The following is a 45,000-nucleotide window of genomic DNA, read 5'->3' on the forward strand; positions in this document are numbered from 1 at the left end:
TATATGGGGCAACTACAGTCTCAACCTGCACAGCGCCACTGGCGGCTTGCTTCGGGTACAAAAGAACGTGATGCAGCGCATGGGGTGGATGACGCTGAGCCGCGAAGAAAGTACCACTTGCTTCTCCAAGCTGAAGACGGCGGTCGGGTATGAGCGACAAGGAATCGGCTCCCTTGTCGTTGCGCTCGGTGTCATGTTTGCGGTCGTCAAGGGGGATCAATATGTGAAGCTCGGTGAACCCGACACTCAAGGCGGGACTTTCTGGACAGGCATTGGCCTCTCGGAGGCTAGGAACCTGACCACGACCGTATTGAAGCGGATGCTCGACACACAACAGGTGCTGGCGGGCAAGCTCGCCGTAGCGATCGATCCGATGGCATTTCTTGTGGAGATGCATCCCACGTGCACAGCGACAGGCGGCGGTCGGATGCGCAGCAATTCCGCAGGACAGTGATATCGGTTGAGGACAAAATTCGCAAAAAGAAGATCCAATGGAACCAAGGGAACCGCAGCAATTGAGGGAATTCCATTCCCTCCGCCTCCTTGTTCCACCGGCGCACGCACCAGCTACCACGCCGACACCGACACGCTTACATCAAAGCCCTCGATCTTCTTGCCCATCGCTTCGCTCCTGTGGTTTTAGGCGCGTAGTGCAACGGGCTGGGCGAGCTGGGGGAAGGTGTGGTGGGTGGGCACTTAGGAAGCCGCGGCCAAGCTAGCCTGGGAACGGACGCCGGGCTGGTTCAAGAGGCATCAGGTGTGAGGCGCCACGGGGATCGAAGAAAAGGGAACCGAGGCTGAGCTTTCACAAGAACAGCGTCAGATTCACGACTTCGTCTGGGTTAAGTGAACCTGACCCCGTTCTTGTTCTTCCTGTTTCTTCGACCCCTGCTTCTTCCGGCCCTTCATTTTTTCACGCAATAGATTTCAGGATCGGGGACATAGGCAGCGGTTGCATGATCTTTTCCGGAAACACAGGTTGCGATCAAGTCCCCTTTTCTTTTCGGCCCGATAAGCACGTCGTTGCACAGCATTCCCGCGTGGAGAACTCTCTTGAAAGGGACGCCATTCTCCGTCCATTTCACCCAGAACAATCCTGCTGTAGCAGTAATTACGTGGACCGTCGGATCAGGATTTGCTCCAAGGACCAGCGGCGCTGGAGTGACCAGCACGTCGTCATCGATCGCGGGAATCGCCAGGTACGCCCACTTTTGTTCTTGCGGATGGTATTGCCACACTTCTTGTACGCTGAAAGTCACGGGCCTCGTCATGGCCAACCTGGCTGCTTTCAGCGAACACGCGCTCGAAAGCTTGTCACACTGAAGATATCCGACGGGACTCTGAGACGTTGGTTGGCGCTGCTCAGCCGCTTGCCCGGAAGAGGCATACGCAAAGAGAAAAGCGCCTGCACTTAGTAGAGCCAAACAAGCCGTTCGTTGCATTCTCGTGCACCTCTGCGGAGTCAAAAGGGGATGGAGGCAACTATTTCCGGGCCACCTCAACCTGACCCCGTTCTTCTCTGTATTTGGGGCCCAGCTACGGACCAAACCGGACGCAACGCCTCCAAACAGAGGGGTCAAACAAACGGGACGGGTTCATTTACCGCGTGACCCCGCTCTTGTAAATTCAAACGCTTGTAAGTGAACCTGACCCCGTTCTTGGGTGGGCACTTAGGAAGCCGCGGCCAAGCTAGCCTGGGAACGGACGCCGGGCTGGTTCAAGAGGCATCAGGTGTGAGGCGCCACGGGGATCGAAGAAAAGGGAACCGAGGCTGAGCTTTCACAAGAACAGCGTCAGATTCACGACTTCGTCTGGGTTAAGTGAACCTGACCCCGTTCTTGCTGATACATCCAACATCGCAGGCATGAGCGGGCTCCGTCTGGTTGGGCAATGGATCGTGAGTCTCTATAGAGCATTAGGGATGCTCTGATCAATTAAGTTCAAAATGGCCGTCCAGACGGCCGTGCTAAAAATATGGATTGACTACGACCAAAAGGCAGATTGTGAGGCATATCGCCGCCATCGCCGTGCTGGGTTACCTCCAATCGCCTCGATTTCCCGCCTCACAGGCGCACCTCCCCTGCGGACGCTAGCAACGTTCGTCGCACCATCCACAGATTGGATAGCGCGAACAGCGTGAGTATCTGAGCGGTGTTCTTGAGCAAGCCCTTGAAGCGCACCTTCTGATAGCCGAACTGCCGCTTCACCACCCGGAACGGATGCTCCACCTTGGCTCGAACCGCGGCCTTCATGTGCTCGGTGTGCTTGACCGCATCCTTCAAATCGCCCTCGGGCATCGCCTTCACGCTGCCGCGTTTGGCCGCGATATGCCACGTGCGGCCGCGCTTGGGTGCCCGTTTCTCGGCGCCTTGGTAGCCGGCATCGGCATGCACCGTCTTCTCTTGGCCGTGCAGCAACTTGTCCACTTCCGTTACGTCGCCCACGTTGGCAGGTGTCGTGGTTACCGTATGCACCAGCCCCGATTCCACGTCCACCCCGATGTGCGCTTTCATGCCGAAGTACCACTGCTGGCCCTTCTTCGTCTGGCGCATGTCCGGGTCACGCTGTTTGTCCGCATTCTTGGTCGAGGACGGCGCCTGAATGATCGTGGCATCCACGATCGTGCCCTGGCGTAGCAACAGGCCCTGGCCGCTCAGGTGCGCATTGACCGCTTCGAAGATCTTCACCGCCAGGCCGTGCTGCTCCAGGAAGCGACGGAACTTCAGAATCGTCGACTCGTCCGGAATCGCGTCCTCGTTTAGCTCCAGCCCGGCAAACCGGCGCATGGACTCGATCTCGTACAACGCATCTTCCATCGCTGGATCGCTCAGTGCGTACCACTGCTGCATGAAGTGGATCCGCAGCATCGTCGATGCCGCCATCGGCGGGCGACCGCGACGACCGGAGGTCGGATAGCTCGGTTCGATCAGCGCCAGCAGGTCGGCCCACGGCACGACTTTGTCCATCTCACCCAGAAACCGCTCACGACGTGTCGGCTTCTTCTTGACTTCAAAACTCAACGAGGCGAACGAACGCTGCTTCATCGGCGATGGGCTTCCTGGGGACTGCTGGCTATGATGCCGCAGACGGGGAATAAATCAGAGCATCCTTAGCAATCAAAAGCGACGGAGGCAATTATCCATACCTAATTACCTCCGCCCCTTTTGTTCGTTCACGACTCAAAGTGTCGGCGCAGTGCGTCCACATCCAGCAAACCAGCATGGAGAGAAAGTCTCGCCTCGTATTCCGCAGCCAAGTCTGCATATGCCTCATGCAGCTGTTCTGCAAAGACGCCAAGATCCTCCTCGGCTTGCTCGGCAAGCAGGCCGCTATCCAACTCATTCTGACAACGCTTCATTTCACGGATGACGGCGGCGAGTGCGCCAATCAGCGCATTGGTACTTTCGAGCATGATGGGCTCCGGTGCGTGGATCAAAGCTGCAGATTGGTCTTGCCACAGACAACACCGAGACATTCCAAAAAGAGCGCCAACGGCATGTCGTCCTTGGGTGCGATCGTATAGTGATACGCCCCTTGGGCGTTCTTGTGATCCTTGGTGACGGCAATTCCGGGAGGAATAGCTGTGCCAGCCGGAATTTTGAAATGTTTGGTGGTCCGCGACCCGAACCACGTGACTTTCATGTCGAACGTGGAAACACCGCGGAAGTCGCCCTTGATGCAACGGCATCCAAGTACGACACGCTTGCCATCTCGATCCACAATCTTGACATCGGCCACCCGAGTTTCGTTGCCAAGGTGTGGGGACAATGCGTCGATGCCGGCCTGGTAGTCGGTATTCTTTTGCGCCCGCCAAAGATCCACCGGGGTCGCCGTCTCCCAGAAACGATCCGCTTTACCCGCTTCGGTGTAGATCCTTCTCAATTCATCAGACATTCCACGTCCTCTCATCCAAACAGAACAAACGGATCAAACGAAGGGCTCAGGTTCATTTACCACGCGCGGCCTAATGAGAACCCGCCCCCTTTTCCCGGATAATGAACCTGACCCCTTTTCTTACCGCATACGGTTTAATGAACCTGACCCCTTTTCTGCCGATTTAAATACACTCTGACCCCTGTTTCTCATATCCTGATCCTCATTGATATCCAGCTCAAGCGTAGCCTCGCTGACGCATCCCCTGGAAAGCATGGATTGCATCTTTCGCTCGTCTAGAATGCGATTGAAAAGCAGGTCTGCTTGAATGCCGTTGACCTCGATCGACGCATGAGTCGTTGCCTTTCTCTCGCCAATATTGGCGCCTATTAGCAAGGAGGCTATGACGCTGGCTATATAGACAATGATAGCAACTGTTGCTTTCATTAATCGAAATCCTTGGGCGGCGTCACCAACGTTGGATAACCCAAGGGGCCAGGCTCATCTCCTACGCATGGATAAATGAACCTGACCCCTTTTTTTCTTACACCGCGCCTACATGATCGCAGCGGACACCGGGTCGATCAGCTTTTCGACGAGTTCAGACGGCAGGTCGCTGTCTTCCCTAAGCAACGAAACAACTGAAGCCGCGAGCTCGTTTTTCGTCTTCGTTATGTCATTAAGTGAAATTCTGTCGCCAACCAGCGAGAGATTGTGCACATCTTCCACGCTGGCGCAAAAAACCCCGGCCACAACCTTTGGGGGATACACGTATTCGATCCCATTCTGTGACCATGTGACGACGTTTTCTTCGAGCACGCCAAGCTTCGTCAGCTCATCACGAAGGCCTGGCTGGTGTACTGAGTCGAGGACGACAAAAATACGCGCTCTTAGCGGCGACTTGTCGAGTTCGCCTAGCGTTTCCTTCAGAGAGTGCACCTTTTTCTTGACGTCTCCGCCGGAGTGGATGACGGCGATGCGCTTCTCGGGAAACTGGAGCTGTAACACGCGGTCTAGATACGCGTGATCTGTTTTTCCTTCCACGACGACGATAGCGGACGGAAAATACATTGACTCAAGCGAATTGCCTAGCAGATTGAACTGAAGCCGATGAAATTCGCCAATATTTTTGACGCGTTGGATTGAGATCGTTGCAGCGTTCTTAGAAACGACGTAGTTGCTAGTTATGTCTCTGCGGCTAAGCATCAAATGCGAGTGCGTTGCCAAGTAGATCCTCGACAAATGAGGAAATATTTTTGATCGTGTCTCTGGCTCATCGAAAAACGTGGAAAGCATCTGCTGAACTTTAGGGCTTAATCCCAGCTCTGGCTCGTCAATGAGAACTGTCTCGAATCTCTCGTCCATGCAGATGCCAAGGATTGTCATGAGAAGCCTAGTGCCGGTAGAGCCTACAGATAAATTTTGCCCGTCCATGTCGATGTAGCGCGGGCTCAATTCGTTTTCGCTATCGACTTTTTTCATGGAGAAGGTGTTGCCGATGAGCTTCCCGCAGAGTTCAAAGAGCTCAGACCGTCTCTTGTCGCTCAGCCCCATAATTATCTGATTAAGGTCAAATGGGTTTTGTTCGTGGTTGTAATTCTCCTGGTTGAAGTTGGATTGGAACTGATTCTCAAATTGATCAAGCTGCGATGGGTCGCGAATTCCCGTCGAGAGATGGTAGACATGATAGAAACGATTGGTCCCAATCATGTACGCGCTGCGGCCTAGTGCTGACTTAAGCCACTTGAGCGTAAGCGATTTGCCGCTATTGTTGCTGCCGGACAGGACCGTTAGTGGGGAGCCAGCGCGCGTCTGTGCGAAGAGCTGCAGCGACGGATTGAAAATCAGTTCGGCTTTCGATGTCACGAAGGTCTCCAGCAAGGCGAAAAGCGGGCTAACACTAAGTAGATTTCATTTTGCAGTCTAATACAGCAGCCTAATCCCGACATCCGGATGTCGGCTTGCGCCGCCACCCTACACAAATCAATCACTTGTCCTTCTTCGCGCAGCCTAGTCCGGCAACCTAATCACGCCATGCGTTTCACAGGACACAGCAAGCAAAAAGGGCAGCCTCGCGGCCACCCTTCAGCGAACGATTCAAAGTGGTTCTCAACTCACCCGCACTTCGAATACCCACAATTCAAACAAGTCTGGCAGTTATCCATCAACACCAGCGCCTTGGTATTGCACTTGTCACACATCATCGACCCCGGCGGAAAACTCAACGCCTCACCCGCACCCGCTTCGGTAGCAGCGCCAGCATCGGCAACCTTCTTCGCCGAAGCCGCCTCATACGCCGCCCGCTTCTCCACAATCAACTGCCGCGTCGCCGCATCCATCTCCGGATCATGGATCATCCCGATGTTCTTCATATGCTGCTCCACCACCGAGCCGATCTCGGCCACGATGCTGGACATGTAAACGCCGCCGGACTTGAAGTAGCCACCGCGCGGATCGAACACGGCTTTCAGCTCTTCCACCACGAAGGTCACGTCGCCGCCTTTGCGGAACACGGCGGACATCAGGCGGGTGAGTGCCACGATCCACTGGAAGTGGTCCATGTTTTTCGAGTTGATGAAGATCTCGAACGGGCGGCGCTGTTCGTGTTTGGTGCCGGCGTTGAGCACGATGTCGTTGATGGTGACGTACAGCGCGTGTTCGAACAGCGGTGACTTGATCTTGAAGGTGGAGCCGACCAGGGTTTCCGGCCGCTCGACACTTTCGTGCATCTGGATGACTTCGGCCTGCTTGGGCTCGGCAGCGCGCGCGTCCTTCGCGGCAGCGGCAGCCGCGTTGGCAACCTTCTCTTCGGAGGTGACCACGTTGTAGCCGGTGATCTTCTTGTCGATCTTGATTGCCATGGTGTTCGCTTCGTTATTCGGAATGTGGGTACTGGGATGGTGTTGCGGTAGCGCGATGCCGGGATGGTCACGGCCTGGAACAAGTCATCCGGCCCGGCGCAAGGCCGGACCGGATGCGGTGTTGCTTACTTCTTTTTTGCAGCGGCCTTCTTGCCGGCAGCCTTTTTCACCGGGCGTGCCGATTTGACGATCGCCTTCTTGCTGGCAGTGGACCTCTTTACCGTCTTGGCGACGGCTTTCTTGCTGGCGGACTTTTTGACTGCCGCCTTCTTGGTTGCGGCCTTCTTGGGGGCCGACTTTTTGCTGCTGACCTTCTTTGCGACCTTGGCGGCGTTCTTCTTCACCACCTTGGCGACTTTCCTGGCGACTTTCTTGACCGCTTTCTTGGCACTGGCAACCTTGCCGGCCACCTTCTTCACCGCTTTCTTGACAGCCTTCTTGGCGGCGGCCTTTTTCGGCGCGGCCTTCTTCCCGGCTTTCTTCGGCGCCGCCTTTTTGGCGGGAGCCTTCTTGGCGACTTTCTTCGGTGCGGCCTTCTTCGCGACTTTCTTGGCGGGCTTCTTCGGTGCGGCCTTCTTCACCGCTTTCTTGGCAGCCTTCTTCGGCGCAGCCTTTTTCGCTGCTGCCTTCTTGACCGCCTTCTTTGGCGCAGCCTTCTTCGCTGCCGCTTTCTTCGGCGCAGCCTTCTTGGCGGCTGCCTTCTTCGGAGCCGCCTTCTTGGCTACGGCCTTTTCCGGCGCAGCCTCGCCCACGACGACCGGCTTCGGTGCGGCCTTCTTGCGCGGTGCCGCCTTCTTCTTCACCACCACCGGTGCAGCCGCAGGAGCCGCGACGGGCACGTCCGGCAGCACGGGAAGGGTGATGGCCGGTGCTTCGACGGCATCGGGTGTGCTGCTTGCTTCAACTTCGTTATCAATGGACATGCTGATGTTCCCCTCCGAATGTAATGTCAGTACGTGTCGCGGCCTTTCGGGAATCGACGCATCCAGCGGGAACATCCGCACCCGATAAGGGGTGCGTGCGCTACCTAGAACTTGCCGTAATACCCTTCCTTCAAGGCATCGAAGAGGTTGGCGGCGGAGTGCATCTCGCCGTCGTATTCCACCTGCTCATTGCCTTTCAGTTCGACAACACTACCGTCCTCCAGCTCGAAGCGGTAGAGGGTGTTTTCAAGATCCGATTCCTTGACCAGCACACCCTGGAACGCGGCGGGGTTGAAGCGGAACGTGGTGCATCCTTTCAGGCCTTGTTTATAGGCGTAGAAGTAGATGTCCTTGAAGTCTTCGTAGGGATAATCGGTGGGCACATTTGCGGTCTTGGAGATCGACGAGTCGATCCACAATTGCGAGGCGGCCTGGATATCCACGTGCTGTTTCGGGCTGATGTCGTCGGCAGCGACGAAGTAGTCGGGCAACTTGTTGCCGGCTTCTTCGGTATACGGCTTGGCATCGGCATTGATCAGCGCGCGGTAGGCAAGCAGCTCGAAGCTGAGCACTTCGACCTTTTCCTTGGACTTCTTGCCTTCGCGAATGATGTTGCGCGAGTAGCTGTGCGCGAAGCTGGGCTCGATGCCGTTGCTGGCGTTGTTGGCCAGGCTCAGGCTGATGGTGCCGGTGGGCGCGATCGAGGTGTGGTGGGTGAAGCGCGCGCCGGTTTCGGCGAGCTGCTCAACCAGTTCCGGCGCCACCGTGGCAATGCGCTGCATGTAGCGGCTGTATTTGGCGTGCAGCACGCGACCGGGGATGCTGTCGCCGATCTTGTAGCCGTCTTTGGCCATTTCCGGACGCTTGCGCAGCATGTCGCCGGTGACGGTGAAGTCACGCAGCAGCACCGGTGCGGCACCCTTTTCTTTCGCCAGTTCCAGCGCCACTTCCCAGCCAGCCACGGCCATTTCGCGCGAGACTTCTTCGGTGAAGGCGACCGCTTCGGCACTGCCGTAGCTGTGCTTGAGCATGGTCACGGTGGAACCCAGGCCGAGGAAGCCCATGCCGTGGCGACGCTTGCCCATGATCTCGTTGCGCTGCTGTTCCAGCGGCAGGCCATTGATCTCGACCACGTTGTCGAGCATGCGGGTGAATACCTTCACCACTTCGCGGTATTCGTTCCAGTCGAAGCTGGCCTTGGGACCGAACGGATCACGCACGAACTTGGTCAGGTTGACCGAGCCGAGCAGGCACGAGCCGTACGGCGGCAGCGGCTGTTCGCCGCAGGGGTTGGTCGCGCGGATGTGTTCGCACCACCAGTTGTTGTTCATCTCGTTGACCTTGTCGATCAGGATGAAACCCGGCTCGGCATAGTCATAGGTGGACACCATGATCATGTCCCACAGATGCCGTGCACGAATGTGGCTGTAGATCTTGCAGGCGACCAGGCCGTCTTCGCGATCGACATAGTTTTCGTGGGTCGGCCATTCGCGCCAGATCACCTGGCTCGGATCGTTGACGTCGATCTCGTGCTTTTCCTTGACGTGTACCGGGAACACCATCGGCCAGTCCTGGTCGTTTTCAACCGCGTCCATGAAGCCGTCGGTGATCAGCAGACTCAGGTTGAACTGGCGCAGGCGGCCGTCTTCGCGTTTGGCGCGGATGAATTCCTTGGCGTCCGGATGGCTGATGTCGAAGGTGCCCATCTGCGCACCGCGACGGCCACCGGCAGAAGACACGGTGAAGCACATCTTGTCGTAGATATCCATGAACGACAGCGGGCCGGACGTATACGCACCGGCGCCGGAGACATACGCGTTGCGCGGACGCAGGGTGGAAAATTCGTAGCCGATGCCGCAACCGGCCTTCAGCGTCAGGCCCGCTTCGTGGACCTTCTCCAGAATGTCATCCATCGAATCGTGGATGGTGCCGGAGACGGTGCAGTTGATCGTGCTGGTGGCCGGCTTGTGCGCCAGCGCGCCGGCGTTGGAGGTGATGCGGCCGGCGGGGATCGCACCGCGGCGCAGCGCCCACAGAAATCTTTCGTACCAGTGGGCGCGCAGCTCCTCGGTGGTTTCCACGTCGGACAGCGCGCGCGCCACGCGCTGGTAGGTCTCATCGATGGTGGCATCGACCGGCTCGCCAGCCTTGTTCTTCAGGCGGTACTTCTTGTCCCAGATGTCTTGCGACGCCGGCTGCAGCGGAATCTCCACGACGGCATCCCGGCTGGTCGCCGGAATCATGTTGGGGTTCGCACTGGTTGCTGAACTACTCGCTGGCGCACGGACTGTGCTCATCGTTTCCAAGACCTCTCTCGCTGCGGCCCGACGGCCTGCGTGGTTTTTATATTGATGCGGCAAGGCCGCGCGCGACTGTTACGACGACACTTCCAGGCCAGTGAGGATTGCCCTCCAGCCAGCTGTGCCAACGGTTTACGACAACAACGACTCCCCCTCAAGAGTGCGGTGCCCGACACCAGCACTTGTTTGAGTGCCAGCTATCGAACACAAGATGTTGTGGTTGTTACCGAAGGGGGAAGTTAACCCCGACGTCGCTGGAAGTAAAGTCCCATGACAACTATTGGCACGATGGAACCGTCGCGGCGCGGTTCGGTCGAAGCACTGCCACTATCGACATGCCCAAGGAGGCCCCATGCAGTTTTCATCTTCACGTCTGGCACGCTGGCTCGGCCCGGCGCTGACCACACTGGTCTTGCTGGTGGCCGTATCCAGCGGCCACGCGGCCACCCTGCCCGCCGCGATCGACGGCCAGCCGATGCCGTCGCTGGCACCGATGCTGACCCGGGTGACCCCGGCCGTGGTGAACATTTCCACCACCACGCGGGTGCCGGTGCGCGATGCGTATTTCGATGACCCGATGATGCGCCGCTTCTTCGGCCTGCCCAGCACGCCGCGCCAGCGGGTCGAGCAAAGCCTGGGCTCGGGTGTGATCGTGGATGCGGCGAAGGGTTACATCCTGACCAATAACCATGTGGTCGGCGGCGCCGACGCGATCAGCGTGACACTGCAGGACGGCCGCACATTCAAGGGCAAGCTGATCGGCAGCGACCCGGCCACCGACGTGGCGGTGGTGCAGATTCCGGCACAGAAGCTGCAGGCGCTGCCACTGGCCGATTCCTCGCGCCTGCAGGTGGGCGACTACGTGGTGGCGGTGGGCGACCCGTTCGGGCTGGGCCAGACGGTGACCGCCGGCATCGTCTCGGCGCTGGGTCGCTCCGGGCTGGGCCAGAACACGCCGGGCCAGAACGATGGTGGCAACGGCGGCTACCAGAATTTCATCCAGACCGATGCCTCGATCAACCCCGGCAACTCCGGCGGCGCACTGGTCAATTTGCGCGGTGAACTGGTCGGCATCAACACGATGATTTTCTCGCCCTCGGGCGGCAATGTCGGCATCGGCTTTGCGATACCCACCAGCATCACCGGCGAAGTGATGGCGCAGTTGCTGGCGCACGGCAAGGTACAGCGCGGCAGCCTGGGTGTGCAGACCCAGGCGATCACCCCGCGCATTGCCCAGTTGTTGCAATTGAAAGACAGCAACGGCGTGGTGGTGACCCAGGTACGCGACGGCTCGGCGGCCGAACGGGCCGGCCTGCAGGCCGGCGACGTGCTGACCACGCTGAACGGCAAACCGCTGCACAGCGTGCAGGAATTGAACAACGCCGAAGGCTTGCTGCCGCTGGGCAGCACACTGCGACTGGGCGTGCTGCGCGAGGGCAAGCTCAGTGAAGTCAACGCCACGCTCACCGCCGAGAAGCGCGCCAGCGTCGACGGCAGCCAGCTCGATCCACGCTTGAGCGGCGTGCAGTTCAGCGAGCTCAGCCAGGATCAGCGCAACCAGGGCTGGTACGGCGTGGCGGTAAGTTCGGTGCAGCCGGACAGTCGCGCCGCGCGCGCCGGTCTTGCCAGCGATGACGTGGTGATCGGCGTGGGCAACCAGCGCATCACCAGCCTGCATGTGTTGCGCGGGCTGGCCGGCGTGAAGCCGCGCCAGTTGGTGCTGGTGGTGGCCAATGGTGAGGGCACGCGCTACGTCGTAATCGACTGAGCCGCACAGCGCGTCAATCGGGCAAAAGCGTGGCCGGGATCGCTCCCGGCGCGTGTTCCGGCGCACAGGCCGGGCGACTGCTTGTGCGCAAACGCATGAAAGTGCTTGATGTTTGCTAGCCGGGCCGATGAAATACTCGCCCTGCTTCAGCCTGCATGCGCCCGCAAGGCGCCATACTCGGTCCATCAAGCATCCACATCATCATGCCGGGGTTCTCCATCACCATGCCTGTTCGTTTTCTACGCCTGTTGTCCATCGCCCTGATAGGCGCCTGCCTCGCCACCCCTGCCCTTGCCAAAACTCACCACAAGGCGAAAGCGAAGGCGGCGACCCCAGCCAAGAGCAGCCTGATCTGGCGCGGCGACGTGGCGACGGCCAATGGCGTGGTCGATGAAGTCGCCAAGGCATGGGAGAAGACCGGCCACGGCCGCATCGAGCTGCAGCCGTTCAACACCGCCTCGGGTATCGACGCGGTGGCCAGCGGCACCGCCGACCTTGCCGGCAGCGCGCGCCCGGCCGACGACACCGCGCAGAATGCGCGCCTCACCTTCACCCCGGTGGCGTGGGACGGGCTGGTGCTGATCACGCAGTCGTCGAACCCGGTCAGCGGCCTCACGCTGAAGCAGGTGCATGACATCTATTACGGCAAGATCCACAACTGGAGCGAAGTCGGCGGTCGCGATGCACCGATCGATGTGTATGCGGTGGCCAGCCCCGGCGACGGCGTGGAATACAGCCTGCGCACGCTGCTGTTCGGGCGTGGCAACCAGCCGGTGGCGGCGCCGCGGTTGTACGTGAACACGCGCAAGCTGGAAGAAGGCATTGCACTGAACCCGAATGGTTTCGGCGTGGCCACGCTCGCCGGCATCAGCGGCAACTCGCAGTTGAAGGCCATTCCGATCAACGGCAAGTCGGCCACTGTCGCCAACATCGCCGACGGCAGCTACCCGTTGTTCATTCCGCTCTACCTGGTGACCAACCCCAGCAGCCCGAAGGCGACCCAGGCGCAGGCCTTCGTCGACTTCGTGCAGAGCGAGCCGGGCAAGGCGGCGCTGCGCAAGCATGCAGTGTTGCCGTATCAGGACGGTGCCGCACTGACCGCGCTGGACGATACCCGACGCAGCGACATTCTGGCCGCACTGGGCGTGCGCATGCCGCACGGCACGCCGGTATCGGCACCGGGCGCTACCTATGCGGCGCGCGCCGCGGTGGCACCGACCTCCGGCGATACCGTGGCCGCGCGGATGGCGATGGAGAAGCGTCGCAACGATGAACAGCAGAACGCGCGCCTGAGCAAAATCCAGGGCAGTGCCACGCCCGCGCCGAGCGTCGCACCCACCACCACCGCACAGGCGGACACCCGTTACACGGTCGTCAAGGGTGACACGCTGTCGACGATTGCCAAGCGACACTCGGTTGAAGTGAGCCAGTTGCGCGAGTGGAATCACCTGAAGAACGACCAGATCAAACTGGGCCAGGTGCTGATCGTCAGCGGTCAATGAGTGCGGGCATGGTGCCGATCCTCGCGCTGACACTGGACCTGGACGACACCTTGTGGCCGGTGCTGCCGGCGCTGGAACACGCCGACCAGGCAGTCGACGCATGGCTGCAACAACATCATCCCGATGTGGCGCAGGCGTGGCCGATCACCGCGATGCGCGAGTTGCGCGCGCGGGTGGCCAGCGAGCGGCTGGACCTGGCGCATGACTTCACCACCCAGCGCCAGCTCACCCTGCAACATGCGTTTGCCAGCTGCGGCGTGGACGATGCGCCGATCGAGGTGCTGTGGGAAATCTACTTTGCCGCGCGTAATCGGGTGGAGTTGTATCCGGACAGCCTGCCGGCACTGCAGCGGATCACGGCGCGCTGGCCGCTGGCCAGCCTGACCAATGGCAATGCCGACCTTGGGCGGATCGGGCTGGACGCGCATTTCGTCCATCACATCTGCGCGCGTGACAGCGGCATCGCCAAGCCGGACCCACGCATCTTCCTGAGCGCGGCCGAACGGCTTGGCGTGCTGCCGCAACAGATCCTGCACGTTGGTGACGATCCGCTGATGGACATGGCCGGCGCGCGCGATGCCGGACTGCGTACCGCGTGGATCAATCGCGACGGTATCGCCTGGCCTGACGCGCTGGGCGCAGCACCCGAGCTGGACCTGCGCGACATGACGGCATTGGCGGACTGGCTGGAAGCACAGCATCCACACGGGTAGGCAAGTAAGCTCGATTACGCGCATCATTGGGGTTTTGTCGAGTTCGGCAGCTACACGGCCGACATACGTTGAAGGACCTTGCATGTCTGCCTTGATCGAACGCCAGTCGAACACCCGCCACAGTATTGCCATCGAAACAACCGACGCCGCGCATTACGCCGCCTGCAAGCGCCGGCTCACCGCCGCGCAAAAGCGCTGGCTGGGCGACAGCGGTTTCGCGGCAGCAGCGGGCACGTTTGCGTTGCTGTCTGATCCGTCGGGCAAGCTGGTGCGTGTGCTGGTGGGTGTCGATGCACAGCAGCCGCTGAGTGCGCTCGCCGCGCTGCCGTGCAGCCTGCCCGAAGCGACCTACCATCTTGCCGACGAAGGTGTGCTCGGCGACCGCCATCAGGCCGCTCTGGGCTGGGCACTGGGTGCTTACCAGTTCACCCGTTATCGGCAACCGAAACGCGCACCGGCGCAACTGGCCGTGGCTCAGGCAGAGCTGCAGGTGTTGGCGCCACTGGTCGAAGCCACCGCCCTGGTGCGTGACCTGGTCAACACGCCGACCGAGGACATGGGGCCGGAACAGTTAAGCGATGCGATTCGCGCGCTGGGCAAGACCCACAAGGCGAAAGTGCGCGACTGGGTGGGCGATGAGTTGCTGAAGGCAAACTTCCCGACCATCCACGCCGTAGGCCGCGCCAGCCATCGCGCACCGCGGCTGATCGAACTGAGCTGGGGCAAGCGCGAGCATCCCAAGCTGGTGGTGGTCGGCAAGGGCGTCTGCTTCGACACCGGCGGGCTCGACTTGAAATCCAGCGACGGCATGCGCTGGATGAAAAAGGATATGGGCGGTTCCGCGCACGCGATCGCGCTGGCCGGTCTGATCATGCAGGCCAACCTGCCGGTCAGGCTGACCCTGCTGATTCCTGCGGTGGAGAACGTGGTAGCCGGCAACGCCATGCGCCCGGGTGAAGTGATCACCACCCGCGCCGGTCACACCGTGGAAGTGGACAACACCGACGCCGAAGGTCGTTTGATCCTGTGCGACGCGCTGGCCTATGGCGCCGAGCAGGAACCCGATTTGCTGCTGGATTTCGCTACCTTGACGGGCGCCGCGCGCGTGGCACTGGGCCCGGATCTGCCGGCGCTGTTCGCCAACGACGAAGCAGCCGCGGTCGCCCTGCTGGCGGCGGGACGGGCGGTCGGCGATCCGCTGTGGCAGATGCCGTTGTGGCGGCCGTATCGCAAGATGCTCGACTCCTATCTTGCCGACTTCGCCAACGCCGGCCCGTCACGTCACGGCGGCGCGATCACCGCCGCGCTGTATCTGGAACGCTTCGTGCCCGATGGCACACCGTGGCTGCATCTGGATACCTACGCCTGGAATGATGCCGATCGACCGGGCCGCCCGCGTGGCGGTGAGGCGATGGGTCTGCGCGCCGTGTTCGCCTACCTGCAGCAGCGCTACGGCGGGTAAGCAAGCGGCGCCGCGCACAGGACCTCGGCTGTTGTCAGCATGCATGAAAAGGCTGCATGCTGGCAGGACTCTCCCCGTCGGAAGCCGCCTCATGTCCGTGCGTCCGCATCTGCTGGTCCTTGCTGTCGCCTTCAGCCTCACCAGCGTCGCTAGCGCGCTCGCGGCCGAAGCCCCTGCGCAGGTACTGACCAGGCAAACGCTGGATTCCGGCGGCGTGATGCCGGCCGAACAGGCACGGGTGAATTTCGATCACGCCGAACTGCACTTCACGGTGGCGCCGGCGCAGCAACGCATCGATGCCAGCGCCACGCTGAGCTTCACCGCGAAAGCTGCCACCGACGTACTGCTGCTGGACCTGGACCGCAACCTGCCGATCAGTGGCATCGATCTCAACGGCAAGTTGCTGGCCACCAGCGCATGGCGCAATCCGGATGGCCGCTTGCGCATCGCGCTACCCAAAATGCTGGCGACCGGTGGCAAGGTCCGGGTGACCGTGCGCTACGGCGGCAAGCCGCATGTGGCGAAAAGAGCGCCGTGGGACGGCGGCTTTGTCTGGAGTCACACCGCCGACGGTCAGCCATGGGTAGCCAGCGCCGTCGAAGGCGAGGGCTGCGACCTGTTCTGGCCATGCATCGACCAGCCACAAGGCGAGCCCGATCTGGTCGACACCTACATAACGGTAGCGAAGACGCTCGCCGCACCCGGCAACGGCGTGCTGGTCGGCATCACCGAGCACGGCAATCAACACACCTATCACTGGCGCGCGAAACATCCGAACACCTACGCCATCGCGATTGATGTCGGTCCGTTCAAGCTGCTCAAGGGCAACTACGCCAGTCGCTACGGCAACACGATCCCGATGGAGCTCTGGTATCTGCCTGAGCATGCCGAAGGCGCCAAGGCCTTGTTCGGCGAGTTTCCGCGCATGCTGGACTTCTTCGAACAGCAGATCGGACCGTACCCGTTTGGCGACGAAAAAGTGGGCGTGGTGGAAACTCCGCACAGGGGCATGGAACACCAGACCATCAATGCCTACGGCAACGACTTCCGCAAGAACGGTTACGGCTTCGACGACTTGCTGCAGCACGAGTTCGCACATGAGTGGTTCGGCAACCAGGTAACCAATGCCGACTGGGACGACATGTGGCTGCACGAAGGGTTCGGCACCTACATGCAGCCGCTCTACAGCCAGTATCTGAATGGCGACATGGACTACTACGCCTGGCTGCATGAATTGCGCCTGCGATTGCGCAACCAGCACCCGCTCGTCTCCGGCCACAGCCAGAACGAAGAGCAGGTCTACCAGGAGTCCAGTGGTCCAGGCCAGGACATCTACAACAAGGGCGCGCTGATGTTGCACAGCTTGCGCCAGTTGATCGGCGACCAGGCGTTCTTCGACAGCACCCGTCGGCTGGTCTATGGCCGTACCAATCCCAGGCCCGGCAATTTCAAGCCGCGCTACGCCAGCACCAACGACTACATCGCCATCGTCGATCAGGTGACCGGACGCAAGCTCGACTGGTTCTTCGACGTCTACCTGCGTGATGCCAAGCTGCCACGGCTGGACGAACAGCGTGACGGCGACACACTGAAGCTGCGCTGGGTCACCGAACACGGCAAGCCGTTTCCGATGCCGATCGAGGTGCAGGTGGGCGACAGCGTGCACACCTTGCCAATGACCGACGGCAGCGGCCAACTGCAAGTACCCGCTGGCAGCCTGCTGATCATCGACCCGCGCTCGAAAGTGCTGCGCGAGGTGCCGTTTGTGGGCGAATTCCAGCAGTGGTTCATGCAGCAGCGGGCAGCGAAATCGGCGCGCAAATAGTCCCCGTGATCACGACAACTGGCGCTCTGCGCCCATTCCTATAATCATCGGACCGGTCAACCAGAGAAGCCTTGCGATGAACCCGATGTCCCAGAGCGCGGCTGCAAGCTGCCGTGAGCAGGCGCTTGCAGCGTGGCAGCGTGGCGATCTGGTGGCGGCCGAGCAGGCGTTCCGACGATTGCTCGAACGTTTGCCCGATGACGCGGAGGCGCTGCAATTCCTCGCCACCCGCGAACTGGCACAGGGGAATCCACAAAACGCCATCGCGTTGTTGCTCGCCGCGCACCACGCCCAACCCCGGGATGCCGCGGTGCTGCATCGGCTGGGCGAAGTGCAGATGCTGGCGGGCGATCTGCCCGCTGCGATCGACAGCTTGCGTGCAGGCCTGCAGATCGCGCCGGGAATGTTCGTCGCACGCCTGCGCCTGGGCGTGGCACTCGAGCAGCACGGCAGCGGGTACGACGCCATGCTGAGCTACCTCGCGGCGATTGACGTCGCGCAGGCACAGGGCCGCTGGCTCAGTGACGACACCACGGCGCCGGGGCTGCGCGATGCGGTAAAGCACGCCACCCGTTTCGTGGCTGCCGGCCGGCGCGAATTATTCGACGCCGTCATCGAGCCGCTGCGGCAGCGCTACGGACGGTCCGAACTGAGTCGTGTCGACCAGTGCCTGGCGATTTATCTCGGTGAGCAGGCCGCAGACTTGCCCGACCCGCGACAACGGCCAAAATTCCTTTACTTCCCGGGCGTTCCCAGTCGGACCTTCTATCCGCGCGAACGCTTCCCTGCGCACGCGCAGCTGGAGGCGGCGGTTGAAACGATCCGTGAGGAATTGCGGGCCGTGCTGGCACATGCGCAGGAGGCGTTGGTGCCCTTCCTTGGCGTCAACTCCAGTGAAGCCGTGGCCGGCGAACTGCTGGGCGCTTCGGGTACCCAGGAAGCCGCATGGGATGCTTTCTTCTTCTATCGACACGGCGTGCGCCATGACCAGCAATGCGCACGCTGCCCGCGCACCAGCGAACTGCTCGACTCGCTGCCGCTGGTGCGGGTTCGCGAGCATGCGCCGGAAACGCTGTACTCGGTGCTGCGTCCGGGCACGCACATCCTGCCGCACCGAGGCGTCACCAATACGCGATTGGTGACGCATCTGCCGCTGATCGTGCCGCCAGACTGCGCCTTGCGCGTAGGCGGAGAAACCCACGTATGGCAAGAAGGCCGCTGCGTCACCTTCGACGATACCTTTGAACACGAAGCGTGGAACCGCAGCGAGCGCGACCGCGTGGTGTTGATCCTGGACAGTTGGAACCCCGACCTCAGCGAGGCCGAACAGGCGGCGGTAGCCGATCTGGTTGCGGCCATTGGCGACTTCAACCGATCCACCACCACGGTACCCGTACCATCGGTGGCCGTCTGATCGAGGATTGGCGAATCGACGGCCAGATCGATCGCAAAGCTTGTATCTGGAATCGATTCTGGTAGTAATCTGCGGGCGGTTGCACGGCACCGACGATAAACGTCAGGTTGTGCAACCTGTACCCCGGGGGGGGACTCGACGTGTTCGAAGGCTGGGAACGGAAACCAACATTTACTGGGGAGACTCCATGAAATACGGCATGAATCACTTATCGCTGGCAGTGCGACTGGCATTGACCGCAGGCATTCTCGGTGTCGCAGGCGTCGCGCAGGCGCAGACACCGCAGACGGATACTCCGTCCTCGACCGACCAGAACACGCCGCCTTCCAAAAGCAACGCAAAGAACCTGCAGTCGGTCACGGTGACCGGCTCGCTGATCCGTCGAGTGGACGTCGAGACAGCCAGCCCGGTAGTGACGCTGGACCGCGCCGCCCTCAGCAACTCCGGCAAGCCGGTATTGGGTGATGTGCTGCAGGCGATGCCGAGCATCTCCGGCAACGCCACCAACCCCTCGAACAACAGCAATGGCGGCGGCGTGGCCAGTCCGCTGCTGGAAGCTGGCGATGGCGCCTCGCGCGTCTCGTTGCGTGGCCTGGGCATCAATCGCACCCTGGTGCTGGTCAACGGCCAGCGCATGTCCAATCCGGACCTCAACCTGATCCCGACGGAAATGATCGATCGGGTCGACGTGCTGGCCGAAGGCGCCTCGACGGTGTACGGCTCGGACGCCATCGGTGGCGTGGTCAACTTCATCCTGCGCAAAGATTTCCAGGGTGCCCAGATCAGCCTCAATGACGGCATCTCCAGCCACGGCGATGCCCAGCGCCACGGCTTCAACCTGACCGCAGGCGCCACGGGTGACAAATTCAGCATCACTGCCGGATTGGACTACAACAAGTACGACGCGGTGCTGGGCAAACGCCGCTCGTTCTCCAAGCAGCAGCTGTATCTGTCCAGCGGCTCGGTGGTGGCGGCCGGCTCCAGTTCCATTCCGACCGGTCGTATCCAGTTGCCGGCGTCGATTGCCAGTCAGTACGGCTGCACCATCAACAGCAGCGGCACCGCCAACGTGACTCTGGCGCAGGGCAACGGTTCGGCGCTGGGTGATTACCGTTGCCGGTTGGGCTCGGATACGTACAACTACGCGGCGCTCAACTACATCCAGACCGCGCAGAAGCGCACCAACGGCTTCGTGCTGGGCAGCTACGATTTCACCGACAACCTGACCGGCTTCGTGGATGCGTTCTACAACCACACGGTGTCGAGTGGCCAGGATGCACCGTCGCCGGTCGGTACGGGCGATGGCCTGATCATCTCCTCCAGCAATCCGATCAATCCGTTCGGCGTCACCTTCAGCCAGAACCCGGTGGCGGGCGACCCGAACAGCGGCTACAACTTCCAGACCCGCCTGACCGGTGCCGGCACGCGCGTGCACAGTTACACGACCGATACCAGTCAGGTCAACGCTGGCCTGCGCGGCAATTTCGGCCAGGATAGCAGTTGGATCTGGGATGCCTCGATCAATTACAGCCATACCAAACGCGATCAACGTGACACCAACGAGGTGGACATTCCGGCCTTGCAGGCTGCCGTGGATGGCGGCGCCAACATCTTCAACCAGGCCGATCCCGCGGTTGGTGCGAAGTTGAAGGAGGGCGTAAAGACACCGGTCTATCTGTTCACGCAATCGACCAAGCAAGCCCAGTTCGAAACCAGTGGGGAACTGTGGAACCTGCCGGCGGGTGCCATGCAGGTGTCGGCTGGCGTGCTGTATCGCAAGCAGTCCATGAATTACACGGTGAGTTCGTTTGCCGTACTCGACCCGGTAACCACCACCTGTCAGATCCTGCAAGAGGCCTGCGGCTCGCCCGGAAGCGGCAACTTCGACGTCAAGGAAGTCTATGCAGAAACGCTGATTCCCCTGCTGTCCGACCAGCCATGGGCTCACTCGTTGAATCTCGACATCGGCATTCGCTCGTCGAACTACAGCACCACCGGTACCACCACCAACGGCAAAATTGCCATCGAATGGCGACCCACCGCCGACCTGCTGTTCCGTGGCACCATCTCGCAAGTGTTCCGCGCGCCCAACCTGGATGAGCTCTACGACGGACGCACGCTGGTCCAGCCGAACCTCAACGATCCTTGTGTCGGACGTTCGGCCACCGAGCTGGCCGCACATGCGGCGGCCTGCCAGTACGTTCCGGTGAACTGGGCCGGCAACTCGCCCGCACAGGTCAACACGTTCTACTCCGGTGCCACTACCGTGGGCGCGACGCTGAAGCCGGAAAAGGGCAAGTCCGTCGACATCGGCCTGGTCTACGATCCGGACTGGCTGCCGGGCCTGTCGACCAGCCTCGACTTCTGGCATATCTACCTGTCAAACACGCTGACAGCGATCCAGGCCGACACCGTAGTCAGCTCCTGCTACAACAGCAGCAGCAGCCCGTACTGCTCGTTCATCCAGCGCGAGAACGCCAGCAGCCGGCAGCCAGGCCAGGTGTTCCTGATCAACACACCGGTGGTCAACCTGGGCAATACCAGCACCAGTGGCGTCGACTACACCTTGCGCTACAAGATTCCGCACTTCGACGTGGGCGGTTTCGACCCGGGCAACTTCCGCGCTGGCTTGAGCACCAGCTACACCTCCACCTACAAGAACAACGCCACGCCGGGTGAGCCGGGGGCGAAGACCATCAACTACGCGGGTACGTACAGCCAGCAGTTCGGCAACATCTCGCGCTTGCGCGGGACGGTCACGGTGAACTGGGAAAAGGGCAACTGGAATGCACAGTGGCAGTCACGCTACGTCAACTCGCTGACCGCACTCAACGCCGACGCCGCCATACCGGGCGTGAACATCCCGATGGCATCGGTGGTCTATCACTCGATCCAGCTGGGCTACGCGGTGCCCTCCATCCACACTCGCTTCGACATAGGCGTGGACAACCTGAGCAACAAGCTGCCGCCGCTGATCTACCAGAACGGTTCCAACTACAACGTGGATACCGCCACGTACGATGTGCTTGGACGCTATTACTGGGCACGGGCGACGATCAAGTTCTGATCTGTTGACCCAACAATCGAACTCCGGAATATCGGAGTGAATACCCAAGAGGGCCGCGAACTATCGCGGCCCTCTTGCATAATGGGTACTGGAAGACGACCGATGGAGAAGGCATGTCCACTGCGACGGATCTGGTCACGGCGATGCTCCAAGCCTGGCACGCCGGCGAGCCTGAGCAGGTCATTGCCATCGCCGGACAGGCCATGCCGTCATTGCAGCAAGATGAAGGCGCGCTCTCGCTGCTCGGCGTGGCCCAGCAGGCGACCGGCCGTTTGCAGCAAGCTGCCGCAACCTTCGGGCAACTGGCACAGTTGCAACCGTTGGTTTCCTCGCACTGGAACAACCTCGCCGTGGTCTGCCGGGAGGCGGGTGACCTGGGCGCAGCGGAACGGGCGCTGCTGACGGCCCTGTCGCTGGCGCCGAACGATGCCGAAGTTCACTACAACCTCGGCTTGCTCCGTACCCAGCAGCGACAATGGCTGCCAGCCAGGCAAAGTTTGCTGGACGCGGTGCAGTTGGCTCCACATTTCATCGAGGCCCGGCTGCAGGCCGCCTACGCCTGCCACGTCTGCGGCGACAATACGCAGCAGGAAGCATTGCTGATTGATGCCGGCCATTGGCCGCCGCAACCGGCCGAACAGGCGCTGGTGTTGTCAGCGATGTTGTCTGTTCAGGGCGACCTGGAATCCGCACTTCGCACGCTGGCACAGGCATCACTGCCGGCCGAGCCCGCAGCTGCGATCATGCGCCTGCGCATCGCCGCGCAGCGCGTCCTGTTGCACGAGCGGAACAATCAGGTCGAAGCAGCCCAGGCTGCGCTGCGGCATTTGCCACCGGCCACACTTGACGCCTTGCCGGCGCAGGCCGAACAGGCGCGTGCCGAGGGCTGGCGCGCACACGCCGTCATGGCGATGCGCGATGGCGCCTATGCCGAGGCGGCTGCGCAGTATCAACGCGCCCTGTCTGGCAACCACAATGAGGAAGGTCACGCCAGCGCCGCGTTTGGTCTTGGCGCGGCGCTTGACCGGCAAGGGCGCTACCCCGAAGCATGGGAGGCACTACGGCACGCACACGCCACCCAACTGGAAATTGCCCGCCACGTAGTGCCGGAACTGCTGGCCGCCGACAGCCGCCCGTTGCAGGTCACCGGCGGGTACCTCGGGCGTGACGTCCATGCTCCATGGAACAGCTTGACCTCGCCCGGCAGTCGACAGAGCCCGGTCTTCATAGTCGGCTTCCCTCGCTCCGGCACGACGTTGCTGGAACAGATGCTCGACGCCCACCCGGAGTTCCAGTCGATGGACGAGCGCGCCTATGTCCATGACCTCATCGAAAGCATGGAGCTGGTCGGCCAGCGTTACCCGGGGGATCTGTCAAAGCTGACGCAGCAAGATGTCGACCAGTTGCGTGGTGCTTATCAACGACTGGTCCAGCAGGTCGTGCGCGCTCTTGGAGACCGCTGCCTGGTCGACAAGAATCCGCTCAACATGCTGTGCCTGCCGATGATCATGCGGCTGTTTCCGAATGCACGCATCATCCTGTGCCTGCGCCATCCTTGTGACGTGTTGCTGAGCTGCAGCATGCAGCCGTTTCGTTCACCGGCGTTCATGGTGCTGTGTTCGTCGCTGCAACGACTGGCCGAGGGCTATGTAAACGCGTTCGAGCAGTGGCATCACGATGTCGAGGTATTCGCGCCAAACATACTGGAGTGGCGCTACGAATCGGTGGTCGAAGAGTTCGACAAGCAGGCCGCGCGACTGGGCGAGTTTCTGGAAATAAGCGACAGTTCGGCGCTGAAGCGCTTCGCCGAACATGCACGCAACAAACGTTTCATCAGCACGCCCAGCTACGCGCAGGTTACCGAAGGCGTCCATCGCAAGGCGGTCGGTCGCTGGCAGCACTACCGCGAGCAGTTCGAGCCGATCTTGCCTGTGCTGCAACCGTGGCTGGACCGGTTCGGCTACAGCGCATGAAAAGGGGCGACGCACGGCGCCGCCCCTTCGATACTCGCTGCTTTCAGCTTCTCAATGCGGCTGCGTGGCCGCCGGCGCCTTCGGTTGCGCAATCACCATGTTGGTGCCCGACAACTTGCCGCCATAGGGCAGCACTTCACTGGCCAGCTTCGGGTCGGCCTTGATCATGCCGACGGCGTCGAACAGGATGTGCGCCGTTTCGTTGAGCTGCACGTCCTTGGCCTTCTTCGCATCCTTTTCCTGCTTCAGCTCGGACTTCAGACTGCGCTCGTTCGCGTTGAGGCCGTCATCGAGGTTGCTGTCTGCGTCGGCAATCACCGCATCGGTGCCGTCGATCGCCTTGTGACGAGCGCGGAAGTCGTTCTGGATGGCCTCCATCTGCTTGCGCTCTTCTTCACGGGTGGCGAAGTTCAACGAGATCGAGGTCTTCGCGCGCATCGTGCGGTACTGCTTCAGTTCGTCCAGCATCAGCTTCCACGCCGGCGACTGCGCCACGCGGTCGGCATGCATCTTCTCGAGTTGCGGCAGATAGGCACCAAGATTCGCCACCACCTGGTAATCGGCGGGAGCAATCTGGGTCCACTTCAGCGCGTTCTCGTAGGTGGATTCGCCGAAGTCCTTGGCGTCGCCGTTCTGCGGAAACGCGATGTCCGGCGTCACACCCTTCAACTGGGTGGAACCGCCGTTGATGCGGAAGAATTCCTGGATGGTCATCTTCAGCTCGCCGAGCTGCGGTTTCTCGTCGTCACTCTGGGCGAAGCGATCCAGATTGACCAGGTTCTGCACGGTGCCCTTGCCGAAGGTCGGCTCACCGATGATCAGTCCACGATGGTAGTCCTGGATCGCCGCCGCAAAAATTTCCGACGCCGAGGCCGTGCCGCGGTTGACCAGCACGGCCAGCGGGCCGCTCCAGGCCATGCCTGCGTCATCATCGCCTTGTTGCTCGACCTGGCCTCGGGAGTCACGCACCTGCACCACCGGACCCTTGTCGATGAACAGGCCGGTCAGCGAGTTCGCCTCGGCCAGCGAACCGCCGCCGTTGTTGCGCAAATCAACCACCACGCCCTGCATGCCTTCCTGCTTCAACTCGCCAAGCAGCTTGGCCACGTCGCGGGTGGCGCTCTTGAAATTGGCGTCGCCGGCGCTGCGTGCGCCAAAGTCGGAGTAGAAGGTGGGCAGGTCGATCACGCCAATCTTGCGGGTAATGCCGCCGTCCTTGATCTCGACAATCTTCTTCTTCGCCGCCTGCTCCTCGATGCTGACTTTCTTGCGCACCAGCGTGACGATCTCGTGCTTGCCGTCCACGCCAGTGTCCGCCGGCAGGATTTCCAGCCGCACGGTGGTGTCCTTCTTGCCGCGAATACGGTTGACCACGTCATCCAGGCGCCAGCCGATCACGTCGACGATGGGGCCGGTATCGCCCTGACCGACACCGACAATGCGGTCGCCGACCTGGATCTTGCCGGACTTGCCGGCCGGACCGGCAGGCACCAGTTCGCGGATCTGCGTGTAGTCGTCGCGAGCTTGCAGCACTGCGCCAATACCTTCCAGCGACAACTTCATCGAGATGTCGAAATTCTCTGCCGCGCGTGGGCCGAGGTAATCGGTGTGCGGGTCAGTGGTTTCGGCGTACGACGTCATGAAGGTCTGGAATGCATCTTGACCATCGAGCTGCTTGATGCGCTCGATGTAGGCGGCATAGCGCTTGTCCAGCGTCTTGCGGATATCGTCATCTTTCTGGCCAGCCAGCTTAAGGCGCAGCCAGTCATTCATGGTGCGCTTGCGCCACAGGTCGTCCAGCTCGGCCTGGTCTTTCGGCCAGTCGGCGTGTTCGCGGTCGAAGGTGTAGCTCTGGTCGGCCGAAAAATCAAAGCCGTTTTTGAGCAGGCCGCGCGCGTAGGTCATCCGTTCGACCGCGCGCTGCACGTAGGCGTTGAAGATGGTGAACGGCCCGGACAGGTCCTGGTTCCAGATCGCGTCATCCAGCCTGGTTTTCATCGGCGCGAACTTGGCCATGTCGGCCTGGGTGAAGAACACCTTCTCGCTGTCGAGCAACTTGAAATAGGCGTTGTAGATGCGTGCCGACATCGCGTCGTCAAGCGGCTGTGCGTCGTAATGGAAACGAGTGAGGAAGCGTGCGGACAACTGCGCGGCCTGGGCTTCCTCAGGCGTCGAGGTCAGCGGCCAGGTGGCCGCCTTGCGTGGCTTGCCTGCGCCCATGTCGGCAGCGGACTGCGCGCAGGCGCCGGTGGCGGTAAGAGCTAGCAGCAGGAACAGCGCGGGACGAAATTTCATGGAGGCTCTCAAGCTGATTCGGTGACACCGGCTGCATGGGCCTGCAGGTCGGCGTGATAGGACGAACGTACCAGCGGACCGGAGGCAACGTGATGGAAACCCATCGCGTTGCCGGCTTCGCGCAAGCTGTCAAATTCTTCGGGAGTCCAGTAGCGCACCACCGGGTGATGATGCGGCGTGGGCTGCAGATACTGGCCGATGGTGATCATCTCGACGTCATGGGCGCGTAAATCGCGCATCGTCTCGAGCACCTGATCCATCGTTTCGCCCAGACCCAGCATGATGCCGGACTTGGTCGGCACCTCGGGATGCTGTGCCTTGAAGCGCTTGAGCAGGTCGAGCGACCACTGGTAGTCAGCGCCCGGGCGTACCTCGCGGTACAAGTGCGGCACGGTTTCCAGGTTGTGGTTGAACACGTCCGGCGGAAATTCTTTCAACACCTCCAGGGCGCGCTCCATGCGACCCTTGCCACGAAAATCCGGAGTCAGGATTTCGATGCGGATGTTGGGGCTGGCATGACGGGTGGCGCGGATGCAGGCAGCGAAATGTTCGGCGCCACCATCACGCAGGTCGTCGCGATCGACCGAGGTGATCACCACGTATTTCAGGCGCATGTCACGGATTGTCTCGGCCAGCCGCGCCGGCTCCAGCGCATCGGGCGGCAGCGGACGGCCATGGGCCACATCGCAGAACGAGCAACGGCGGGTGCACACCTCACCGAGGATCATGAAGGTCGCCGTGCCCTTGCTGAAGCATTCGTGGATGTTCGGGCAGGAAGCTTCCTCGCAGACCGTGACCAGCGCGTTCTCGCGCAGACGTGCCTTGAGCTGCTGCACCGCGTTGCCTTGCGGCAAGCGCACGCGAATCCACGATGGCTTGCGCAGGGTCGGCACGGCCGTGTCGAAACCAGCGCGGTTCAGCGCGATCTTGTCGTTGCCAAGCTGCTTCTCACCCGCCGGCGCATGGCCGACGACGGTGATCGGGATGACCTTGGTCGACGATGTGGATGATTCGCTCATGTAGAAAGCTCAGACCACCGCACGCGCGGGGAGTTCAGGTAAAAGGGAAGCGGCCGACTCGGCGACGAAACCAAACTGGCGACAGAACTGTTCGACCAGCTCATCCTCGACCGTGGCAAGGCTCGAAGGACCGCCCAAGTCTAGCAGTTGCGTGACCGCCAAACCCTTGTAGCCGCAAGGGTTGATGCGTTGAAACGGCTCCAGGTCCATGGCCACGTTGAAGGCCAGTCCGTGGAAACTGCAACCGCGGCGCACGCGCAAACCCAGCGCAGCGACCTTGGCCTCATCCACGTACACGCCGGGCGCACCTTCACGGCGCACGGCGGTGACATTCCAGTGCGCCAGCGTATCGATCAGCGTTTGTTCGATCCGGTTGACCAGCTCGCGCACGCCCACCCCGAGCCGGCGCAGGTCGATCAACGGATAACCCACGATCTGGCCCGGTCCGTGGTAAGTGACCTGGCCACCACGGTCGACCGGAATCACCGGGATGTCACCCGGCGCCAGCACGTGCTCCATCTTGCCGGCCTGACCCAGCGTGAACACCGGATCATGTTCCAGCAGCCACAACTCGTCGGGCGTGTCGGCGGTGCGGTTATCGGTGAACGCGCTCATCGCCTTCCAGGTTGCTGCATACGGCTGGCGACCGAGACGGCGGATTTTCAGCGGCAACGACATGGGAAACCTTGGAGAACGGGGAACGGGGAACGGGGAACGGGGAACGGGGAACGGGGAATAGCAGAAAACCTGGAAGCGGCAGGGTTGCGGCTATCGACCGGCCTGCTCGAAGCGCAGAGCAACACGTTTGCGATGCCCTGCACGTTCCCTGTTCCCTGTTCCCGCTTTTCAATACATCAATGCGTATAACGAATATCCGGATCACCGCGCAGCGCGTGGTGCGCGGCTTCGTATTGCTCGCGGTTCTCGCAGCGAAAACTCACCGTGACCGAAACGTAGTTGCCGGCGCCGGAGTGCCGGTGGCGCACACTTTCGTGCAGCACATGCAGACCGGCGCGTTCGAGCAACTGCGGCACATGGCTGGGCAGGTTGGCGCTGGAGTTGCCCACCGCCGTGATCTCGAACTCCCCAGGGAATTCGAAACCCTTGCCCTCTTCCTTCGCCTTGGTGAAGTCGATCGGCTGCATTACTTCGCGTCCGCGCTCTTGGCGGGTGCCGTGGCATCCGCCTTCTTGTCACTGTGGAACCACAGCATGATGCTGTCCCACAGGCGCGAGAAGAAACCGCCCTGCGGCGCGTCGGCCAGTGCCACCAGCGGCACGCTCTGCACCGGCTTGCCATCCAGGGTGATCCGCAACGTACCCACCTGCTGCCCCTTGGTGAACGGTGCCACCAGCGTGGCGGGAACATCCATGGTGGCCTTCAACTGGTCGTACTGGCCACGCTTGACGGTGACCTGCACGCTCTCGTTGACGCCCAACGGCAATTGATTGGACGCGCCCTTCCACAGCTTCGGCGTGGCCAGCGGCTTGCCGGCGTCGTACAACTTGTGGGTCTCGTAGAAACGGAAGCCGTAATTGAGCAAGGCCATCGCCGAATCGGCACGCGCCTTTTCGCTGCTGGCGCCCATCACGATAGCGATCATCCGCGACTCGCCCTGCTTGGCCGACGCCGCCAGGCAGTAGCCCGCCGCTGCGGTGTGGCCGGTCTTGATGCCGTCCACGCTGGGGTCGCGCCACAGCAAGGTGTTGCGGTTGTGCTGCTTGATCCCGTTCCACTCGAACTCCTTGACCGCGGAAATCGCATAGTCCTCGGGGAAGTCGTGGATCAGCGCGCGCGACAGGATCGCGATGTCGTGCGCGGTGGTGTAGTGGTTGGTGATCGGATAACCCGAAGCGTTCTCGAAGTTCGAGTTGACCATGCCGAGCTGCTTGGCATAGGCGTTCATCAGTGCCGCGAACGACGACTCGGAACCCGCGGTGTGCTCGGCCAGCGCGATCGCCGCGTCATTGCCGGACTGGATGATCATGCCGTACAGCAGGTCCTTCAGCGGCACCTGGCTGTTGAGTTTGAGGAAGCTGGTGGAACCATCCGTACCGGCACCGCCGCCACGCCATGCATTTTCGCTGATGGTCACCGGGTCGGTCATGTGGACCTTGCCGTTGGCGACCTCGGCCGAGACCACGTAGTCAGTCATGATCTTGGTGATCGATGCCGGCTCCAGGCGCATGTCGGGCTCCTTGCTGGCAAGGATTTGACCGGTCGCATAATCCATCAGCACCCAGCTTTTGCCGTCGACATCCGGCGGCGGCGGCACCGGCGCCTCGGGCACCACCGGCCGCGGCACCGGTGACGGGCGTGGCGGGGTCTGGGCGACGGCGACGCCGACCAGCAAGGTGACGGCGGCAAACGGAATAAGGGCGCGGCGGAAAAAATTCATCGTGTTGTTCAGTCCAATTTCTGGGTTTCGACGTTGCGGGCGTCGATGGAGATGGAAAAGGGGTGCGCAAATCCTGCTCAGTCTACCGCGACCTGCGGCCGGGGCAGACCCATACGTTCGATTCGGGCGCTGATCTCGTCAGCACGATCGACGCTGTCCAGCGGCCCGATCCGCACGCGATATACGTGGCGATCATTGCTCAACGCATCGCTGACCTGCACCGCGCCAAGCCTGGCCTCACGCAAACGCTGAGCCAGTCGATCGGCGTTGTTCGCATCGGAAAAGGCGCCAACCTGCAGAAAAATGCCCGGGTGTGAGCCTGTGACCGCGGGCGGCGGCGGCAGTTCCGTAGCCGCAGCGCCGGGGTCGATGCCCTGCACCTCAACCAGGCCGGTGCCCTTGGGATAGACGCCGATCTTCACTGCAGCGGCGTAGGACAAGTCAATCACCCGGTTGTCATGGAACGGACCACGATCGTTGACCCGCACGATCACGCTCTTGCCGGTTTCCAGATTGGTCACCCGCGCATAGCTGGGCAGCGGCAGCGTGGTGCTGGCGGCGCTGAACGCATACATGTCGTAGGTTTCCAGGCTGGACGTCTTGTAACCATGGAACTTGTTGCCGTAGAACGAGGCAATGCCGCGCTGCTTGTAGCCGCGCGCGCTGGGCAGCACGCGATAGGTGCGCCCGCGCACGGTGTACGGGGACTTGTTGCCATACAGCGAACGCGGCTCGACCTTCGGCACCGGCTCGACCAGCTTGCTCACATCCAGCGGCGGCGGAACGCTGTCCTGGCCGTCGCGGTAGCGACTGCTTTGTGGCTTGTTGAGGTCGTCGTTGAAGCGGTCGTCGCCGGTGCTCGCGGTCGAAGAAGACGAGGAAAGCACCCGCGCATGACTGTCGCGATGGCGTGGCCTGGTCTTGTGCCCACTGCAGCCGGCCAGCAGCAAGCCCGCGGCCAGCAAGGCCATCGCGCCGAGCAACTTCATCGCGCCGATTCCATCGGGCCCGCGCCGTCCGCGATAGCCTGCGCCAGCTGGTTCACCGCCATCGCATACAACGGACTGCGGTTGTAGCGAGTGATCACATAGAAATTCTGGAAGGTGAACCAGTATTCCGGCCCATTCGGACCTTCCAGCGTCTGCAAACTGGTGGACTCGGCCGGCGACAGTGGTTGCAACGGTGCGTAACCCCACGCTTCCAGTTGCTCCAGCGGCCACTGCGGCTTGGTGTCCTTCACCACCAGTGGCGTTGCGGCCGCATCCGGTTGCGCGCGCGCCGCCACCGGACCGCCAGTGACCCAGCCGTGCTGCACAAAGTAATTGGCCACGCTGGCGAAGATGTCCGGCAGCGAATTCTGCAGATCGATGTGGCCGTCATGGTCGGCATCCACCGCGAAGTCGCGAATGCTGGTGGGCATGAACTGACCCCAGCCCTGCGCGCCGGCGTACGAGCCGGTCAGTGTGTCGAGTGGGCCGGCCAGATGGTTGTCCGGCATGCTCAGCAGTTCCTTCAACTGCTCGCGAAAAAACTTCGCCCGTGGCGGGTAATACAGGCCCAGCGTGACCAGCGCATCGAGCACCTTGTACTTGCCGGTGTTGCGGCCGTAACTGGTTTCCACGCCGACGATGGCCACGATGTATTGGGGCGCCACGCCGTACTGCTTGCCGATCTGCTCGAGCAGCGCGCGATGCTGGCGGTAGAACGCCACGCCATCGTCGATGCGTTTGTCAGTGAGGAAGATCGGTCGGTAGTCTTTCCACGGCTTGCCTTCGGCCGGGCGACTGATCGCATCGAGGATGCTTTGCTGCTTTTTCGCGCCGTCGAGCAACGTATTCAACGCTGCCGCGCTCTTGCCGGTGTCGCGCGCCACTTCGCGCACCAGTTCGGACTGGCCTGGGTGGGTTTCCGCCAGTGCCGGCGTCAGCGAAATCACCCACAACAGGCTCAGGACGGCAAAAAAACGGGCCGGGCGCGGCGCGGGTGTGGCTGTCATGTGGTGGCTTCGCTCACAAATTTACGATGTCACCGAAAGCCTAACATGCACACACGCGCAACTTCAGGCGCGAGCATGGCGCAACGGTGGCCGCGTTCAGATGTGCGTCTTGCGATTTGCGTGAATCGACATCAGCACGCCGAAACCAGTCAGCAACGAAACCGCCGAGGTACCGCCGTAGCTGATCATCGGCATTGGCACGCCGACCACCGGCAACATGCCGGCGACCATGCCGCCGTTGACGAACACGTAGACGAAGAAGCTCATGCCGATCGCACCGGCGAGCAGGCGCGAATAAGTGTCGCGGGCCTCCATCGCGATCCACAGGCAGCGGCCGATGATGAACGCATACAACGCGACCAGCGCGATCACGCCAATCAGGCCGAACTCTTCGGAGAACACCGCGAAAATGAAGTCGGTGGTGTGCTCGGGCAGGAAATCCAGCCGCGACTGCGTGCTGTGTTGCCAGCCCTTGCCGAAGACGCCACCGGAACCCACCGCGATCTGCGACTGGATGATGTGCCAGCCGTTGCCGAGCGGGTCGGATTCCGGATTGAGCAAGGTCAGCACGCGATCGCGCTGGTACTGGTGCAGGAAATGCCAGCCAACCGGAATCATTCCGCCCACGGCACCGACCAGCAGACCAATGCGCCACCACGCCATGCCGGAGAGGAACAACGCGAACGCGCCGGCCGCCGTTACCAGTACGGCGGTACCCAGGTCGGGTTGCTCGGCAATCAGGCCGGCCGGAATCGCAATCAGCAGGCCGACCACGACAATATCTTTCCAGCCCGGCGGCAACTGTCGCGGGTGCAAATACCAGGCGACCATCATCGGCATCGTCAGCTTCAGCAGTTCGGACGGCTGAAACCGCATGAAGCCCAGGTCGAGCCAGCGAATCGAGCCGCGCCCTTCACCGAGGATCGCCACCACCACCAGCAAGGCGGTGCTGCCGGCATACAGCCACGGCGTCCAGCCACGCAACACCGCCGGCGGAATCCGCGACACGATCAGCAACAACACGCCGCCCAACACGAAGCGCGCCGCCTGACCGCCCACCAGCGCCAGGCTGCCGCTGCCGGCGCTGTACAAGGTGACCAGTCCCACCAAGGCCAGCACGAACAGACCGAATGCCAGCGGCATATCGATGCGGGGCCGGGTCAGGATGCGCCGCAGAAACCGCCGGCCACGCGCATGCATGGCGTTGATCATGGCGTCGCTCCGCTGGATGTGGATTCTGCCGGCAGGTCCTCGACCGGGTCGTCGATCGGCTCGCTGTTCTGCACATCCGTAGGCGCGACCACGGGTGGCGTGGTCGATGCCGGCAAACGCTTCGCATCGGGAATCACGCCACCGTGCGCGGCGAGCCACACATCAAGCATCTTACGGACAATCGGGCCAGTGGAATCCGCTCCCCACGCGCCGGACTCCAGGATCGCGGCTACGGCGATTTGCGGGTTGTCGGCCGGTGCATAGGCGACAAACCAGGCGCGGTGGCGCGAGGCAAGATAGGCCGTGTTTCGATTGGTGTCATACGCATCCGACTTGCGCGAATAGCGCTCGGCGGTGCCACTCTTGCCGGCCAATAGATACGGGAAACCGGCCGCCAATTTGCGGCCCGTGCCGCGGTCGCCGTAGATCACCAACTCCATGCCCTGGTTGACCGCATCCCAGTTCGCCGGATTGCGGATTACCGACGGCCCGGTCGGCGGGTTGCTCAGCGGTACCTGCGCGGTATTCACGCCACCTTGCGTCGCCATCGCCAGTCGCGGTGCATAGGGCACGCCATGACCGGCAAACGTGGCGATCGCGTGTGCCAGTTGCAGCGGCGTTACCGCCCAGTAGCCCTGGCCAATGCCGGCGATCACGGTCTCGCCCGGGTACCACGGTTCCTTCGAATTCGCCGCCTTCCACTGCCTGGACGGCAGCACCCCGGCAGACTCCCCGATCAAGTCAATGCCGGTGGGCCGACCAAAGCTGAACTTGTCCATGAAGGCACTGAGCCGATCGATACCCATGTCCAGCGCAAGCTTGTAAAAATAGGTGTTGACGGACATCTCGATCGCACGGGCGAGATCCACCGTGCCGACGCCGCCACGCTGGTCGTCGCGATACCCACGTGCCTGGCCGGGTAGGTAAAACACACCGGTGGAAAGTACCGTGTCGCTTGGCTTGCGCATGCCCGTCTCCAGGCCGGCCAGACCAATCAGCGGTTTCACCGTGGACCCTGGCGGATACACACCCCGCAGCGCACGGTTGTACAGCGGTTTGTCCGGGTCGTTGGTCAGCGCGGAGTAGTCTGTCTTGCTGATGCCATTGACGAACAGATTGGGATCGAACGTCGGCACGCTGACCATCGCCAGCACCTGGCCATTGCGTGGATCGATCGCCACCGCTGCACCAGGACGGCCTGCAAACGCTTCCTCGGCTGCCTTCTGCAGACGTACATCGATGCTGAGATAAAGGTTTTTGCCCGGCGTTGGCGCATGCGTTTCGAGCACGCGCTGGGTGCGGCCATCGGCGTTCACTTCCAGCAATTCGTAGCCCGGCGTGCCGTGCAGCACGTCCTCGTACGATCGCTCGATACCGCTGCGACCAACGTGGCTGGTGCCCTTGTAGCGGGCCGGATCAAGCCGGTCGACATCGTCGGCATCGATGCGGCCGACATAACCCACCACATGCGCGAACAATCCACCCAGGGGATAACGCCGAGTGAGGTAAGGGACAACATCCACGCCCGGGAAGCGCCAGCGGTTGACAGCGAAGCGGTCAATCTCGTCCTCGCTCAGGTGCATCTTCAGCGGCACGCTGTCAAAGCGGCGGCTCTGCTTGAGCTGCTTGCGGAACGCTTCCAGATCGTCCGGGTCCAGCGGCACCACATGGCCGAGCTGGGCCAGCAGGGCGGACATGTCCTTGACCTGTTCCGGCACCACTTCCAGCCGGAACGCCGGCACGTTGTCGGCCAGCAGTACGCCGTTACGATCGTAGATCAGTCCGCGCGCCGGCGGAATCGCACGCGGCTTGACGCGATTGTTCTGCGAGCGCGTGGCGAACTCTTCGTGATGGGTCACCTGCAGGAAAGCGAAGCGCACCAGCAACAGGCACAAACCCAGCACAATCAGCGCGAATGCCGCCAGCGCGCGCCGCCGGAACAGCAGGCTTTCACCGCGAGGGTCTTTCAGTGAGCGCCGAATTTTCATGTCACGGATGCATCGCTCATTGAATCCGCAGACGTGCGCGCAGATCGTCGAGCAGCAGGAAAAGAAACGGCCACAATGCAGCGCCGACAAACGGCGAAACCCACCAACTGGCCGGCGGCAACGAAGCGCCTGCCAGCAGGCGCACGACCAGCAGCAGCACGCGATCGTTCAACAGCAGCGCAAGTACCGCCAGCGCCTGCTGCCACATCGGAAAAAAGCGCAGGCGCGAGCGGAAACGCAAGGCGATGAAGACCAGTGCACACAGACGCAATGCCTGCTCACCCAGCACCACACCATTGAGCAAGTCGGCGGCCACACCCACCATGAAGGCCAACCCGAGGGTCACGCGGTCTTCCGACTCCAGTGACCAGTACAACAGGATCAACGCCGGCCAGTACGGTTTGAACGGCTCCAGCACGCCGGGAAACGGCACCAGCATGGACACCAGCCCAAACAGCACGGTGCCGGCAAACCACCATTGACTCAGGCGCTGCCGGCTCATCGCCTGACTCCAGCGGCAGACGGTGGCGCCGCCACGCTGGCCGCAGGGGCCAACGAGTCGGGCGGGCCCATCGGGGTGATGGGTGCGGGCGGGCCATCCGGCTCGGCTTGATCATGCAACAGCAGCACGTCTTCGCTGCGGTCGATGTCCGCCGCCGGTTTCGCCCTTGCCACCAGGAACATCCCGGTGGCGGCCGGTGCCACCGCGTCAACCTCGCCCACCGGAAATCCGGGCGGGAAGCGCCCGCCGAGACCCGAGGTGAGCAACTTGTCGCCGGTACGCACATCCGCTGCCAGCGGGATGGTAGGCAACTCCAGTTCATCACCGTCGCGTGAGCCATAGGCCACCGTGCGCAAGCCGGTTCGCTCGATCACCACGGGAATCGCATGCGCCGGATCGGTGATCAGCATGACTACGGCGGTGGTCGGCAACACTTCCTTGACCTGACCCATCACGCCGTGAGCGTCGATCACTGGCTGACCTTGCCTGACACCGTCGCGGGCGCCCAGGTTCAAGGTGAGTTGATAGCGGTACGCACCAAGGTCCACGCCGATGACCCGCGCCAACTGCACGTTCAGATCAAGGCTGTGCTGGGTGTCGAGCAACTCTTTCAGGCGATGGTTCTGCTCCGCCACGGCCGCCATTCGGTTCAACTTGGCATTGGCCAGCAACAGGTCTTCGCGCAGACGCTGGTTCTGTTCGGTAAGCAGTTGGCGATCGGCAAAAGCGACGCTCATCGTGCGGATACCCACGGCAGGCAACCCGGCAAGGCGATACACCGGCTCGACCACGGCCGAAGCCGCATAACGCAAGCGCCACAGCCAGCCGTTACGCTGGTCGAGCACCATCAGCACCATGGCCAGCGCAAGGTAGACGATCAGCCGCAGCGTGCCCGCGGCGTTGCCGGCGAACAGCGGCGAGGACTCATCGCGCGTACGCGCCATGGCCGCGCCTTACTCGGGAGCGAAGAAGTCGCTGCCGTGCTGATCAATCAGCTCCAGCGCCTTGCCGCCGCCACGGGCCACACAGGTCAGCGGATCGTCCGCCACCTGCACGTGCAGGCCGGTTTCCTCGGAGATCAGCCGATCCAGATCGCGCAGCAAGGCGCCACCGCCGGTCAGCACGATGCCGCGCTCGGCCACGTCGGAACACAGTTCCGGCGGAGTCTGCTCCAGCGCCGACTTCACCGCCGCCACGATACCGGCGAGCGGCTCGTGCAAGGCCTCGAGAATCTCGTTGGAGTTGATGGTAAACATCCGCGGCACGCCCTCGGCGAGATTGCGGCCGGAGATCTCGATTTCCTTCACGTCGGTCTGCGGAAACGCGCAGCCGATCTGCAGCTTGATTCGCTCGGCGGTGGATTCACCGATCAGCGTACCGTGGTTGCGTCGCACGTAATTGATGATCGCTTCATCGAACCGATCGCCGCCCACGCGCACCGACTGCGAATAGACAATGCCGTTGAGCGAGATCACGGCCACTTCGGAAGTACCGCCACCGATATCCAGCACCATCGCACCACGCGCCTCGTGCACCGGAATACCGGCGCCGATCGCCGCAGCCATCGGTTCTTCAATCAGGAACACGTCGCGGGCACCGGCACCTTCGGCCGATTCCTTGATCGCACGGCGCTCGACCTGGGTCGAGCCGCACGGCACACAGACCAGCACGCGCGGGCTCGGGCGCAGGAAGCGCGATTTGTGCACCTGCTTGATGAAGTGCTGCAGCATCGCTTCGGTCATGGTGAAGTCGGCGATCACGCCATCCTTCATCGGCCGCACCGTGGCGATGTTGCCGGGCGTGCGACCAAGCATGCGCTTGGCATCACTGCCGACCGCCGCGATCGTGCGCGGGCCACCCGGGCCGCGATCCTGACGGATCGCCACCACCGACGGCTCGTTCAGGACGATGCCCTGGCCACGCACGTAGATCAGCGTGTTGGCCGTGCCGAGGTCGATGGAGATGTCGTTGGAGAAGATCCCGCGAAACTTCTTGAACATGGGTCCGCCGTGGTCCGGCCTGGCTAAAAAGTAAGCTCGCCAGTCTAGTCAGCGCATGCCACATGCGCAAGGACAATAACGTTAAGAAATCCTTCTACAACACGACCCTAAGCACATTTTCTGCATTGCCAGCTGAGCTTTTCGGCGGGGTCGAAAGTCGCCAATCGCGATGGATGGCGGTAAGATTCAATCCTTTGACCGGGCCCGTCCGGTTCGGCAAGTGCCGATCTGCGGCGATACGGTTTCCATTCTCTGCCCGGGGGTTCCTGCACATCATGTCTGCCGTCATCTGCGGATCGCTGGCCTACGACACCATCATGGTGTTCCAGGACCAGTTCAAGAATCACATCCTGCCCGATCAGATGCACATTCTGAATGTGTCGTTCCTGGTGCCGCGCATGCGTCGGGAATTCGGTGGTTGCGCGGGAAATATCGCCTACAACCTCAAACTGCTCGGCGGCGATCCGCTGCCCGTAGCCGCCGTGGGCCAGGATTTCGCACCTTACCGCGCACACATGGAGCAGTGCGGCATTTGTCTGGACAGTGTGCGCGTGTTCGACGACCAGTTCACCCCGCAGTGCTTCATTACCACGGACCTGGACAACAACCAGATCACCGCGTTTCATCCTGGCGCCATGTCCAGCGCGCAGGAAAACCACGTGCGTGACATTCCGCAGATTGATTTCGCGATTGTCGCGCCGGATGGTCGCGAGGCAATGCTGCAACACGTGGATGAGTTTGCCGAACGCGGCGTACCGTTCATCTTCGATCCGGGCCAGGCGATGCCGCTGTTCAGCGGCGACGAATTCCGCTCGATGATCTCGAAGTCCACCTACGTGATCGTCAATGATTACGAATCACAGTTGCTGCAGACGCGCACGGGCTGGAGCGCGGCGGAGATTGCGGAAAAGGTCACCGCGTATATCGTGACCCAGGGCCCACGCGGCTCGCTGATCCATGTGGACGGTCAGATCCACCAGATTCCGCCGGCACGCGAACGCCAGATCGTCGACCCCACCGGCTGCGGCGACGCTTATCGCGCAGGCCTGATCTTCGGCATCATGCATGGCAAGGATTGGCCCACCGTGGGCCGCATGGCCTCGCTGATGGGCGCGCTCAAGGTCGAGCACCCTGGCACGCAGAACCAGCGTTTCAGCTATGCCGATTTTGCTGCAGAGTTCCTGGAGCAGTTCGGTTACGCGCTGAACTGAGTGGTTGCCTCAGTCGGTGGGAAAGGCCATGGTGGCCTGCACCGCCGCCTGCCAACCGCGGTACAGGCGCTCTCGTCGGTCAGCTTTCATGGTCGGTTCGAAGCGCCTGTCCAACTGCCACATGTTGGCGATCTGCTCGCGGTTTTCCCATACGCCAACCGCAAGACCGGCCAGATAGGCCGCGCCCAGCGCCGTTGTTTCAGCGGTCTGCGTACGCAGCAGCGGCACGGCAAGCATGTCGCATTGAAACTGCGCCAGAAAGTCATTGGCGATCGCGCCGCCATCGGCGCGTAACTCCTTGAGGGCGATTCCGGCATCGGCTTCCATCGCGGCGAGCACGTCGCGGGTCTGGTAGGCCATCGACTCCAGCGCAGCGCGCACCAGATGTTCCTTGCGGGTACCACGCGACAGCCCGAACATGGCGCCACGCACATCGCTGCGCCAGTAAGGCGCGCCCAAACCGGAGAACGCCGGTACCAGATACACGCCATCCGTGGACGCCACGCTTTCCGCACAGGCTTGCGATTCATTGGCGTGGCCGAGCATCTGCAGTCCATCACGCAACCATTGCACCACTGACCCGGCGACGAAAATGCTGCCTTCAAGCGCGTATTCGGTCCTGCCGTCGAGTTGCCAGGCAATGGTGCTCAGCAGGCCATGTTGCGAAGACACGGCGGTCGCGCCGGTGTTCATCAGCATGAAACAACCGGTGCCATAGGTATTCTTGGCCATGCCCGGTTCGAAGCAGGCCTGGCCAAACAGCGCCGCCTGCTGATCGCCAGCCATGCCGCAGATCGGAACGTTCCGGCCAAAGAAGTATTTGGGTTCGATGTGTCCATACACCTCGCTGCAACCACGAACCTGCGGCAACATGGAGGCAGGGATACCGAATAGCGCGAGCAGGTCATCGTCCCAGCAGTGCCGGTGAATGTCATACAACAGCGTGCGCGACGCGTTGGTGACATCGGTAACGTGGACCTTGCCGCCGGTGAGATTCCACACCAGCCAGCTGTCGATGGTGCCGAACAGCAGTTCGCCTCGTATGGCTCGCTCACGCACGCCGTCGACATGATCGAATAGCCACTTCAACTTGGTCGCCGAAAAGTAGGCATCGAGCAACAGCCCGGTGCGCTCGCGGATCAAGCGATCGACTGCATCCGTGCGCATTTCTCGGCAGATTTCAGCCGAATGGCGGGATTGCCAGACCAGCGCGTTGTACACCGGCTCGCCGGTATTGCGGTCCCACACTACGGTGGTTTCGCGCTGATTGGTGATGCCGATACCGGCCACGGTCGACGCGTCGATACCAGCCTTGTGCATCGCCTCAGTCAGGGTTACCTGAACACTGGTGAGAATATCGTGCGGGCGATGTTCGACCCAGCCGGAGCGCGGAAATATCTGCTCGAATTCTCGCTGCGCCGAGGCCATCACCCGGCCTTGGGCATCAAAAATCATTGCGCGCGAACTGGTGGTGCCCTGATCGATGGCGATGATGAAACGGGGCTTTTCGCTCATGTCGGCCGGCTCACGGTATTGGTTGCTGCCGCACCGATCATTCCGGGAACGAACGCGGCCAGGTATGCATCCAGCTCGACCCGTTCGACATCAGTCAAGCGCAAACCCAGTTTGGTACGACGCCACAGGATATCTTCGCTGGCGCGAGCCCATTCGTGACGGATGAGATAGTCCACTTCCGATTGATAAAGCCCGGCGCCGAAGTGCCGCCCGAGATCCGGCAGCTCACTTGCATCGCCCAGCAAAGTCGCAACGCAGGTACCGTAGTGCCGCAACCAACGATGTGCCAATCCCACTGGCAACCACGGCCAGCGTCGCGACCATGCCACCAGCAAGCGCTCGGCATCAGCGAAGTCACCACCCGGCAGCGGATCGCCGTGTGCGGTCCACGCGGGTTGCTCGTGTTCCAACGCGTCGCACAGTAAGTCCACAGCCTCTTCGCCGAGGCGCCGATACGTCGTGATCTTGCCGCCAAACACGTTCAACAAGGGGGCGCCTTGCCTGGTATCCAGCTCAATCCGATAGTCGCGGCTTGCTGACGACGCGTCACCGCCCTCGTCGAGCAACGGCCGCACGCCGCTAAAGCTCCAGACCACCTCATGCGGCTGCACTGACCTGCGGAAGTACCGATTGACTGCATCGCACAGATAGCGTGTTTCTGCCTCTTCGATGCATACCCGGCCAGGGTCACCACGAAATTCCATGTCGGTCGTGCCGATCAAGGTGTAGTCGTTCTCGTAAGGGATCGCAAACACGATGCGGCGATCGGGCTGCTGGAAGATGTAAGCGTATTCGTGGTCAAACAGACGCGGCAGCACGATGTGGCTGCCCTTGACCATCCGTACCTCCGGATGCTGTTGGCGACCCAGCTCATCTCCCAGAAATTGACCAGCCCACGGCCCGCAGGCGTTCACCAGCGCCTTGGCCCGCAATAACTCCGAACGGCCATCGGCACCGCGCAGCTGCACGTGCCAGATACTCTCCTGGACATGCGCAGCCTCACAGCGAGTGTGCACGCGAACATCAGCTCCGCGCTTCACGCCATCCATCGCGTTGAGCACAACCAGTCGCGCATCCTGAACCCATCCATCGGAATACACGAAGCCCTGTGAGAACGGTTCTCGCAAAGGCACTCCACTAACGTGGTCATGCAGATCCACTGCGTGCGAATCAGCCAACGTACGGTTGCCTGCACCAAGACTGTCGTAGAGCAGCAAGCCCAAGCGGATCATCCAGGCCGGCCGCAGATGCGACTCGTGTGGCAATACGAACAACAGCGGCCAGGCGATGTGCGGCGCAAGACGCAGAATCACTTCGCGCTCGGCCAGCGCTTTGGCCACCAGCCGAAACTCGTATTGCTCCAGATAACGCAAGCCACCGTGAATAAGTTTGGTGCTGGCACTGGAGGTATGCGAGGCGAGGTCATCCTGTTCGCAGAGCGTTACAGACAAGCCCCGCCCAGCCGCATCTCGCGCGATACCGGCGCCGTTGATGCCGCCACCCACCACCAGGATGTCCGTGTCGTAGTGCAAGCCAGGTCCCCGCGCATGTCCTGCGAAAGTTCACGTACGCAAGCTACCACGGCATCGACAGACGACGGCAGCCAGCAGACCGGCCGTCAATAGCAAAAAGGACTGAGCCGGCCCATTTGCATTCAGAACGGTCTGCTCATGAAGACCACCGCCTCCCGGGTGGGGAAGGCCGTGGAACAAGGCCGCTGGCGGTGACCTTGCAGTGTGCGATCTACGATCGCAACCGCAACCGCGGTGCTTGGAACGTTACAAAGACGAAGGCCTCCCCGATTGGGGAGGCCTTCTTGGATAAAGCCCCTGGCGGTGACCTGTTGCAGTGTGCGATCTGCGATCGCAACCGCCACAGCGCCAAAGAAAAACCCCCACCGTTTCCGGTGAGGGTGTTTCAGGATAAAGCCCCTGGCGGTGACCTGTTGCAGTGTGCGATCTACGATCGCAACCGCCACAGCGCCAAAGAAAAACCCCCACCGTTTCCGGTGAGGGTGTTTCAGGATAAAGCCCCTGGCGGTGACCTACTCTTGCATGGAAAAACCACACTACCATCGGCGCATGCGCGTTTCACTTCTGAGTTCGGGATGGGATCAGGTGGTACCACGCCGCTATGGCCGCCAGGGAAGGGGTGGGAGCAGCGCGTTAGCGCCGGCTCCACATCTTCTTGAAAGGCCCGGTCGATGCAGCTGACCCGGCATTTCCGTGAGTGGAAACTCACGTTGGATAAATCGTAAACGAGTGACAAGCGTCGAGGTGAATTCGAATCGAACTAAGACTGTGTTAAGACCGAACGAAGCGTCTTGGGGTTATATGGTCAAGCCTCACGGCTCATTAGTATCAGTTAGCTCAATGCATTACTGCACTTCCACACCTGACCTATCAACCACCTAGTCTTGATGGTGCCTTAAGGAGAGTCAAGCTCTCGGGAGATCTCATCTTGGGGCGTGCTTCCCGCTTAGATGCTTTCAGCGGTTATCACTTCCGTTCGTAGCTACCGGGCAATGCCATGGGCATGACAACCCGAACACCAGCGGAACGTCCACTCCGGTCCTCTCGTACTAGGAGCAGCCCCCCTCAAATCTCCAACGCCCACGACAGATAGGGACCGAACTGTCTCACGACGTTCTGAACCCAGCTCGCGTACCACTTTAAATGGCGAACAGCCATACCCTTGGGACCGGCTACAGCCCCAGGATGTGATGAGCCGACATCGAGGTGCCAAACACCGCCGTCGATATGAACTCTTGGGCGGTATCAGCCTGTTATCCCCGGAGTACCTTTTATCCGTTGAGCGATGGCCCTTCCATACAGAACCACCGGATCACTATGACCTACTTTCGTACCTGCTTGATCCGTCGATCTCGCAGTCAAGCACGCTTATGCCATTGCACACAGTGCGCGATGTCCGACCGCGCTGAGCGTACCTTCGTGCTCCTCCGTTACTCTTTGGGAGGAGACCGCCCCAGTCAAACTACCCACCATACACGGTCCCTGACCCGGATTACGGGCCTAGGTTAGAACGTCAAGCACTTCAGGGTGGTATTTCAAGGATGGCTCCACGCAAACTAGCGTCTGCGCTTCAAAGCCTCCCACCTATCCTACACAGAAGAACTCAACGTTCAGTGTAAAGCTATAGTAAAGGTTCACGGGGTCTTTCCGTCTTGCCGCGGGAACGCTGCATCTTCACAGCGAATTCAATTTCACTGAGTCTCGGGTGGAGACAGCGCCGCTGTCGTTACGCCATTCGTGCAGGTCGGAACTTACCCGACAAGGAATTTCGCTACCTTAGGACCGTTATAGTTACGGCCGCCGTTTACTGGGGCTTCGATCAAGAGCTTCGCCTTGCGGCTGACCCCATCAATTAACCTTCCAGCACCGGGCAGGCGTCACACCCTATACGTCCACTTTCGTGTTTGCAGAGTGCTGTGTTTTTGATAAACAGTCGCAGCGGCCAGGTTATTGCAGCCCATCAACGCTCAGTCACGCACGTGACCACGCTAATGGGCGCACCTTCTCCCGAAGTTACGGTGCCATTTTGCCTAGTTCCTTCACCCGAGTTCTCTCAAGCGCCTTGGGATTCTCACCCTGCCTACCAGTGTCGGTTTGCGGTACGGTTTTTCTATAGCTGAAGCTTAGTGGCTTTTCCTGAAGCGTGGTGTCAGTCACTTCGCCCAAAAGGGCTCGTCTCGGTGCTCGGCATAAAGTATCCCGGATTTGCCTAAGATACATGCCTACCTCCTTTCCCCGGGACAACCAACGCCCGGTAGACCTAACCTTCTCCGTCCCCACATCGCACTATAGAAAAGTGCAGGAATATTAACCTGCTTCCCATCGACTACGCATTTCTGCCTCGCCTTAGGGGCCGACTCACCCTGCGCCGATGAACGTTGCGCGAGGAAACCTTGGGCTTTCGGCGTGGGGGCTTTTCACCCCCATTATCGTTACTCATGTCAGCATTCGCACTTCCGATACCTCCAGCATGCTTTACAACACACCTTCACAGGCTTACGGAACGCTCCTCTACCGCGTACACATAAATGTGCACACCCCGAGCTTCGGTGCATAGCTTAGCCCCGTTAAATCTTCCGCGCAGACCGACTCGACCAGTGAGCTATTACGCTTTCTTTAAAGGATGGCTGCTTCTAAGCCAACCTCCTGGCTGTCTATGCCTTTCCACATCGTTTTCCACTTAGCTATGACTTTGGGACCTTAGCTGCGGGTCTGGGTTGTTTCCCTTTTCACGACGGACGTTAGCACCCGCCGTGTGTCTCCCGGATAGTCTGTCCTGGTATTCGGAGTTTGCCATGGTTTGGTAAGTCGCGATGACCCCCTAGCCATAACAGTGCTCTACCCCCAGGAAGATTCGTCCGAGGCGCTACCTAAATAGCTTTCGAGGAGAACCAGCTATCTCCGAGTTTGTTTAGCCTTTCACTCCTATCCTCAGCTCATCCCCATCTATTGCAACAGATGTGGGTTCGGTCCTCCAGTGCGTGTTACCGCACCTTCAACCTGGCCAAGGATAGATCACTCGGTTTCGGGTCTACTGCCTGAGACTATGCGCCCTATTCAGACTCGATTTCTCTTCGCCTCCCCTATACGGTTAAGCTTGCCACAGACAGTAAGTCGCTGACCCATTATACAAAAGGTACGCAGTCACCCTTGCGGGCTTCCACTGCTTGTACGTATACGGTTTCAGGGTCTATTTCACTCCCCTCTCCGGGGTTCTTTTCGCCTTTCCCTCACGGTACTAGTTCGCTATCGGTCAGTCAGTAGTATTTAGCCTTGGAGGATGGTCCCCCCATGTTCAGACAAGGTTTCACGTGCCCCGCCTTACTCAATTTCACACAAAATGCCTTTTCGTCGACTGGGCTATCACCATCTATGGCCGGGCTTTCCATCCCGTTTGACTAAAACATAATGTGCTTTTGGGCTAGTCCCCGTTCGCTCGTCGCTACTCAGGGAATCTCGGTTGATTTCTTTTCCTCCGGGTACTTAGATATTTCAGTTCCCCGGGTTCGCCCTGCATGGCTATGTATTCACCATGCAGTACTCCTTGCGGAGTGGGTTTCCCCATTCGGACATTGCCGGATCAAAGCTTGTTGCCAGCTCCCCGACACTTTTCGCAGGCTGCCACGTCCTTCATCGCCTCTGACTGCCAAG

The 45,000-nt window shown here is 61.2% G+C and carries 33 protein-coding genes and 2 rRNA genes (1 of these 35 only partly in view); 10 read left to right on the forward strand and 25 right to left on the reverse strand.

All coding sequences use genetic code 11. The features are described from left to right. Positions 1-67 precede the first annotated feature (67 nt). Complete coding sequence (locus tag PY254_RS00005) at positions 68-454, forward strand: hypothetical protein (RefSeq protein WP_281013439.1); 387 nt, start codon at positions 68-70, stop codon at positions 452-454. A 451-nt stretch (positions 455-905) separates the two neighbouring features. Here PY254_RS00005 and PY254_RS00010 read toward each other — a convergent pair whose 3' ends face one another. From PY254_RS00010 to PY254_RS00050, 9 genes are all read right to left on the reverse strand, one after another. Next, positions 906-1,259, reverse strand: a complete 354-nt coding sequence (locus PY254_RS00010) for a hypothetical protein (protein ID WP_281013440.1) — start codon at positions 1,257-1,259, stop codon at positions 906-908. Between the two features lie 804 nt (positions 1,260-2,063). Further along, positions 2,064-3,044: an IS5 family transposase gene (locus tag PY254_RS00015; RefSeq protein ID WP_281012184.1), complete on the reverse strand. Its 981-nt coding sequence runs from the start codon at positions 3,042-3,044 to the stop codon at positions 2,064-2,066. Between the two features lie 128 nt (positions 3,045-3,172). Further along, entirely contained in the window at positions 3,173-3,412 is a 240-nt protein-coding gene (locus tag PY254_RS00020; protein WP_281013441.1) for a hypothetical protein, read from the reverse strand. A gap of 20 nt (positions 3,413-3,432) precedes the next feature. Next, positions 3,433-3,894, reverse strand: coding sequence for a Tse2 family ADP-ribosyltransferase toxin (locus PY254_RS00025; protein ID WP_281013442.1), 462 nt, complete (start codon positions 3,892-3,894; stop codon positions 3,433-3,435). A 120-nt stretch (positions 3,895-4,014) separates the two neighbouring features. Next, complete coding sequence (locus tag PY254_RS00030; RefSeq protein WP_281013443.1) at positions 4,015-4,320, reverse strand: hypothetical protein; 306 nt, start codon at positions 4,318-4,320, stop codon at positions 4,015-4,017. A 108-nt stretch (positions 4,321-4,428) separates the two neighbouring features. Next, positions 4,429-5,739 (reverse strand): ATP-dependent nuclease, encoded by a 1,311-nt coding sequence (locus PY254_RS00035; RefSeq protein ID WP_281013444.1) that lies wholly within the window; start codon positions 5,737-5,739, stop codon positions 4,429-4,431. Between the two features lie 248 nt (positions 5,740-5,987). Next, positions 5,988-6,734 (reverse strand): TSCPD domain-containing protein, encoded by a 747-nt coding sequence (locus tag PY254_RS00040; protein WP_281013445.1) that lies wholly within the window; start codon positions 6,732-6,734, stop codon positions 5,988-5,990. A 125-nt stretch (positions 6,735-6,859) separates the two neighbouring features. Next, positions 6,860-7,657 (reverse strand): hypothetical protein, encoded by a 798-nt coding sequence (locus PY254_RS00045; protein WP_281013446.1) that lies wholly within the window; start codon positions 7,655-7,657, stop codon positions 6,860-6,862. A 104-nt stretch (positions 7,658-7,761) separates the two neighbouring features. Next, positions 7,762-9,900, reverse strand: a complete 2,139-nt coding sequence (locus PY254_RS00050) for an adenosylcobalamin-dependent ribonucleoside-diphosphate reductase (RefSeq protein WP_281013447.1) — start codon at positions 9,898-9,900, stop codon at positions 7,762-7,764. A gap of 409 nt (positions 9,901-10,309) precedes the next feature. On the opposite strand from PY254_RS00050, the gene PY254_RS00055 reads away from it, so the two are divergent. The 8 genes from PY254_RS00055 to PY254_RS00090 all read left to right on the forward strand — a co-directional run bounded on the left by PY254_RS00055 (position 10,310) and on the right by PY254_RS00090 (position 23,681). Continuing rightward, entirely contained in the window at positions 10,310-11,725 is a 1,416-nt protein-coding gene (locus PY254_RS00055; RefSeq protein WP_281013448.1) for a Do family serine endopeptidase, read from the forward strand. 224 nt (positions 11,726-11,949) lie between these two features. Continuing rightward, positions 11,950-13,227, forward strand: coding sequence for a LysM peptidoglycan-binding domain-containing protein (locus PY254_RS00060; RefSeq protein ID WP_281013449.1), 1,278 nt, complete (start codon positions 11,950-11,952; stop codon positions 13,225-13,227). Positions 13,228-13,238: 11 nt separating this feature from the next. After that, positions 13,239-13,940 (forward strand): HAD family hydrolase, encoded by a 702-nt coding sequence (locus PY254_RS00065; RefSeq protein WP_281015274.1) that lies wholly within the window; start codon positions 13,239-13,241, stop codon positions 13,938-13,940. Between the two features lie 82 nt (positions 13,941-14,022). Continuing rightward, positions 14,023-15,402, forward strand: a complete 1,380-nt coding sequence (locus PY254_RS00070) for a leucyl aminopeptidase family protein (RefSeq protein WP_281013450.1) — start codon at positions 14,023-14,025, stop codon at positions 15,400-15,402. Positions 15,403-15,493: 91 nt separating this feature from the next. Continuing rightward, complete coding sequence (locus tag PY254_RS00075) at positions 15,494-17,227, forward strand: M1 family metallopeptidase (RefSeq protein WP_281013451.1); 1,734 nt, start codon at positions 15,494-15,496, stop codon at positions 17,225-17,227. 76 nt (positions 17,228-17,303) lie between these two features. Beyond that, on the forward strand, positions 17,304-18,641 hold the full coding sequence (locus tag PY254_RS00080; protein WP_345781820.1) for an aspartyl/asparaginyl beta-hydroxylase domain-containing protein: 1,338 nt from the start codon (positions 17,304-17,306) through the stop codon (positions 18,639-18,641). 199 nt (positions 18,642-18,840) lie between these two features. Beyond that, positions 18,841-21,708 (forward strand): TonB-dependent receptor domain-containing protein, encoded by a 2,868-nt coding sequence (locus tag PY254_RS00085; RefSeq protein WP_281013452.1) that lies wholly within the window; start codon positions 18,841-18,843, stop codon positions 21,706-21,708. Positions 21,709-21,821: 113 nt separating this feature from the next. Beyond that, positions 21,822-23,681: a tetratricopeptide repeat-containing sulfotransferase family protein gene (locus tag PY254_RS00090; RefSeq protein ID WP_281013453.1), complete on the forward strand. Its 1,860-nt coding sequence runs from the start codon at positions 21,822-21,824 to the stop codon at positions 23,679-23,681. Positions 23,682-23,732: 51 nt separating this feature from the next. On the opposite strand, the gene PY254_RS00095 is transcribed toward PY254_RS00090, so the two are convergent. From PY254_RS00095 to PY254_RS00150, 12 genes are all read right to left on the reverse strand, one after another. After that, the gene (locus PY254_RS00095; RefSeq protein ID WP_281013454.1) at positions 23,733-25,976 is read right to left on the reverse strand and encodes a carboxy terminal-processing peptidase; all 2,244 of its coding nucleotides are present in this window, start codon (positions 25,974-25,976) and stop codon (positions 23,733-23,735) included. Between the two features lie 8 nt (positions 25,977-25,984). Further along, positions 25,985-26,995, reverse strand: a complete 1,011-nt coding sequence (lipA, locus tag PY254_RS00100; protein ID WP_281013455.1) for a lipoyl synthase — start codon at positions 26,993-26,995, stop codon at positions 25,985-25,987. Between the two features lie 9 nt (positions 26,996-27,004). Further along, positions 27,005-27,673, reverse strand: coding sequence for a lipoyl(octanoyl) transferase LipB (gene lipB, locus PY254_RS00105; protein WP_281013456.1), 669 nt, complete (start codon positions 27,671-27,673; stop codon positions 27,005-27,007). 176 nt (positions 27,674-27,849) lie between these two features. Next, positions 27,850-28,140 (reverse strand): YbeD family protein, encoded by a 291-nt coding sequence (locus PY254_RS00110; RefSeq protein ID WP_281013457.1) that lies wholly within the window; start codon positions 28,138-28,140, stop codon positions 27,850-27,852. Continuing rightward, positions 28,140-29,393, reverse strand: coding sequence for a D-alanyl-D-alanine carboxypeptidase family protein (locus tag PY254_RS00115; protein WP_281013458.1), 1,254 nt, complete (start codon positions 29,391-29,393; stop codon positions 28,140-28,142). Before PY254_RS00115 ends, PY254_RS00110 begins: the two co-directional genes overlap by 1 nt. 77 nt (positions 29,394-29,470) lie before the next feature. Further along, the gene (locus PY254_RS00120; protein WP_281013459.1) at positions 29,471-30,382 is read right to left on the reverse strand and encodes a septal ring lytic transglycosylase RlpA family protein; all 912 of its coding nucleotides are present in this window, start codon (positions 30,380-30,382) and stop codon (positions 29,471-29,473) included. Next, positions 30,379-31,389 (reverse strand): lytic murein transglycosylase B, encoded by a 1,011-nt coding sequence (gene mltB / locus PY254_RS00125; protein WP_281013460.1) that lies wholly within the window; start codon positions 31,387-31,389, stop codon positions 30,379-30,381. Before mltB ends, PY254_RS00120 begins: the two co-directional genes overlap by 4 nt. 96 nt (positions 31,390-31,485) lie before the next feature. Beyond that, positions 31,486-32,601 (reverse strand): rod shape-determining protein RodA, encoded by a 1,116-nt coding sequence (gene rodA / locus PY254_RS00130; RefSeq protein WP_281013461.1) that lies wholly within the window; start codon positions 32,599-32,601, stop codon positions 31,486-31,488. After that, entirely contained in the window at positions 32,598-34,589 is a 1,992-nt protein-coding gene (mrdA, locus tag PY254_RS00135; protein WP_281013462.1) for a penicillin-binding protein 2, read from the reverse strand. The genes rodA and mrdA overlap by 4 nt, the downstream gene beginning before the upstream one ends. 16 nt (positions 34,590-34,605) lie before the next feature. Then, positions 34,606-35,091: a rod shape-determining protein MreD gene (gene mreD / locus PY254_RS00140; protein ID WP_281013463.1), complete on the reverse strand. Its 486-nt coding sequence runs from the start codon at positions 35,089-35,091 to the stop codon at positions 34,606-34,608. Next, on the reverse strand, positions 35,088-36,035 hold the full coding sequence (mreC, locus tag PY254_RS00145) for a rod shape-determining protein MreC (RefSeq protein WP_281013464.1): 948 nt from the start codon (positions 36,033-36,035) through the stop codon (positions 35,088-35,090). The genes mreD and mreC overlap by 4 nt, the downstream gene beginning before the upstream one ends. 9 nt (positions 36,036-36,044) lie before the next feature. Beyond that, entirely contained in the window at positions 36,045-37,091 is a 1,047-nt protein-coding gene (locus PY254_RS00150; protein WP_281013465.1) for a rod shape-determining protein, read from the reverse strand. A 275-nt stretch (positions 37,092-37,366) separates the two neighbouring features. Here PY254_RS00150 and PY254_RS00155 point away from each other — a divergent pair, with 275 nt between their 5' ends. Then, the gene (locus PY254_RS00155) at positions 37,367-38,302 is read left to right on the forward strand and encodes a carbohydrate kinase family protein (protein ID WP_281013466.1); all 936 of its coding nucleotides are present in this window, start codon (positions 37,367-37,369) and stop codon (positions 38,300-38,302) included. Positions 38,303-38,311: 9 nt separating this feature from the next. Here the strand turns inward: PY254_RS00155 and glpK are convergent, their stop codons facing one another. The 4 genes from glpK to PY254_RS00175 form a co-directional block, all read right to left on the reverse strand. Further along, positions 38,312-39,817 (reverse strand): glycerol kinase GlpK, encoded by a 1,506-nt coding sequence (gene glpK / locus PY254_RS00160; protein ID WP_281013467.1) that lies wholly within the window; start codon positions 39,815-39,817, stop codon positions 38,312-38,314. Beyond that, a complete protein-coding gene (gene glpD, locus PY254_RS00165; RefSeq protein ID WP_281013468.1) occupies positions 39,814-41,349 on the reverse strand; it encodes a glycerol-3-phosphate dehydrogenase in 1,536 nt (511 codons plus the stop codon). The genes glpK and glpD overlap by 4 nt, the downstream gene beginning before the upstream one ends. 499 nt (positions 41,350-41,848) lie before the next feature. After that, a 5S ribosomal RNA gene (rrf, locus tag PY254_RS00170) occupies positions 41,849-41,962 on the reverse strand. A gap of 188 nt (positions 41,963-42,150) precedes the next feature. Further along, a 23S ribosomal RNA gene (locus tag PY254_RS00175) occupies positions 42,151-45,000 on the reverse strand; it runs 31 nt beyond the window's last position.

The organism is Rhodanobacter sp. AS-Z3 (genome assembly GCF_029224025.1).
Taxonomy (GTDB): domain Bacteria; phylum Pseudomonadota; class Gammaproteobacteria; order Xanthomonadales; family Rhodanobacteraceae; genus Rhodanobacter.

Coding starts and splice junctions, on each gene's coding strand:
- PY254_RS00070 (WP_281013450.1), top strand. CDS start 14,023: ATGTCTGCCTTGATCGAACGCCAGTCGAACACCCGCCACAGTATTGCC.
- PY254_RS00150 (WP_281013465.1), bottom strand. CDS start 37,091: ATGTTCAAGAAGTTTCGCGGGATCTTCTCCAACGACATCTCCATCGAC.
- lipB (WP_281013456.1), bottom strand. CDS start 27,673: ATGTCGTTGCCGCTGAAAATCCGCCGTCTCGGTCGCCAGCCGTATGCA.
- lipA (WP_281013455.1), bottom strand. CDS start 26,995: ATGAGCGAATCATCCACATCGTCGACCAAGGTCATCCCGATCACCGTC.
- PY254_RS00020 (WP_281013441.1), bottom strand. CDS start 3,412: ATGCTCGAAAGTACCAATGCGCTGATTGGCGCACTCGCCGCCGTCATC.
- mltB (WP_281013460.1), bottom strand. CDS start 31,389: ATGACAGCCACACCCGCGCCGCGCCCGGCCCGTTTTTTTGCCGTCCTG.
- PY254_RS00085 (WP_281013452.1), top strand. CDS start 18,841: ATGAATCACTTATCGCTGGCAGTGCGACTGGCATTGACCGCAGGCATT.
- PY254_RS00015 (WP_281012184.1), bottom strand. CDS start 3,044: ATGAAGCAGCGTTCGTTCGCCTCGTTGAGTTTTGAAGTCAAGAAGAAG.
- PY254_RS00030 (WP_281013443.1), bottom strand. CDS start 4,320: ATGAAAGCAACAGTTGCTATCATTGTCTATATAGCCAGCGTCATAGCC.
- PY254_RS00110 (WP_281013457.1), bottom strand. CDS start 28,140: ATGCAGCCGATCGACTTCACCAAGGCGAAGGAAGAGGGCAAGGGTTTC.
- rodA (WP_281013461.1), bottom strand. CDS start 32,601: ATGATCAACGCCATGCATGCGCGTGGCCGGCGGTTTCTGCGGCGCATC.
- PY254_RS00155 (WP_281013466.1), top strand. CDS start 37,367: ATGTCTGCCGTCATCTGCGGATCGCTGGCCTACGACACCATCATGGTG.
- PY254_RS00025 (WP_281013442.1), bottom strand. CDS start 3,894: ATGTCTGATGAATTGAGAAGGATCTACACCGAAGCGGGTAAAGCGGAT.
- mrdA (WP_281013462.1), bottom strand. CDS start 34,589: ATGAAAATTCGGCGCTCACTGAAAGACCCTCGCGGTGAAAGCCTGCTG.
- PY254_RS00075 (WP_281013451.1), top strand. CDS start 15,494: ATGTCCGTGCGTCCGCATCTGCTGGTCCTTGCTGTCGCCTTCAGCCTC.
- PY254_RS00055 (WP_281013448.1), top strand. CDS start 10,310: ATGCAGTTTTCATCTTCACGTCTGGCACGCTGGCTCGGCCCGGCGCTG.
- PY254_RS00115 (WP_281013458.1), bottom strand. CDS start 29,393: ATGAATTTTTTCCGCCGCGCCCTTATTCCGTTTGCCGCCGTCACCTTG.
- PY254_RS00120 (WP_281013459.1), bottom strand. CDS start 30,382: ATGAAGTTGCTCGGCGCGATGGCCTTGCTGGCCGCGGGCTTGCTGCTG.
- mreD (WP_281013463.1), bottom strand. CDS start 35,091: ATGAGCCGGCAGCGCCTGAGTCAATGGTGGTTTGCCGGCACCGTGCTG.
- PY254_RS00090 (WP_281013453.1), top strand. CDS start 21,822: ATGTCCACTGCGACGGATCTGGTCACGGCGATGCTCCAAGCCTGGCAC.
- glpK (WP_281013467.1), bottom strand. CDS start 39,817: ATGAGCGAAAAGCCCCGTTTCATCATCGCCATCGATCAGGGCACCACC.
- PY254_RS00095 (WP_281013454.1), bottom strand. CDS start 25,976: ATGAAATTTCGTCCCGCGCTGTTCCTGCTGCTAGCTCTTACCGCCACC.
- PY254_RS00050 (WP_281013447.1), bottom strand. CDS start 9,900: ATGATTCCGGCGACCAGCCGGGATGCCGTCGTGGAGATTCCGCTGCAG.
- PY254_RS00060 (WP_281013449.1), top strand. CDS start 11,950: ATGCCTGTTCGTTTTCTACGCCTGTTGTCCATCGCCCTGATAGGCGCC.
- PY254_RS00040 (WP_281013445.1), bottom strand. CDS start 6,734: ATGGCAATCAAGATCGACAAGAAGATCACCGGCTACAACGTGGTCACC.
- mreC (WP_281013464.1), bottom strand. CDS start 36,035: ATGGCGCGTACGCGCGATGAGTCCTCGCCGCTGTTCGCCGGCAACGCC.
- PY254_RS00080 (WP_345781820.1), top strand. CDS start 17,304: ATGAACCCGATGTCCCAGAGCGCGGCTGCAAGCTGCCGTGAGCAGGCG.
- PY254_RS00045 (WP_281013446.1), bottom strand. CDS start 7,657: ATGTCCATTGATAACGAAGTTGAAGCAAGCAGCACACCCGATGCCGTC.